Annotated in this window: 42 protein-coding genes and 1 pseudogene (2 of these 43 cut by a window edge); 25 read left to right on the forward strand and 18 right to left on the reverse strand. The window is 44.0% G+C overall.

Going from position 1 to position 57,671, the window contains the following annotated elements:
- Nucleotides 1-429, reverse strand: partial view of a hypothetical protein gene (locus B1A85_RS24880; protein ID WP_210404604.1) — the 5' portion only. The gene continues 123 nt to the left of window position 1, outside the view; the window shows 429 of its 552 coding nt (coding positions 1-429); the start codon lies at nt 427-429; its stop codon lies beyond the left edge, outside the window.
- Nucleotides 430-741: 312 nt separating this feature from the next.
- Here B1A85_RS24880 and B1A85_RS19555 point away from each other — a divergent pair, with 312 nt between their 5' ends.
- From B1A85_RS19555 to B1A85_RS19605, 9 genes are all read left to right on the forward strand, one after another.
- Entirely contained in the window at nt 742-1,335 is a 594-nt protein-coding gene (locus B1A85_RS19555) for a calcium-binding protein (RefSeq protein ID WP_104548414.1), read from the forward strand.
- Nucleotides 1,336-2,072: 737 nt separating this feature from the next.
- The gene (locus B1A85_RS25830; RefSeq protein WP_104548416.1) at nt 2,073-4,220 is read left to right on the forward strand and encodes a calcium-binding protein; all 2,148 of its coding nucleotides are present in this window, start codon (nt 2,073-2,075) and stop codon (nt 4,218-4,220) included.
- Between the two features lie 121 nt (nt 4,221-4,341).
- Nucleotides 4,342-5,076, forward strand: coding sequence for a peptidylprolyl isomerase (locus B1A85_RS19570; protein WP_104548417.1), 735 nt, complete (start codon nt 4,342-4,344; stop codon nt 5,074-5,076).
- Between the two features lie 92 nt (nt 5,077-5,168).
- Nucleotides 5,169-8,138, forward strand: coding sequence for a peptidase domain-containing ABC transporter (locus B1A85_RS19575; RefSeq protein WP_104548418.1), 2,970 nt, complete (start codon nt 5,169-5,171; stop codon nt 8,136-8,138).
- The gene (locus B1A85_RS19580; RefSeq protein WP_104548419.1) at nt 8,135-9,571 is read left to right on the forward strand and encodes an HlyD family efflux transporter periplasmic adaptor subunit; all 1,437 of its coding nucleotides are present in this window, start codon (nt 8,135-8,137) and stop codon (nt 9,569-9,571) included. The genes B1A85_RS19575 and B1A85_RS19580 overlap by 4 nt, the downstream gene beginning before the upstream one ends.
- A gap of 60 nt (nt 9,572-9,631) precedes the next feature.
- On the forward strand, nt 9,632-10,837 hold the full coding sequence (locus tag B1A85_RS19585; protein ID WP_104548420.1) for a glycosyltransferase family 4 protein: 1,206 nt from the start codon (nt 9,632-9,634) through the stop codon (nt 10,835-10,837).
- 70 nt (nt 10,838-10,907) lie between these two features.
- Nucleotides 10,908-11,099 carry a hypothetical protein gene (locus tag B1A85_RS19590; RefSeq protein ID WP_146087204.1) on the forward strand — a complete coding sequence of 64 codons (192 nt, stop codon included), beginning with the start codon at nt 10,908-10,910 and terminating at the stop codon, nt 11,097-11,099.
- 151 nt (nt 11,100-11,250) lie between these two features.
- Nucleotides 11,251-12,669 carry an NAD(P)/FAD-dependent oxidoreductase gene (locus B1A85_RS19595; RefSeq protein ID WP_104548422.1) on the forward strand — a complete coding sequence of 473 codons (1,419 nt, stop codon included), beginning with the start codon at nt 11,251-11,253 and terminating at the stop codon, nt 12,667-12,669.
- Nucleotides 12,670-13,218: 549 nt separating this feature from the next.
- Nucleotides 13,219-14,658, forward strand: a complete 1,440-nt coding sequence (locus tag B1A85_RS19605; protein WP_104548423.1) for a YdiU family protein — start codon at nt 13,219-13,221, stop codon at nt 14,656-14,658.
- Between the two features lie 82 nt (nt 14,659-14,740).
- Here the strand turns inward: B1A85_RS19605 and gyrA are convergent, their stop codons facing one another.
- Nucleotides 14,741-17,239: a DNA gyrase subunit A gene (gene gyrA, locus B1A85_RS19610; protein ID WP_104548424.1), complete on the reverse strand. Its 2,499-nt coding sequence runs from the start codon at nt 17,237-17,239 to the stop codon at nt 14,741-14,743.
- Nucleotides 17,240-17,499: 260 nt separating this feature from the next.
- On the opposite strand from gyrA, the gene B1A85_RS19615 reads away from it, so the two are divergent.
- Nucleotides 17,500-17,898: a response regulator gene (locus tag B1A85_RS19615; RefSeq protein ID WP_104548425.1), complete on the forward strand. Its 399-nt coding sequence runs from the start codon at nt 17,500-17,502 to the stop codon at nt 17,896-17,898.
- A 203-nt stretch (nt 17,899-18,101) separates the two neighbouring features.
- Here the strand turns inward: B1A85_RS19615 and B1A85_RS19620 are convergent, their stop codons facing one another.
- The 7 genes from B1A85_RS19620 to B1A85_RS19645 all read right to left on the reverse strand — a co-directional run bounded on the left by B1A85_RS19620 (nt 18,102) and on the right by B1A85_RS19645 (nt 23,965).
- On the reverse strand, nt 18,102-18,584 hold the full coding sequence (locus tag B1A85_RS19620; protein ID WP_104548426.1) for a GNAT family N-acetyltransferase: 483 nt from the start codon (nt 18,582-18,584) through the stop codon (nt 18,102-18,104).
- The gene (locus B1A85_RS24065; RefSeq protein WP_168192443.1) at nt 18,568-18,705 is read right to left on the reverse strand and encodes a hypothetical protein; all 138 of its coding nucleotides are present in this window, start codon (nt 18,703-18,705) and stop codon (nt 18,568-18,570) included. The genes B1A85_RS19620 and B1A85_RS24065 overlap by 17 nt, the downstream gene beginning before the upstream one ends.
- 112 nt (nt 18,706-18,817) lie before the next feature.
- Nucleotides 18,818-20,107 (reverse strand): histidine--tRNA ligase, encoded by a 1,290-nt coding sequence (gene hisS, locus B1A85_RS19625; RefSeq protein WP_104548427.1) that lies wholly within the window; start codon nt 20,105-20,107, stop codon nt 18,818-18,820.
- A gap of 51 nt (nt 20,108-20,158) precedes the next feature.
- On the reverse strand, nt 20,159-20,443 hold the full coding sequence (locus B1A85_RS19630; RefSeq protein ID WP_104548428.1) for an acyltransferase: 285 nt from the start codon (nt 20,441-20,443) through the stop codon (nt 20,159-20,161).
- Between the two features lie 5 nt (nt 20,444-20,448).
- Complete coding sequence (locus B1A85_RS19635) at nt 20,449-21,420, reverse strand: hypothetical protein (protein ID WP_210404605.1); 972 nt, start codon at nt 21,418-21,420, stop codon at nt 20,449-20,451.
- Between the two features lie 127 nt (nt 21,421-21,547).
- Nucleotides 21,548-22,333 (reverse strand): RNA polymerase sigma factor SigF, encoded by a 786-nt coding sequence (locus tag B1A85_RS19640; RefSeq protein WP_104548430.1) that lies wholly within the window; start codon nt 22,331-22,333, stop codon nt 21,548-21,550.
- Between the two features lie 798 nt (nt 22,334-23,131).
- Complete coding sequence (locus B1A85_RS19645) at nt 23,132-23,965, reverse strand: photosystem II manganese-stabilizing polypeptide (RefSeq protein ID WP_104548431.1); 834 nt, start codon at nt 23,963-23,965, stop codon at nt 23,132-23,134.
- Between the two features lie 696 nt (nt 23,966-24,661).
- Between B1A85_RS19645 and B1A85_RS19650 the strand changes: the two genes are divergently transcribed.
- Both B1A85_RS19650 and B1A85_RS19655 read left to right on the forward strand, forming a co-directional pair.
- Complete coding sequence (locus B1A85_RS19650; protein ID WP_210404606.1) at nt 24,662-25,027, forward strand: hypothetical protein; 366 nt, start codon at nt 24,662-24,664, stop codon at nt 25,025-25,027.
- 189 nt (nt 25,028-25,216) lie between these two features.
- Nucleotides 25,217-26,695 (forward strand): leucyl aminopeptidase, encoded by a 1,479-nt coding sequence (locus tag B1A85_RS19655; RefSeq protein WP_104548486.1) that lies wholly within the window; start codon nt 25,217-25,219, stop codon nt 26,693-26,695.
- 35 nt (nt 26,696-26,730) lie between these two features.
- On the opposite strand, the gene B1A85_RS19660 is transcribed toward B1A85_RS19655, so the two are convergent.
- Both B1A85_RS19660 and B1A85_RS19665 read right to left on the reverse strand, forming a co-directional pair.
- Entirely contained in the window at nt 26,731-26,910 is a 180-nt protein-coding gene (locus B1A85_RS19660; protein ID WP_104548433.1) for a hypothetical protein, read from the reverse strand.
- Between the two features lie 169 nt (nt 26,911-27,079).
- Nucleotides 27,080-27,388, reverse strand: coding sequence for a YkvA family protein (locus tag B1A85_RS19665; protein ID WP_104548434.1), 309 nt, complete (start codon nt 27,386-27,388; stop codon nt 27,080-27,082).
- A 549-nt stretch (nt 27,389-27,937) separates the two neighbouring features.
- On the opposite strand from B1A85_RS19665, the gene B1A85_RS19670 reads away from it, so the two are divergent.
- The 3 genes from B1A85_RS19670 (at nt 27,938) to B1A85_RS19680 (ending at nt 29,816) form a co-directional block, all read left to right on the forward strand.
- On the forward strand, nt 27,938-28,639 hold the full coding sequence (locus B1A85_RS19670) for a MotA/TolQ/ExbB proton channel family protein (RefSeq protein WP_371681694.1): 702 nt from the start codon (nt 27,938-27,940) through the stop codon (nt 28,637-28,639).
- Nucleotides 28,640-28,753: 114 nt separating this feature from the next.
- Nucleotides 28,754-29,326, forward strand: coding sequence for a biopolymer transporter ExbD (locus tag B1A85_RS19675; RefSeq protein ID WP_104548436.1), 573 nt, complete (start codon nt 28,754-28,756; stop codon nt 29,324-29,326).
- Nucleotides 29,327-29,456: 130 nt separating this feature from the next.
- Nucleotides 29,457-29,816: a phage holin family protein gene (locus tag B1A85_RS19680; protein ID WP_104548437.1), complete on the forward strand. Its 360-nt coding sequence runs from the start codon at nt 29,457-29,459 to the stop codon at nt 29,814-29,816.
- A gap of 75 nt (nt 29,817-29,891) precedes the next feature.
- Here the strand turns inward: B1A85_RS19680 and B1A85_RS19685 are convergent, their stop codons facing one another.
- Nucleotides 29,892-31,706 (reverse strand): aspartate kinase, encoded by a 1,815-nt coding sequence (locus B1A85_RS19685; RefSeq protein ID WP_104548438.1) that lies wholly within the window; start codon nt 31,704-31,706, stop codon nt 29,892-29,894.
- 584 nt (nt 31,707-32,290) lie between these two features.
- On the opposite strand from B1A85_RS19685, the gene B1A85_RS25365 reads away from it, so the two are divergent.
- From B1A85_RS25365 to B1A85_RS19710, 5 genes are all read left to right on the forward strand, one after another.
- Entirely contained in the window at nt 32,291-35,446 is a 3,156-nt protein-coding gene (locus B1A85_RS25365; protein WP_104548439.1) for an S-layer family protein, read from the forward strand.
- A 231-nt stretch (nt 35,447-35,677) separates the two neighbouring features.
- The gene (locus B1A85_RS19695) at nt 35,678-37,792 is read left to right on the forward strand and encodes a TIGR00300 family protein (RefSeq protein ID WP_104548440.1); all 2,115 of its coding nucleotides are present in this window, start codon (nt 35,678-35,680) and stop codon (nt 37,790-37,792) included.
- Between the two features lie 469 nt (nt 37,793-38,261).
- Nucleotides 38,262-39,023, forward strand: coding sequence for a MinD/ParA family protein (locus tag B1A85_RS19700; RefSeq protein ID WP_104548441.1), 762 nt, complete (start codon nt 38,262-38,264; stop codon nt 39,021-39,023).
- Nucleotides 39,023-40,054, forward strand: a complete 1,032-nt coding sequence (glsA, locus tag B1A85_RS19705) for a glutaminase A (protein WP_104548442.1) — start codon at nt 39,023-39,025, stop codon at nt 40,052-40,054. Before B1A85_RS19700 ends, glsA begins: the two co-directional genes overlap by 1 nt.
- Nucleotides 40,044-42,209, forward strand: a complete 2,166-nt coding sequence (locus tag B1A85_RS19710) for a PAS domain S-box protein (protein WP_104548443.1) — start codon at nt 40,044-40,046, stop codon at nt 42,207-42,209. Before glsA ends, B1A85_RS19710 begins: the two co-directional genes overlap by 11 nt.
- A 175-nt stretch (nt 42,210-42,384) precedes the next feature.
- On the opposite strand, the gene B1A85_RS19715 is transcribed toward B1A85_RS19710, so the two are convergent.
- The 3 genes and pseudogenes from B1A85_RS19715 to B1A85_RS19725 all read right to left on the reverse strand — a co-directional run bounded on the left by B1A85_RS19715 (nt 42,385) and on the right by B1A85_RS19725 (nt 47,081).
- Nucleotides 42,385-42,537 (reverse strand): hypothetical protein, encoded by a 153-nt coding sequence (locus B1A85_RS19715; RefSeq protein ID WP_210404607.1) that lies wholly within the window; start codon nt 42,535-42,537, stop codon nt 42,385-42,387.
- A 61-nt stretch (nt 42,538-42,598) separates the two neighbouring features.
- Nucleotides 42,599-43,025, reverse strand: a pseudogene (locus B1A85_RS19720) (Uma2 family endonuclease).
- Nucleotides 43,026-43,103: 78 nt separating this feature from the next.
- Nucleotides 43,104-47,081, reverse strand: coding sequence for a magnesium chelatase subunit H (locus tag B1A85_RS19725; protein WP_104548444.1), 3,978 nt, complete (start codon nt 47,079-47,081; stop codon nt 43,104-43,106).
- 329 nt (nt 47,082-47,410) lie between these two features.
- Between B1A85_RS19725 and B1A85_RS19730 the strand changes: the two genes are divergently transcribed.
- Nucleotides 47,411-48,652 (forward strand): lipid-A-disaccharide synthase, encoded by a 1,242-nt coding sequence (locus B1A85_RS19730; RefSeq protein WP_104548445.1) that lies wholly within the window; start codon nt 47,411-47,413, stop codon nt 48,650-48,652.
- A gap of 217 nt (nt 48,653-48,869) precedes the next feature.
- Here B1A85_RS19730 and B1A85_RS19735 read toward each other — a convergent pair whose 3' ends face one another.
- A complete protein-coding gene (locus B1A85_RS19735) occupies nt 48,870-49,262 on the reverse strand; it encodes a hypothetical protein (protein WP_104548446.1) in 393 nt (130 codons plus the stop codon).
- Between the two features lie 942 nt (nt 49,263-50,204).
- Between B1A85_RS19735 and fbp the strand changes: the two genes are divergently transcribed.
- The 4 genes from fbp to opcA all read left to right on the forward strand — a co-directional run bounded on the left by fbp (nt 50,205) and on the right by opcA (nt 55,687).
- Nucleotides 50,205-51,284, forward strand: coding sequence for a class 1 fructose-bisphosphatase (gene fbp / locus B1A85_RS19740; protein WP_104548447.1), 1,080 nt, complete (start codon nt 50,205-50,207; stop codon nt 51,282-51,284).
- Nucleotides 51,285-51,340: 56 nt separating this feature from the next.
- On the forward strand, nt 51,341-52,504 hold the full coding sequence (tal, locus tag B1A85_RS19745; RefSeq protein WP_104548448.1) for a transaldolase: 1,164 nt from the start codon (nt 51,341-51,343) through the stop codon (nt 52,502-52,504).
- 99 nt (nt 52,505-52,603) lie between these two features.
- On the forward strand, nt 52,604-54,133 hold the full coding sequence (gene zwf / locus B1A85_RS19750; RefSeq protein ID WP_104548449.1) for a glucose-6-phosphate dehydrogenase: 1,530 nt from the start codon (nt 52,604-52,606) through the stop codon (nt 54,131-54,133).
- A 189-nt stretch (nt 54,134-54,322) separates the two neighbouring features.
- Entirely contained in the window at nt 54,323-55,687 is a 1,365-nt protein-coding gene (opcA, locus tag B1A85_RS19755; protein WP_104548450.1) for a glucose-6-phosphate dehydrogenase assembly protein OpcA, read from the forward strand.
- A gap of 92 nt (nt 55,688-55,779) precedes the next feature.
- Here opcA and B1A85_RS19760 read toward each other — a convergent pair whose 3' ends face one another.
- Nucleotides 55,780-56,727 (reverse strand): AEC family transporter, encoded by a 948-nt coding sequence (locus tag B1A85_RS19760; RefSeq protein WP_104548451.1) that lies wholly within the window; start codon nt 56,725-56,727, stop codon nt 55,780-55,782.
- A gap of 207 nt (nt 56,728-56,934) precedes the next feature.
- Nucleotides 56,935-57,671, reverse strand: partial view of an IMS domain-containing protein gene (locus tag B1A85_RS19765; RefSeq protein ID WP_104548452.1) — the 3' end only. Its footprint extends 1,411 nt past the window's final position; only the last 737 of its 2,148 coding nucleotides appear in the window; the start codon falls outside the window, past its right edge; the stop codon is at nt 56,935-56,937.

The raw sequence follows: 57,671 nt of genomic DNA on the forward strand, positions 1-57,671 counted from the left end.
TGTGGGTAATACTGTCAACGAACATTCGCTACATTGTTTGATAATATCAATCGCGACTGATTGCTGATGTGATGCTAAATCATCAGTGTTGTTGTGCAATAGTTTAGAATTGCAAGCTTGTCTATCTTTTAATTTATTGTTATTTACTGCAACTGTACTGCATTGCTTTGCTAATATACGCGGAGAGTGTCTTCTAATAACTGAGCGAAAATTACTTTTTGTGACTTCTTCGGCAAAAGCTTGCGAAAGTAAACTCCACAATTTATAACCAACGTTTTTAATATAATTTGCTTCATATCCATAGCTTTCTGCGATTTCTGGATATGTTTTACCTTCCCAAGATTGTCGTAAAACTAACTCTTGTACATTACTTAAATAAATATTTTCTAAAGCTGCATCTACGACAAGTAATGCTTGTTCAATATCCATTATTCAACAAAACAGCAATATTAATAGTACTTTATTTTGCTTCTTAGCTTACCTGCAGATTTACAGTCATCAGATCAGTGAGTTCACCGATTTTTCTTCAAGTTTGCCAAAGTTTTTCATGAAGTGTGACTTTAAGTGACTTTAAGTGACAGACAAAAATCGGTAGATACACTTAAATTTGATTGAGATGCACGTGAAAACAAATCTGCATCAGCGTATCGACTAAGTTCTCTCTGAGAAAATACGTAAAACATTCACAAAATCTATAGTTGGATTTCGTATCGAAAACTAGAAAATATGAGGAAAATGAGTATGGCAACGTTCCACGGCACCGATCGAGCTGACTATCTATTAGGTTCATCATCTAATGACATTATCTATGGCTACAAAGGTGACGATACCCTAGTAGGGGATGCTGGAAACGATATTCTCTATGGTGGTAGAGGTGATGACTACCTTGATGGTGGTTCCGGTAACGATATCCTGCGGGGTGGTGCTGGTAATGACACGCTATACGGTGGTATTGGTAATGACACTTTAATCGGTGGTACTGGTGATGACTACCTCATTGGCTTTGCCGGTAATAACCATCTCAGAGGCGGTCAAGGTGACGATACCCTCGAAAGTGGTATCGGGAATGATACCCTCACTGGTGGTGCAGGTGCAGATGTCTTTATCTTAAATAACCCTTCTGCATTCGCAACGATTCAAGACTTCGATGGAACGCAAGGAGATATGATTGTTGCCAGCTTTGTGGGCTTTTATGACGGTACATTCACTTATAACAGTAGTAGTGGCGCGCTACTTTATAGCGAAGTAATCGGTCATCAGGTTGTTGAACATCAAGTTGCTCAACTCCAACCTGGAACAATGTTTGATGTTGATACTCAATTAATGTTCTGGTAAACTATCTCTCTTAATCAAGACTTCCCCATCGCAGGGTGGGGATTTTTTAACGACATTCAGCGATCGCTCTTAATTGCCATTAAAAATTATAGGTATCAATTAAAACACATAATTATTTTCTGCCTTTTGGTAGATAGTATTTTACCATTTTTTCGTGAGTAAAATTATGAAATATTACTTAAATCAGATTAAGCTCGCGTTAACTCGATCAATTTATTATAAAACTTAAAAATTAAATTGCTTTTCATGAACTTTTCACAAAGTCTTTACAGAAATTTCATATAATTAAAGAATCAAAAGTAATACTTTAATATTTAGTCATCTGATAAAACGATTTACCTATCTTGAATGTGGAATAATCCACAACTAATTTAATCACTTTTAAAGTAGTTATTTATGAAACAATAGCGATTCTGTATTCGTCATCAATTTCGATATTCAGCGTCATCTCAAGTAAGTTTAGCATTTTTTTATACCAGTATTTATTTTCCCGTAAGGTAGCAATTCCTATAAAAAAGCTGATAGCAATAGATGCATGATTTGCAAGTATTTGTTGCCGGTAACAGTAGTTGTTGAAGGTCATTTTATTCAGAGTTTTTGCAGAAAAATCTGTATTAGCCCTGAAACATTTATAGAAAAAAATAAATCAAGGTGGAAAGTGCGAGTTTGACATGATGTTACCAAATCATCAATCAAATCTGCGCCGCAAGTGTGGTTGAGGTAAAGCAGGAGAAAATATGTCAATTATTCATGGTACGCGGAAACCCGATTTCATAAAAGGCACAGCGGGTGCAGACCGCATCTTCGGCTGGGCACCAGGCGATAATGCCATGAGTCCTTCGGGAAATGACACTTTGCTAGGTAATGCAGGTAACGATACGCTTTATGGCGGTACTGGCAATGATAGCTTAGTAGGTGGTGTCGGGCTAGATGTTATTTATGGCGGTACAGGAAATGACACGCTAAAAGGAGGTGATGGTAGCGATCGCCTCTACGGAGAAGCTGACAACGACTTACTCATCGGCGGTAAAGGCAACGACACCATTTATGGTGGCTTTGGTCAAGATACTTTATATGGTGGCGATGGTCGAGACCATCTTTTGGGTGGTGCAGGTAACGATAAGCTTTACGGTAACGCGGGCGATGATACCTTAGACGGTGGATACGGCAATAATACTTTAGTAGGTGGAATCGGTAACGACGTCTATATTATTGACAATGCTGGCGATGTTATCATCGAAAACGTCAATCCACTAGAAGTTTTTGATGAAAATTGGAATATAAAAATTGTAGATGCAGATATTGATACAGTCTATGCTTCGATTAATTATACTTTAGCTAATAATGTAGAGAACTTATTTCTTGTTGGTAATCAGCCGCTAAATGGCACAGGAAATTCTTTAGACAATTTTATAGTTGGCAACAACGCTAATAATAAACTTTACGGTAAAGCTGGGAATGACACGCTTGATGGTGGTCTAGGAAACAACACCTTAGTCGGCGGCATGGGTGATGATATTTACATTATTAACAGTACAAATGACGTTATTGTCGAGTTTTCAAATCAAGGTATTGATATTGTTTATTCTTCGATCAGTTACGTTCTCGGTGAAAATGTAGAGCATTTAGTTTTGCTCGATAACGGAACAGAGCAAGGGCTAATTGGTGTTGATAATCCTTTAATCACTACCACAACTACAAATAGTAACCGTACTCCTAGCTTTGCCGTAGGTAATGCTTTAAATAACGAAATTATTGGCAACGATGCTAACAACATACTGTATGGTGGTGGCGGTGCAGACTACCTTGATGGCGGAAGTGGCAGCGATACGTTAGTTGGTGGTACGGGCAATGACTATTACATTGTTGACAGCATTGAAGATTCAATAATCGAATTTGCAAATGAAGGCGTTGATTGGGTAGAGTCAACGGTCAATTACACCCTTGGCAATCATCTCGAAAACCTCGTGCTAGGTGGTGAAGATAACATCAACGGCACTGGAAATGCTCTCAACAATATCATCTACGGTAATAGCGGCAACAACGTATTATCCGGAGGGCTAGGTAATGACACCATTGACGCGAGTTTTGGTGACGATCGCCTTTACGGTAACGGCGGTAACGACTCGCTCAACGGTAGTGGGGGCGATGATTTGATCGCAGGTGGTGATGGCAATGATTCGCTCCAAGGTGGTGATGGCAATGACACGCTCTTTGGTGGCGCAGGTAACGACAAATTAGACGGCAGTTTTGGTGACGACAGCCTCGACGGTGGAATTGGCAACGATACACTCCAAGGCGGGTATGGTAACGATACGTTGCAAGGCGGCGAAGGCGATGACGTTTTGCGAGATATGGAGTTTGGTGGTGAAGCTAACTTTTTATTCGGTGGTGCAGGTAACGACACCTTAGAAGGCGGTGGTACGCTCAACGGCGGTGATGGGCACGATTCGCTCAGAGGCGGTTCTGATAATGACACGCTCATTGGTGGTGCAGGTAACGACACGCTGTTTGGCAGCTATGGTGACGATCTTCTGACTGGTGGCGCAGGGCGCGACGTATTTGGCTTTTACGAACCGTTCCAAGGTATCGATAAAATTACCGATTTTGTTGTAGGTGAAGATCGAATTGCTGTCTATGCGATCGCGCCTAATTCCGGCGTTGGTTTTGGCGTAAATGGTCAGTTGCATCGCGGAACGCACGTTAGTGCCGCCCAATTTACAATTGGTCAAGCCGCGTCGAACACCGAACAGCGATTTATCTATAACCGCAACACTGGCGCATTGTTTTTTGACGAAGATGGTACAGGTGCAGCGCAGAAAGTACAGTTTGCACTTTTACCAAAAGGTTTAGATATGACACACGCGGATATTTTCGTTTTGTAGTCTTTCGGCAGTGTAGTCATCAGCGGGCATATATTACTATGCCCCAAACCTAGTTAATTAATGGATGCTATTTACATCAAACTTTTGGGCAAACATCGAGGATGATTGTGTGAGCAGGATTATGCAAGCAAGTAGTAAAGACCAAGTCGATGCAGTTTTAGGTTTATTGAGCCGCTATCAACTTATGCCACAGTTAGCGCGCAACTTAATAATAGACGATGCGATCGCTGACATACCTTACACCGAGGAAGAACGCCAAGCAGCAATCGAAGCTTTTGAAGCACAACACCAAATTACTCCGACAACCCGTGCAGAGTGGCTCAAGCAGCAAGGCATGACTATTACGCAAATGCACGAACTGGCGTTACGACCTGTATTACTCGAAAAACACAAAACCACGGTTTGGGGACCTAAAGTAGATAATTATTTCTTAACCCGCAAAGCACACCTCGATCAGGTAGTATATTCTCTAATCCGAACGAAAGATATGGGGTTAGCCCAAGAAATTTACTTTCGGATTTTAGAAGGCGAACAATCGTTTGCCGAACTAGCCCGCGAATACTCGCAGGGTGCAGAAGCTAAAACTAGTGGGTTATTGGGACCTGTGCCTTTAGCACAGCCGCATCCTGCTATTAGTAAACTGCTATCTGTGAGTCAACCAGGACAACTGTGGGCACCGCGTCCTTTAGCTGAATGGGTGGTGATTATTCGTCTCGAAAAGTTGATTCCAGCCCAACTCGATAAATCGATGCGTCGTCGTTTACAAGATGAATTGTTTGAAAATTGGCTTGCGCAACAAATGCAACAAATTGATATAACGCAGTTTGTATCAGCAAGTTTACGCAATCGCAAGTAAAAATTGTGAAAAGCAAAAAAAATCTTTAATTAGGAATTGTGTATACAGCAGGTGTGGATACTTAATTAAATCAGCTGATGAATTTATAGCGTATGACTCAAAGCATCCCTCTGGCTCCAATTCGAGCTTTCTTGGCACAAACTCCCCCGTTTGACCAGTTATCAACAGAGGTAATCGAAGAAATCACCGCGAATTGCCGATTAATGCGCTATCGCGTCGGGCAATCAATTCTCGTTAGAGAAAAAATGCCTGCGCAAGTTGCTATTATCTATCAAGGGCAAGCACGGTTATTAGGCTACGATCAGCGCTCGCGTACTCCAGTCAGCTTAGAGTTACTAGGGGAAGGAAAAATCTTAGGAGCAAATTCTATAGTCCGTGGCATTCCCTGCGAAACGGCGATCGCATCGACGGAAGTTATTTGTATTACGATAGCATCCCAAGACTTCTTAAATTTACTCAATTCACAACCAATCATAGAACAAGCTTTTCGCAATAGTTGTAGTTTGAGTGAAGTCTTTGAGTTACTAAGCGTCGACCTCCAACGCAGTGCTAACGAAACTCCCAATTTAAAAGAGTTAGCGATCGCCGCGTGGCAAGATGCGATTGTCCGCAACATCCCCAAGGGTAAATTCAATCTCGCGCAACTCGATGCGGATCGCGTGTGGTTGGTTAGTAGCGGAACGATTTCAGATTTTCCTGTCGGGAGTCGTCTACCTGTTGATGGTTCCTCACAAGTCATTCGCGTTGAAAATATGCGTTTGCTGGGACTGCCGATCCGCGAACGCATCAACACAAAAGATGCAATTTTACCGAGTGCTAACCATGAAGTCACATCAATTAGTATACCTTCTTTAGAAATTCCTTACGCGCCCGACTATCCACCCGAAGCCCCACCCGATCCTTATGCTGCTAAACCGAAATACCCCATCATCCGCGCTAGAGGTACAATTGAGGCTCCTCTAGCGTGTTTTCAAATGTTGAGTCAGTTTCTTGGACTTGCGTTTCGTAAAGATTTAATTCGCAAAGTTTTAGAAAATCAATACAAAAGCGCAGGCAATATTTCGCTACAAGCCTGTGGTGCGATCGCCGAAATGATGGGTTTACGCGCGCAGTTAGTCCAAGTCTCAGCAACCGCAATCAACCGCCTCAAAGCCCCCGCACTCATTCGCTACGCCGATAGTCTTGCCATTATCTACAGCATTAGTGAAAAAGAATTAGTTCTTGCCATTCCTGAAGGTGGAATTTTACGTAAAAGTCCCCAAGGCTTTGCGGAAATTTGGGGAAAAGAAGGACAAGTACTGCTACTACAACCGCCCAGCGAGCAAGTTAAAGAAAAGTTTAGCTTACGCTGGTTTTTACCATCAATTTATCGCTACCGCAAAGTCTTAATTGAAGTTTTAGTCGCCTCGCTTTTTGTGCAGCTTTTCGGTTTAGCCAATCCACTTATTACACAAGTTATTATTGATAAAGTTCTCGTACAGCGCAGTATTGATACCTTGGATGTATTGGGTATCTTTCTCCTTGGAGTGGCTGTATTTGAGGCACTATTAACGAGCGTTAGAACGTATTTATTTGTGGATACCACAAACCGCATTGACCTGAGTTTAGGCTCAGAAGTTATCGACCATTTATTACGCCTACCGCTTAAATATTTCGATCGGCGCAGAATTGGGGAACTCGCCGGACGAATCAACGAACTTGAAAATATTCGGCAATTCCTAACAGGAACAGCATTAACCGTTGTATTAGATGCTATATTTTCAGTCATTTACGTTGCAGTGATGCTATTTTATAGCTGGCTGCTTACCCTCGTTACTTTAATTACGATTCCATTATTTGCTTTACTAACAATATTTGTCTCGCCCATCGTCCGACGGCAACTACATAAAAAAGCCGAGAAATATGCAGATACACAGTCTTATTTAGTAGAAGTTTTATCAGGAATTCAAACAGTTAAAGCACAAAACATTGAACTAAAATCGCGCTGGCAGTGGCAAGAACGCTATGCAAAATATATTACTGCTGGTTTTAAGAACGTTCTTACATTTAGCACAGCAAGTTCAATTAGCGGTTTTTTAAATAAATTTACAGGCTTGCTTTTACTGTGGGTAGGCGCGCATCTTGTTTTAGCAAATCAACTGACATTAGGACAATTAATCGCTTTTCGGATCATTGCTGGCTACGTCACAAGTCCTTTATTAAGACTGATTCAGCTGTGGCAAAATTTCCAAGAAACTGCTTTATCAATTGAACGCCTTAGCGATATTTTAGATGCACCGCAAGAAGTTGATGAAAACAATCGGGATAATATCCCCATGCCAGAAATTAAAGGTGACGTGCATTATGATGCGGTGTCGTTTGGGTTTAATAGTAATGGTCCATTACAATTAATTAATATTAATTTAGAAATTCCTGCTGGTTCTTTTGTAGGAATTGTTGGACAAAGTGGTTCAGGTAAAAGTACCTTAGCTAAATTATTGCAACGATTATACGAACCAACCTCCGGAAGAATTCAGATTGACCGCTACGACATTAGTAAAGTTGAACTTTATTCGCTGCGGCGCCAAATTGGCGTCGTTTTGCAAGATACGTTGCTATTTAATGGTACTGTTCAAGAAAATATTGCCTTAACCAATCCTGAAGCGAGTTCTGAAGAAATTATTGCAGCCGCAAAGATCGCAGCGGCGCATGACTTTATTATGTCTTTGCCCCAAGGATATAATACCGTCGTTGGCGAACGAGGTGCTTCCTTATCTGGCGGACAACGCCAGCGAATTGCGATCGCGCGTACCGTTTTACAAAACCCCAAGCTCTTAATTTTAGACGAAGCAACAAGTGCTCTAGACTACAATTCTGAGCGGCAAGTATGCAACAACTTAAACGAAGCGTTTCAAGGTAGAACCGTCTTCTTTATTACGCACCGCCTTTCTACTGTCAGAAATGCCGATACGATCGTCGTCATGGATCAAGGCTCGATTGTCGAACAAGGAACGCATCAAGAACTAATGGCACTCAAAGGACGGTACTACTGTCTTTATCAACAACAGGAGTCGCAGCTATGAAGTCAGAATCGATCGAACAACCAGTCATCCTAGAACAACCCGCAGTATGGTCAAGAGTCGTCATGTGGTTACTTGTGTCGGTAACGACTTCGGCGTTTATCTGGGCTTCAGTCGCCAAAATTGAACAAGCCGTACCTGCAACCGGAAAACTCGAACCGCAAGGATCGACAAAAGAAATTAAAGCCCCAACTGGCGGTGTTGTCCGCGACATTTATGTGAAAGATGGGCAATTAGTTAAAAAAGGCGAACTCTTAGTCACCTTCGATCCTACCGCACCGCAAGCGGATGTGCGATCGCTCATTCAATTAAAAGCTTCCTTATTACGCGAAAATCAATTTTATACAACCGCTGCAGCTGGTAATAACTTAGATAATTCATCCGACTTCGCAACACTAACGCGATTGCGCGCCGCTTTAGTTGCAGAAAATGACTTTTTAAAAGCCCAAGTTAATGGATTTAATCCGAGTAAGCGGATCGAAGGCGAGTTTGATACTAACCAACAACAATTGCTAGCAAGCGCAAGAGCTGAATATCGTTCGCGCGTAGCCGATGCTTATCTCGAAATCAAAGAATTAGAAAAACAACTTAGTCAAACACAAGCACAACTAGAAACCGCTAAAAAAGTTGCTGAAATCAACCAAGGAATTCTTGACAAAATTGCACCTGTTGCCGAAGAAGGTGGATTATCGCAAGTACAATACCAACGCCAACAACAAGAAGTTTTAACGCGCCAATCGGAAGTAGATCGTTTAACCGCTGAACAACAAAAACTGACAATTCAAATTGCTCAAGCGCGAGAACAGTTACAAAATACCATCGCGCTGACGGCTAAAGATGTTTTAACTAAAATTGCAGATAATCAGAAAAAAATCGCAGAAATTGATACTCAACTTGGGCGAAACAAAATAGAAAACGAAAAACGAATTGCAGAAATTGATGCACAACTCAGCAAAGCAAATCAAAGCTTGCAATATCAAGAACTGCGATCGCCTGTAGATGGAATTGTTTTTGATTTACAAGCAAAATCGCAAGGTTTTGTCGCAAATTCTACTGAACCAATACTAAAAATCGTGCCTAATGAAAATTTAGTTGCTTCAGTATTTATAACAAACAAAGATATTGGGTTTGTGTATCCAGGGATGGAAACTGACGTCAAAATTGAATCCTTTCCAGAATCTGAATTTGGAAGTATTAAAGGTAAATTAGTTTGGGTTGGCTCAGATGCTTTACCGCCAACGCAAGAACGCCCTTATTATGCTTTCCCTGCCAAAATTCAACTCGAACGCCAAGCATTAAATATTAACGGAAAAGAAGTACCGCTACAATCAGGCATGAGTGTTAATAGTAGTATTAAAGTGCGTAAAAGAACAGTTTTAAGTATGTTTATGAATATGTTTGATAAGAAGATTAAGAGCTTGGAAACAGTTAGGTAATGGGTAATGGGAAGAACTATTACAGATTTTTAGTGACCCTTATTCATTAGTAAAAAATCAATGCGAATTTTATTTCTGCATACTAATTTTCCAGCGCAATATCGTCATATTGCACAAGCGCTGGCTAGCAATCCAAACAATCAAGTTGTTTTCGGTACTAAAAATAAAGATGTTTCGCTACCAGGCGTTTATAAAGCTATTTTTGAACCAAGTCGCACTCCACATCCATCAACGCACCATTACGTCCGACCATTAGAAAGTGCAGTGTTGCACGGACAAGCAGTATATAAAATAGCTGAACAATTAAAAGCACGAAAATTTATTCCCGATGTTATTTGCGGACATTCGGGTTGGGGTCCAACATTATTTGTTAAAGATGCATTTCCAAATACACCACTAATTTGTTATTTTGAGTGGTTTTATCACGCGCGCGGCTCGGATGCTGACTTCGATCCAAGCGATCCTTTAAGCGTCGATGATGTGGCACGGATTCGGATTAAAAATGCACCGATTTTAATTGATTTGTACAGTTGCGATCGCGGTTTATCTCCCACATATTGGCAACGCGCGCAGTTCCCGCCAGAATTCCACAGTAAGATTTCTGTATTGCATGATGGCGTTGACACTGAATACTTCAAGCCTAAACCTGGTGCTAAGTTAGTTTTACCGAATCTAGATTTATCCGGCGTTGACGAACTTGTCACGTATGTAGCGCGGGGGATGGAACCGTATCGAGGTTTTCCGCAATTTATCGAAGCGATCGCTTATATTCAAGAACGCCGCCCCCATTGTCATGTTGTCATTGTCGGTTCTGAACGCGTTTGCTACGGTAAATCTTTACCTGATGGCATGACTTACAAAGAGTTTATGCTCAAAAAGGTTCCATTAGATTTATCGCGCGTACATTTCACAGGCTCGTTACCTTACAATCAATATCTGCAAGTCATTCAAGCTTCCTCAGTTCATGTTTACCTGACGCGCCCGTTTGTTTTATCTTGGTCAATGATTGAGGCGATGTCTACAGGGTGTTTGGTACTAGGTTCTAATACTGCACCTGTTGCGGAAGTGATTCAAGATGGTGAAAATGGGTTACTCGTTGATTTCTTCGCACCGCAGCAAATTGCCGATCGCGTTGATGAAGTGCTGAATCATCCAACCCGCATGGCAGAACTTCGCGCCAAAGCTAGAGACACGGTTCTAGAACGTTATGCATTAGCGGATTTGTTGCCAAAACACTTGGAGATGATTAAGAGTGTTATTAAATAATCCTTAGAAAAATAAAAACTAAGCAACGCGAGATGCGATCGCGTTCCAAGGCTTAAGAATGGTTTTAAATATGACAATTGCAACACTAGGAGCGATCGCGATTCATAAATTACCCGAAGCTGTTGCTGTCATGCTATTTTTCAAAGTGGGAGAGTTATTTCAGGAAACCGCTCTCAAGCGATCGCGTTATTGGGTTCGAAGCATAAGGCTTGTTCAAAACATAATGAAACAACTCATTGAGCGTGACTTTTACCCTAAGTGACATGTGGTAATTCTGTAATCGACTCTACCGTCACTGTAGATATAAACACTAAGCAAATAGATGTGTTTCCAGGATAGGAGAAGGTAAGCACTCCATCAAAATCCTCAAGATGCTACTGAGAAACACACTGCAAATCTACAGGAGTTATCCCATGCATTCTAAGCTATTGTCGAATCAAGGTCGCCATGCGGTAGTGATTGGCGGTAGTATCGCTGGGCTGGTGACTGGTCGAGTTTTAACGAAGTATTTTGAGCAAGTCACGATTATCGAACGCGATCTCGTTCCTGATGAACCTGTACCGCGTAAAGGTGTTCCGCAATCGCATCACGTCCACGTGTTATTGATGCGTGGGGCGATGATTTTAGAAGAACTTTTTCCAGGCTTGCACGCAGAGTTATATGCTGCGGGCGCATCACAGCTTGACATGGCAAAAGATGCGGCTTGGCTCAATCCAGCGGGGTGGGGTATTCGCTTTACTTCTGGAGTGATGTTGTTGGCTAGCAGCCGCAGTTTATTGGAATGGGGTATACGTCAACGCTTGATGCAGTGTCCTCAAGTAGGCTTTGTTACTGAATCTGAAGTGACAGGTTTACTTGCTAATGCCGATAAAACAGCGATTGCTGGGGTTCAAGTACGGTTGCACGATCAACTGCATCGTGGAAGTGTCACTAAACAAGTCTATGCCGATCTGATCGTCGATGCCACTGGGCGAATGTCCAAAACTCCGCAGTGGTTAACAGCACTTGGTTACGAACCGCCGCCAGAAACCGTTGTGAATGCTCATGTTGGTTACGCAAGTCGCATTTATCAACCTCCTGCGAACTTTTCCAGCGATTGGCAAGCTTTGTATTTGCAAGCCGCACCACCAAATGCGCCACGCGGAGCGTTAATGTTACCTATCGAAGGCGGTCGCTGGCTAGTTTCTCTCGGTGGAGGAGATAAAGACTATCCACCCACAGACGAAGCTGGTTTCCTCGAATTTACAAGGAGTCTGCGTAGTTCGCTACTATACGATGCCATCAAAGATGCTAAACCTCTCTCGCCAATAGTTAGCTATCGCGCTACCGAAAACCGTCGCCGCCATTACGAAAAACTGCGCCGAATGCCAGAAGGTTTGGTTGTAACAGGCGATGCAGCGTGTGCGTTCAATCCGGTATACGGACAAGGAATGACAACAGCCGCGATCGCAGCAGAAACTTTAGATCGGTGTCTCAAAAAAGGTCTTTCTGGTTTAAGTAAACGTTTTCAAAAGCAATTAGCCCAAGTTAACGCGGTTCCTTGGACACTTGCAACCAGCGAAGATTACCGCTATCGCAGTACGGAAGGTAAGTCACTCGATCGAAAAACGAAGTTGATGCACTGGTATATGGATCGAATCATGCTGTTATCTACCAAGAATGTTGAGGTGCGATCGCAGTTTATCCAAGTTATGCATATGCTAAAAACACCAACGGCATTATTTCATCCTAAAATCGTTGCTTTAGTTCTCCAAGAAGCGTTGCAATCCACTCTACATCAAGCAACACTAACAACCACTAACAACCAAGGTGACGTCAAGACTTGTTCTTAGTCACTGATTTCGATCGAAATTTGCGATCAGGACACTTTTACCGATCCAATGGCGATCGAGTGCCAACGCGGGCTATACATTTCAGGAACTTCATACGCTGGCTGACACATGTATACCTAGTGCAATTCCATCCCAACCCGCTTGAGAACTTGTAAGAAGTGGCGGACGTGGGAAAATCTGTAAAACTTTATCTTCTCGATCAAGAACTAACGAGTTGTCGCTAGGCATGACTTTAAACCGAGTTTCTACTAGGTAGATAAGTAAAAATAAACGCGATCTAAAGGCTGGTAAATGGTCATTGGTAATTGGCGATCGCAAAGAATATTAAGCAATAATTACCTATTACCTGTTACCCACTGCCAGAAATACTCAAGCCTGACTTTGTGATTACGCCCACTACTTACAAGTTTACTTTGATGTCGGTGCAGGTGCAGTGTTTGATGAAGTACCTGCGTATGCGACCGCCGCAGGAAATCCTGCAAGAATTGTAGGCTGGGCATATCCTGAGTCGTGTTAGCTAAAGTTAGAGAATGTCAAACTTTAACATCAATGAACTTAGCTGACACTAACCCCTTCCTCGCACTCAACTACGAACCTGCCTTAGAATCTTTAGGTAACGATTACTTCGATCGAGTTGTCGCGGCGGAATTTCCGACACATATTCTTCGCTTTCGCAACGATGCGTTACTTTCACTACTAAAACTCGATCCACAAGCGGTTACAGACGAACACTTTATCGAAGCTTTTGGTAAATTCCAAGGACGCGAACCGTTACTAGCCTTGCGCTATCACGGCTACCAGTTTGGGCAATATAATCCGTATTTAGGAGATGGCAGAGGATTTCTCTACGGACAAGTACGCGGTACAGATGGCGAACTTTACGACTTTGGTACTAAGGGTTCAGGAACAACGCCTTACTCGCGCAGTGCTGATGGTAGATTAACACTCAAAGGTGGCGTGCGCGAAGTTCTAGCTGCTGAAGCTTTGCATCACATGGGCGTGCGTACGAGTCGCTGTCTTAGTTTGATTGAAACAGGAGAAGCATTGTGGCGCGGTGATGAACCCTCTCCAACGCGATCGTCGGTGATGGTACGTTTTAGCCGATCGCACATTCGTTTTGGCACTTTCGAGCGACTCTACTATATCGAACGTCCAGATTTAATTCAAAAGTTACTCAGTCACGTTATCGAATACTACTATCCCGCAATGTGGGGTCAAGCCGATCAATACTCGCTATTCTATGCAGAACTTGTCAAACGTGTCGCTGAACTCACCGCCCAGTGGATGGCAGCAGGTTTCTGTCACGGAGTGCTAAATACCGATAATATGTCAATCACGGGAGAAAGCTTTGATTATGGTCCTTATGCTTTCATTCCCTCCTACGATCCGCTATTTACAGCAGCATATTTTGATTACTATCGTCGCTACTGTTACGGCAGACAACCGAGTGTTTGTAAATTTAATTTAGAGCTTCTACAAGAACCCTTACAAGCTGTTATTTCTCCTGAAGATATGGAAGTAGGCTTGTCTATGTTTGACGAGCATTACCATATAGAATACAGCCGATTAATGTTAAAAAAACTAGGTTTTTCTCAGTTATCTGTTACAGAAGGAGAAGAACTTGTCCAAACAACAATTCAACTATTACAAGAAACACAAGTAGGCTATCACGACTTTTTTGAGAAACTAACACAAAACTTTTCACCAAAATGGCGAGAAGATGCTAATTCAATTTTAGACACATTAGATTTACCCTGGGATACCTCCTCTGAATTACTAAAAAAATGGCGTAACTTGTATCATAAACACTTGACAAAACTCCCTCAATCTGAAGCAGCAAACATATCAAAACAGCTTCAACAAAGTAATCCCAAAATTGCCTTACTCCGATCAGTCATCGAATCAGTTTGGGAACCAATCGCCCAAGAAGACAACTGGCAACCATTTTACGATTTATTAAGACAACTCACGAGTAGCAATATCACCTGAATCGTCAAGCATTACCAGCACGAGCTACTTTAACCCTATTACCCATTACCTATGACCAACCTCACAAAGAGCCAACTAACATTTAATCAATTGCCACTACCTCAATCACCTTCTCTCCAGGATTCAATTCTGCGATGCGATCGCCTGCGCCATCTTTACCTCGAACCGTCACTTGATTGACAGGTATCCGCACAACTCTTTGCGTACTTGTCACCAAAGCCACCTCCTCTGTCGCTAACACCATTCCTGCTAAAGCATCCGATTTAGAGGTAAACTGTATCGCCTGCGTGCCAATATCACCGCGATTTCCTTGGCGTAGCGTACTTGCTGATACTCGTTTTGCCAATCCTGATTGCGAAACCAACAAGACATTATCACCTAAGTTATTGAGCGCCACCCCACCGACTAACTTCTCTTGTTTGCGTAGCCGCAATGCTTGTAAACCCACCGCAGTACGCCCCATAATGGGCAATTGTTCGTCATTCACAGGAAAACGCAATAATCTTCCACCAACTGTAGCGAGAACCAAATTTTGCTCAGGTTGCACGACAAGGGCTGATAACAACTCATCATCGTCTTTAAATTTGACGATCGTCAAACCACGATTGGTAATACTCAAAAACTCTGTCATTGCCAATCGCTTAATTTTTCCTAATTTCGTTAACAAGACGAGTTGGGTGTTTTCTGGATCGTCGGGCAATAAGAATTGCGACACGACGGTTTCTGTAGCCGCCGAGTTAGGAAGCAAGCCAATCAATGGACTACCACGCTTTTCTCCGCGTACCGATGCAGGAATTTCGCCGACTTGTACCGGAAACACTTTACCGCTACTAGTCAATACAAGCAATGTTTGGTCGGTTTTGGCAGTTTGAGTTTGAATCACGCAATCATACTCAGAATTACCATTTTCTGCTTTCGATTTTCTACTCGCACGTTGACCATTTGCCGATCGCTTGACGTAGCCCCGCTGCGTAAACTCCAAAACCACCTCTTCCACAGGTTGTACATCAAGTGGTAAGGCTTGAGGTTTCGATTGCGATTTTTTTTCTCCCGCCTTTTTCTCGGTGATGGGTTGTACATCATGCGCTAATTTTGTCCGTCGCGCATCGCCAAACTTGCGCTTGAGCGATCGCAAATCTTTTTTGAGCGCTTTGAGCAACTCGCGGCGATCGTTGAGGAGTTTTTGTAATTCTTGAATTTGTGCGTTTAACGCTTCAAATTCTTTTTTCAGGTTCTCCTGTTCTAAACTTGTCAAGCGACGCAGAGGCATTGCTAAAATAGCGTCCGCTTGGCTGTCAGTCAAATCAAATCGACTTTGTAAAGTCATTTTGGCAGTACTACCATCACTCGCCTGACGTAAAATGGCAATGACATCATCAAGATGCGACAGCGCCCGCAGCAAACCGGAAACAATATGAATGCGACTTTCGGCTTGATGTAACTGATGCTTGTAGCGGCGATTGAGAGTTTCTTCGCGAAACTTAAGAAATTCTTGTAAAAGTTGCCGTAAACTTAACTGACGAGGTTGTCCATCGACAAGTGCTAATAAAATTGCCCCAAAGTTCACTTGTAGCGCAGTTTGATGATACAGGTGCTGCAACACCTCTTGCGGATTGTTGTCGCGCTTGAGTTCAATGACGACGCGCATTCCGGTGCGATCGCTTTCATCGCGAATATCGGCAATACCCTCCAAGCGCCCTTGGTTCACTAACTCGGCAACTTTTTCAATCCAACCCGCCTTATTCACTTGAAACGGCAACTCAGTCACGACAATTGCTGTACGTCGCTGCTTACTGCCACGTCCTCCAGCCACTTCTTCGATTTGGGCGACTCCCCGTAGCGTCATACTTCCGCGACCAGTGCTGTAGGCTTCGCGAATGCCTGCTGTACCGATAATTTCGCCTCCTGTAGGAAAGTCAGGTCCAGGAATGAGTTCAAATAATTTTTCATCGGATAATTCTGGCTGATCGATCAGCGCAATCAAGCCATCAACGAGTTCGCCCAAGTTATGCGGCGGAATATTCGTTGCCATCCCTACTGCAATTCCCGCACAACCATTTAACAGCAGCAACGGTAACTGCGCGGGTAAAACCACAGGTTCTTGCTGGGAGTTATCGAAGTTACTGATAAATTCAATCGTTTCTTCGCCAATTTCGGCTAATAATGCTTCATGGCTAATTGGAGCTAAGCGAGTTTCGGTATAACGCATCGCGGCTGGCGGATCGTTATCGACCGAACCAAAGTTACCGTGACCTGCGAGTAAAGGATAGCGACTCGAAAAGTCTTGTACTAGTCGTACTAAGGCATCGTACACTGCTTGGTCGCCGTGCGGATGATATTTACCTAGTACGTCTCCGACAACACGCGCGCATTTACGATAAGGGCGATCGGGAGTTAACCCTAGTTCGTGCATTGCATACAAAATCCGGCGGTGAACTGGCTTTAATCCATCACGTACGTCCGGTAATGCTCGCCCGACAATAACACTCATGGCGTATTCAAGGTATGACCTTTGCATTTCTGTATGCAAAGCCGTGGGAATGACCTGTCCCTGCGAGAGAAGGTTTAATTGTTTCGCCATGAATTCTGTTCCCTGATTCCTAACAACAAAAAGCGTCCTGTAATTTATAAACAATGAACAATAGCATAAAGGATAAAGTGCTTTTGCCAGTATTTCAGCGGTAGTCGTTGAGCAATTAGCAGTAGTATTATCCTTAGATTAGAGGCAACTATTTTATAACTTAAAACGCCTCTTATTGTTTTTAATTAAGATGGTAGGCTTTGCCATATTAATAATCTGTTCATTTATAAATATTCAATAAACTTAAAGCAACTACTCTCATGAAAACTGTATTGATTGTGGAAGACGATTTTACTAATGCACGGGTTTTTTCCAAAATTTTGACTAAACGCGGTGGCTTGGGTGTCAAGCATACTGAAAATGTCGAAGAAGTGATGAAAATTGCTGCAGCGGGAGAAGCCGACATCATTTTGATGGATGTTTCCCTCTCGCGGAGCATGTACCAAGGCAAGGCCGTTGATGGTATTAAGATTACCCAAATGTTGAAAGCTAATGCACAAACTGCCAAACTGCCGATTATTTTGGTGACAGCACACGCGATGGAAGGCGATCGCGAGAGTTTTCTCAAACAAAGTGGCGCTGACGGCTACATTTCTAAACCCATTGTTGACCATCAACAGTTTATTGAGCAAATTTTGGCATTGCTGCCAAAAGACTAACAATACCTGCGTTGTTTTCACTGAAGTCCTCTATCGTAAGGAGTTTGATGCTACCCTTACTACAGTTATTAACCAGAACGATTCTAGTTTAGTACAAAAATACTATTCTAGAGGGGTGAGAGGTGAGTCAGAGAGCAGCTAGGGACTAGTGGCTAGTTTTGAGTTATTCACTCCTGAAGCACCTCTGCTCTTATTCTGCATAGCTAGAGCTTTTTGTAGTACTGGGCAAGTGGCAATATCCTAAAACCTAGCTTTTCATAGGTGCGACGTGCTGGAGCATGACCAGGATCGCCACCCGTTGCTACCATCGCGACCGACATGCCTGCACCTGTCATCCAATTAAGTGCAAATTTTATTAAAGCAGAGCCAATACCGCGACCCTGAAATTCGGGATCGACAGCGAGCATGTAGATTTCACCCACGTTGGGTTCGACATCTAGTTTCACCGCAACAAAACCCAAGACTGCACCAGCAGCGATCGCAACCCATACAGGAGTGTCCTCAGCAGCACAGACACCTTCGACAGCTTGACGCTGGCTCACACGCCAATCGGGATAAAGTTCTCGATAAACGTCAAAATCCATCATTTGCTCAATTGAATCAAAGACTGGTGCCCATGCTTGTAGCGAAAGACGAATAACTGCATCAAGTTGATGCGCCTCGTAAGGTTCAATCCGTACTTCCATATGAACTCCAGGTAATGTTTAAGATTTCCAAGCAAGGAAGCCGCTGAACCTTCCCAAAGCTGACATTCAATTGTTTCGGCAGTCCTTGGAGGATGACAACTGCATCGCGAGGAATAGGCATTGACATCCTCCAGTGTAAGGAGCGGTCATACCTTATTGCCCGAAACTAACGAGTCAGTTTATTATCTGCGATCGCCCTTCAACTCAGTAGTTCTCCTAACTGTGACTAGCCACTATTCACTCTTTTGCTTACCCCTAGTCAGCTGGCTGCGTAGTTCTTCAATATTGGCAAGTAATTCAGTTTGGGGAATCGCACTTTGTTCTTTTGAAGCCATCCACTTGAGTTTAACGGTGTGGTTTGCAGCTTCTTCGTCGCCTAAGATGAGACACGCGATCGCCCCACTGCGATCTGCTCTAGCAAACTGTTTCTTAAAAGCACTCCCACTTAAGTCTAAATCAACACTAAACCCTGCTTGCCGCAACTTCTGTGCTAGAACAAGCGCCTGTGCTTCGGCTGCCTCCCCGCGCGAAACAACATAAAAATCAATGCTTGATACCGCAGGTTCCTGTAGTTGTTGAAGTAATAAAATCAAGCGCTCTAAACCAATTGCCCAACCAACAGCAGGAGTTTCAGGACCACCCAATTGCGCAACCAAACCATCATAACGCCCGCCACCACAAACCGTTGCTTGCGCGCCCAAGTCATCTGATTGAATTTCAAATGCTGTGTGCGTATAGTAGTCGAGTCCGCGTACTAATCGGGGGTTGAGTTGGTAACTAATACCCAAATCGGCGAGTAGCTGCTGTACTTTGTCAAAGTGCTGTCGCGAGTATGCACCAAGATGATCCAGAATACTCGGTGCATTTTGAGCAATTTCTTGCGTGCGTTTGTCTTTACTATCCAAAATCCGTAAGGGATTGCGACTCAAACGCTCTTGCGAATCAGGATCGAGTTCGTCTTTATACGGCGTTAAGTAGTCTACTAGCGCTTGGCGATAGGCGTTGCGATCTTCAAGATTACCCACAGAGTTGATATCGAGGTGAAGATTTTTCAATCCCAAAGTTTGAAGAATGTTGGTGGCGATCGCAATGACCTCAACATCGGCTCGCGGATCGGCACTTCCCAAAACTTCCACGCCTAATTGATGAAATTGCCGCTGTCTTCCTGCTTGCGGACGTTCGTAGCGAAACATAGGACCTGCGTACCACAACCGCTGTACGCCGCCTTGCGTATACAAACTGTGTTCGATCAGCGATCGCACGACACCTGCTGTTCCCTCAGGGCGTAACGTAATCGAGCGATCGCCGCGGTCGCGGAATGTATACATTTCTTTCCCTACTACATCAGTTGCTTCGCCGATACCCCGCTCAAACAACTCGGTTTGCTCAAAAATGGGGGTGCGAATTTCGCGATACGCTGCTTTAAAAAGAATATCCCGCGCTGTCGCTTCTACCTTTTGCCAGTACCCAACTTCCTCTGGCAATATATCTCGCGTTCCACGTAATGCCTGAATTTCGCCCATTAACTGTTTATCTAAATTGCGTTTCTCAGTTACGGCTTATGGCAGAAAATCTTACTGCTCGATGGCAGAATTGATTTTTCTAAATGCACCGTAACGATTCTGATAGTATGCCAAAATTTGCGCGACTCGTTGGCGACTTACGGAATTAGCGCGTTGGTTATATTGAATCCACAGCCCCCCGATTTGACTGTGTTTGTAGTCAAACTGCTGATAAGCTGCTGGATACAGACCTGTCTCGACTCCATCCACCTGCTGCAAATGCGCGGCAATTTCTCGATAAACGGCTAACGGCAGTCCAGGAAATTCAATTTCTTCCTTCAGTTGATTCTGACTCATGGAAATTAAAACTCTCCAGGACCGGGCGTAACAGGTGACGGTGATGGAATCGGAGTTCCGTTAGGAACTGTAGGTGGGTTGATGGGAACAGGTACAGGGGTAGGAGTACCTGCTGGTGGTGCAGGTGATGTTACTTCTGGTGGTAAATCAGGTTGGGGTTCAGCTTCTTCCGTTGGAGATGGCGTTGGTGTGGGAGTGGGTGGTGATTCCTCTGGAGTATCTGATTCGACAGCTTGCTCGCCGATCGCCTTGGCAACTTCAACGCCATATTGTTCTAAAATGACCACAGGCTCAATCCCAGGACTCATTTCAATTCGTTTGACGAGAATCTCCCCGTTGGAAAGCCGTTGTCCGACGCGGACATAACGACTTGTTCCCTCGTTGGGGACTTGCACAATCGCCTGCAGCTGATCGCCAATTTGAACGACACCAGAAACCGCAACTTTTCGAGCTAACTCAGGCTCAGGAACCGATGGTAATGCAGGTGGGAAAGCACCTTCATCTGGTGGTGGAAAGGGAATACCATTATCGTTATCTGGTGGAGTTACTGGAGGAGGATTATTCACTGTTGCACCTCCACCTGGTGGCGAACTAGGAGGACGTGTGGCGATCGCATCTGAAGAACTCGCACCACTGCTATTTGCTGTTGTTTGTGGAGGACTTGCTTGTGACGCCACTTGTGAAGCAGTTTCCCTAGGTCTTGTCTGGATAAATAGCCCAGCAAAAGGATCTTGGCGACCCGTTTGTACTTGTTTGGCGCGCTGACTGCCGTTAGTTGGTTGAATGAGACTCGGAGAAATAGCAACGGTAGGTGATTGCGCTGTCGGTTTAGGAAATGGCGCTACTGCAGCCGTATTTTGTGCTTCCTGAGATGGCGGCGTTGCACTCATATCTTCGGTATTATTGCCACAACTAGCGATTGGCAGTACCATCATTCCGAACGCGGCGATCGCGGAAAGTTGGCGCCATGCTTTCACTCCAACCCATTGATTATCAAAATTTCTTTCCAATCCGCTACCTTTCAACATCTCAAGTTTCAGAATTCTGGTACTTTTATACCTTAAGATTAAATAAGCTACAGTCCTTAAGCCGTCCGCAGATATTTTAATCTTCTGCTCCCACCATTAACTGCTTTAAAGAATCGAGTCCTTTTTTTACGCGACGCGAAACTGTGACAACACTGATGCCTAAGCGTTCTGCGACTTCTTTTTGCGTCAAATCATATAAAAACACAAATTTCAAAATTTCGTGCGTGCGTTTCTCTAACTGATACAACGATTGTTGTAAACGAAGGCGATCCTCTTGTGCAAGTTGAAAGCTACGATAGTCGCGATCGGGAACAATTTCTCCCAAGGAGGTTGTTCCTTCTTCAGATTCTTGAACAGGCATATCTAAACTTAAAGGAGCGCGATTTACCCACGCAAGTTTGACTTCTTGCCATTCCTTGAGCGAAATGTTCAATCCTTCGGCAATTTCGGCATCTGACGGTTGGCGATTATACTTCTGCCGTAAATCGCGGACAACACCTATAGCTTGCTGCTGTAGCGCTAACCAGCGGCGCGGAATACGCACCATAACACCTTTATCGCGCAAGTAATGCTGAATCTCGCCACGAATATACGGAACCGCGAAGGAACTAAATGCATGACCTTTAGACAATTCAAAGCGCTCAACTGCACGAATTAAGCCGATGCACCCCACCTGTAGTAAATCTTCGTAACTTTCTGTACATTGATTGCTCCAATAGTGTGCCTCTTTTCGCACTAACCCTAAATTGAGGGTAACAAGCTGGTTGCGGATAGTTTGAGAGCGGTCTTGCTCGTAATCTCGCAGTAGAGTTGCACTTCTTTGCTTCAATTCGTTGTGTTCTGCAGTATAACTTAGCACCATAATTACAGTAATAATTGAATAACAATAAAGGCGTTACTACTGCGTCGCGCCACTAATTGCTCTTGTATGCTGAAACAATTGATAGCATTAAAGTTAAGTAGCACGCTAGTTGGACTTAATAGCTTAAATTGATTATTCAACGCTCAAATTAGCCAATAACAGCATCTAAAGAGGGTTGATTGTCTTCAGCTGAGATTGCTCGCTGCTGACTAATTAGAGTATTAATTTTTTCTGTTTTTGTACCACCGAAATAACACTGAAGTTTCTCTCTACTGATTTAGATTCTCCTCAAAAACCCGTAAGGCAAGCATTTGGTGCTGAAGTTGGCAACTCAAAATTCGATAATGAATTTGTATCAAGATACAATAAATGAACTAACTATGACTATAAAATTATTAGCATTAAGCTACAAGCAGTTTGCCTGGAAAGGAACTGCTAACAAGGGAAATGCTTAGCATCTTTATTTATGTTTATGACTGTTAATCCTGAAATTTTACTAAAAGTTAATGACTTTTTTACAGTTTGACTTTATTAATAACCAATATTGATGGTTAGTTTTTTATTAAAAGCACTTAATATTATGAATTTTTATCGCGAGTGATTGATAATAATGGCTACTTTACGATAGCTGCAGTCAATAAAAAAAAGAGAGACTAAATGCCCTCTTGAGAAAATTTGTAATTAGGTTAACAGTGCTTTAGTTAGCAACTTGATAGCCAAGGAGATAGAAAGAAAGAGAATGTACTGAGACATCTTGTGAAGTTCTTCCGTATCTCCTCTGAAGTTAATAGCGACGTGCTAGGCTATTGGTTCAACTCGAGCATAAAACAGACCGCGAATCTTGACATCTAGAGCTTCACGCGCTCCTAAGTCGGTATCTGATGGCTGTTCGCTCTCAAATGTACCTGCGATTTCGCCAGTGCTGCTATCTACTTTAGCAACCTGCAAGGAAATCTCACCCTTTAAGTTTGGGGTTTGCTTGCGGTTGGCGCGAAGGAGTTCTTCACGATCCGCTTGCGCGGGAAGCGCAACTGCATTATCGTAACCAGCAACAACACCGCGACCTTTAGGATCGAGGAATGCACCGGAGCGATAAGAAGGTACTTTGAATTCACCTTCAAAATCGGTAGAAGTGTTAATGCTAGTCAATCCTGGTTGAGTTTGAGCAACTAGCTCTTTAATTGTGAATAGAAAAGGAACTCGTTCACCTCCAGGAAGTTGTACAGTAATTGCTTGGAAGTCAAGCCCATCTTCTTCAACAAACGTTAGGCTGCCATCGCTGTTGACGTTTAGCTTGCCTTGTACTTGGTCAATTGTTGAAGTGTAACGTGTCAGCAATTTTCCAGCTATATATTCTGGTTTTTGACGTTTATTTGTGGGTTCTTCTTTCACAAAAAAGGTAGTTGGTTCCAAGCATAGATCGACGATTCTGTATGACTTATTAGGATCAATTGCAATAGAACCACGCGTAGTTTCTGACAGTTGTGGACATTTATTAGCTAGACCTGTTCCTCTGATTTGGTCGTAGGTGAGTACATCTCTACTGCTAGCAGAGGCAGGACCCTCACTACAAGCGGTTAGTACACCCAGGCACAATGCCAGAAATGCAACAATTAGAGCGCGATACCTCATGGTCAACCTCAATCTTTCTTTTAACTTTGTATTTAACCTGCAAACATAATCTGCCAAGAGAATTGAATATCAGGCGTATATCAGCTTGTTTTACCAAGAGCTATAGCACAAAGGCATGACAGTCATTATGACAATAGACAGTCGCGCTTCAACTTTGCTCGTACTCGGTGGGAAAATATAGGGGGGTAAATGGCATTTTACTCGTACCTATAGAACTTACCTTTAGAGATTCATTGAACCGCTGGGATTTAGCTCAGGTCTGCTGGTTTGCAGAATGGATCAGCCCAGATCCCAATACAAAATTTTACACGGCGATGTCGCCAATACATTGAATATTACACAAACTAAGATAATACTGTTGTCGAATTGACGCAGTACTGTCGCTATTAAAAACAATTCAACCATACAAAGGTAGACGATTTTTTTGTAAATTATTTTGTCAATTTACTAAAACTACGGTGAGTTTAAGTTGACGAAATGCCCGAAGTGTGTAGTATATTTGCAAAAAAGAGAAGCGATCGCGTGACAAAAGTGGATATCCTCAATGTGATTGATACTTTCAGCTTGAGAAGGTGATTGTACAGAATTTAACCGTTTGCCTAACGAATTTACTCTAAATTATTCTATGTTTTGCTTGAAACCGCGGGGCAGGATTGCGTAACAAGTAGTGCAACAAATTAACGAGGAAAGCTAATTTTGAGTCAGGACAGTCTGCAAGCCCAACTGCAAGCGATCGTCAGTGCTGTGCGTACTTTGGCAGCAAGTTGTCAAGGTGATAATATAGCGATTCTAGCTGTGCTGCGGCAGTTAGAGGAACTACACCGAGAAATTCGCGATGGTATATTTCAAGCCTCGTTGCCAGATAATCGTCAAGCGCTATACGCACTGCTAAGAGATATTGAGTCTCAAGGCGGCTGGCCTTATATTGAACGCATGAGAATACAAGCTTTGCTTGCCAACTGGGAAACAGCGACACGCAACGATCGCAGCGGCAATGAGACGAGCACTGATATTACTAAACCTTCAGAAGCGCACAATGGTGAGGTCACAATCAGGGACTAGGAGCAAGTGGTTAGCGGCTAGTGAACAGCGAGCGGTTTTGCATTGAAGACGTAGGAGTTGCAAGTCAACGTTCATTTGTTATTATTTATTCTTCCCTGCTTTTTTGCTTCTTCAACTCCCTGACCTTTGACCCCCGATCCCTGGAATTTGCGCGATACTGGTACAAGAAGCTTTCATACAGTAGTAGAAATGGAAATTCGAGCAATTGATACCCCGCTTCTAGATTGGACTGGGGACTGTCTTGCTATTGGCTTGTTTGAGGAAACGGAGGAGTTACAGGGTGATGTAGCTCAACTCAACGAGAAATTTGCTGATGCGCTGAAAGAAATTATCGAGGAAACGGAATTTAAAGGTAAAGAAGGTAGTAGTGCAGTTACGCGGATTGGTGGCGGTAGCCCAGTACGCAAAGTATTCTTGATCGGGTTAGGAAATCAGGAAACGCTGAAGTTAGACAATGTGCGCCGCGCTGGTGCTACTGTGGCTCGATTAGCTAAAAAAGAGAAGTGTAAGACGGTAGGCGTGAATTTACCGACAGCAAATAACGATCCTGCAGCAACGGTACAAGCGATCGCCGAAGGCGTGCAACTTGCCTCGTATCAAGACAATCGCTTTAAGTCTGAACCTGAAGATAAAGGCTTTTGTGTCGAACGCGTCGATTTACTCGGATTTGCAGGACAAGAAGCGGCGATCGCCCGCGCCAATTCCATTTGTGCGGGAGTCAACTTGGCACGCGAATTAGTTGCAGCACCAGCAAACGAAGTAACGCCGATTACACTTGCCGAAACAGCGCAGAAAATCGCACAAGAGCACGGGTTACAAGTTGAAATTCTCGAACGCGAGGATTGTGAAAAACTAGGTATGGGAGCTTTTTTAGGCGTTGCCCAAGCTTCAGATTTACCACCTAAGTTTATTCACTTAACTTACAAACCCGAAGGTACTCCAAAGCGCAAACTCGCGATTATTGGAAAAGGGTTAACGTTTGATTCTGGCGGCTTAAACATCAAAGCAGGTCCAGGTAGCAGCATTGAGATGATGAAGATGGACATGGGTGGTGCTGGGGCGACTTTAGGTGCAGCAAAAGCGATCGCGCAACTCAAGCCCGATGTCGAAGTTCATTTCATTAGTGCGGCGACGGAGAACATGATTAGCGGTCGGGCGCTGCATCCTGGCGATATTCTCAAGGCTTCTAACGGCAAAACGATTGAAGTAAATAATACGGATGCAGAAGGTCGCTTAACTTTAGCCGATGCGCTTGTCTTTGCAGAAAAGTTAGGTGTCGATGCGATCGTGGATTTAGCAACGCTCACGGGTGCGTGTATTATTGCTTTGGGCGACGAGATTGCAGGTTTATTCTCGCCTGATGATAAACTAGCACAACAACTTGCCCAAGCGGCGGAAGCGGCTGGCGAAAAACTCTGGCGAATGCCGTTTGAAGAAAAATACTTTGAAGGGCTAAAATCTGGAATTGCCGACTTTAAGAACACAGGACCGCGTGGCGGTGGCTCGATTACAGCTGCTTTATTTTTGAAGCAGTTTGTTAAGGAAACGCCTTGGGCACACTTAGATATCGCAGGTCCTGTTTGGACTGACAAAGAAAATGGCTGCAATAACCCTGGTGCAACAGGTTATGGCGTACGCACATTAGTTCATTGGGTACTCAGCCAATAGACAGCAATAGGGCAGTAATGACGATAACTGCTGCCCTATTTTTGCTTTTGTTGTTCTTCAGTTATAGCCTGTTTAATTTCTGGCTTATCAAGAAGGTCTTTTGCCATATCCATGAATTTAAGACTATCGGGATGAATAGTTTTTCTTTGTAGTGTTGGTATCGCTTCCGAATCAAACTGGTCTTCTGGCGATGGAGATGGGCGATCTGAATACATATATTCCTTACTGAACTCGCCTTTAGAAAAAATTTTATCAACAATTCAGCTTGTCAACTTAAAAATATCAGTCTTAGGCAAAATCCCTCCTGTTATCTTGTGCGATCGCATTTATCGCGCTAGGTCGTCAAGCGCAATTGCTTGTTGATGAAGGAGGGGAGCTTAGCAGCTATTTAACTGATACCGCATCAACGTCGATAGTGCTTGCTGTTGTCTGTGTATTCGCTTCAGCAGTTTGTTGAGTGTTAGCTCTACGCGCTTTGACACCTTCCATCAATATTTGAGAAACTTCTGCAAGCAGGAGTGATAGTAAAAAGACATCGTCTATTTGTCCAACAACTGGCAGAAAATCAGGTGCGATGTCAAATGGCAGCAGGAAATAAAACGCTGTTCCTAAAATTACCCACCAGCGGTATCTAGGATTGCGTAGGAGATTGCGATACCAACTATAGACCGATTGAATACCAAAGTTCTTCATTTGATGCGATGACCTTAAAGCTACTTTTATCCTGACAGATATCACAGCAAACTTCTGGTAGAAATAACCGTCTACTTCCTGCTAGGAAAATGCTACCTGCAATTTTTCTCAAGTCCTTCCCATAGATAGGTGTGGCTGAAATTGAAGTTATTTGCTAGCTTCTACTATGAATTACTTTAAACTCCTGATGAGATGATGCTAGAGAGGTAACTGTTTATAAGATAAACAAATACAAACTATGGTGTTGAAGATGAAACAGTAATGCCCGCCTTGAGGCAACAGCGATTGTCTAATTGCATTAGATGCGATTGTAGTTTCGCTTCCTAAAAAATCGGATATGCTTTGAAGACAATCTCGATCTATTCTAAATCCGAGGTGTAAAGGCTCAATTGATATCGCCTAAGCAAGATGACAAGCAATAGTTATGCCTGACGCATAACTTTTAACGACGCGATCTTGCATAATGAGGTACTTTCCAAAAAGTCTAGTGAACGGAGGCACGCGGAAACGGTGGATGTTGTAGAAATATTTAGAAATGGTGGACCAGCAATGTTACCCTTGCTGGCGCTGTCAATTTTATCGTTGAGTGTCATTATCGAGCGCTTGTGGTTTTGGTTTAGAATTCTTAATCAGGAACGCGAAATTGTAAATCGCATTCTTTATGCAGCGCGAGACAATTGGGCAGGTGCGACACAGCTTGCCAAAAGAGCAACCGATCAACCAATTGGGCGGTTTCTTTACGCGCCATTGCGCTTATCTCGACCCGATCCAGAACTCTTTCGCCTGGCGTTAGAATCAACCGCTGAAGATGAGATAGCTGCAATGCGTCAGGGAGAAAAAATCCTAGAAGCGGTCATTGCACTCGCCCCTTTACTTGGTTTGTTGGGAACTGTACTCGGTTTAATTCGGTCTTTGCGAAATATTCGCCTAGGCGATTTAGGAACCGCTTCGGCAGCAGGAGTTACCTTGGGTATTGGGGAATCCCTAATCAGTACCGCTGCTGGTCTTTTAGTCGCAATTATTAGCCTAGCATTTTATCGGTTGTTCCAAGCTTTTGTTGTCAACCAAGTCAAAGTTTTTCGTAAAGCAGGAAGTGAGTTGGAAGTTCTGTACCGCCAAACTTGGGATGACAGCGGTGCAGACATTCAAAGCACTGTACCGCGCGCGAACATTGTCCAGCGCGACACAACTGAAGGTTATCGCATTCCCCCTCGTTCGGAAAAAAAAGGTCCTGATGCTTCACCACTGTAAGCTGATTCATGCGAGCAACTTACATTAAACAAGTTTTATCCTCACACGTCACGTACGAGTTGAACGTAAAAGTCAACTTTCTTGTGAATCTTCAAGCTTTTTCAATGTTCCAATATGAAAATCAATTTACATTCTCCGATTGAAGAAGTTCAAGTTCAAATTATTCCGCTGATTGATGTCATTTTTTGTATCTTGACGTTTTTCTTGTTGGCGGCATTACAATTTACTCGACAGCAAGCGATTAATGTAGACTTACCCAGAGCTAGTACAGGGACGCCACCAGAGATTCGCCAAACTTTAATTGTGACATTGGATGCGATTGGGCAAACGTATGTTGAGCAAGAACCAGTCTCGCGCGATCAACTCACGCAGCGATTGCAAGCTTATCGCCAGGCAAATCCAGACGGACTTATGGTATTGAATGCTTCGCGGACTGCAAGTTACAACGAAGTGATTCAAGTCCTCGATCTGCTACGCGCCGTTGGTGGCGATCGCGTTGCTTTAGCAACTTTACCAGGCGATACAAATCCTGGCATCAGCCCTACAGTTCCCGTTGTTCCTGGACTTGCACCTTCACCGGGAACAACTATTCCACAAACTAATTTCAACGCACCGATTCCAACAATTCCACCAGCGCCTACTCCGAATCAATCGCCGATTTCTCCGACAACACCTGCAGTTCCGTAAGAAATAAATTAGTTGTCATAATAGGTTCTGATTTCTGCCAATTTGTAGATGTATAGTTACTTTCGCTTGAGGTAGTTTATTGTCACCAATGAATTTTGATAAATTATCAATTTAAGCTGAGGATATACATATGTTGGTGGAGCTGTTAATTGCATGGTTAGTGAGTGCATCAAGCTTATTACTGGTAACGCAATTACCTGTAGGAATTGAAATTGATAGCACTCCTAAAGCTTTTATTTCGGCTGCGGTTTTAGGAATTGTTGCGGCTGTTGTTAATCCGATTTTAAAAGCCGTATTTTTTATTCCTAACGTCGTAACATTTGGTTTATTATCTGGCGTATTCACTTTTATTATTGGTGCTGTTAGTTTAGCTATTGCAGCTTCTTTAGTAAGTGGATTTCGTCTACGCGCAGGCATTTGGAGTGCTTTAATTGGAGCGTTAGCCCTCTCGGTTGTTAGCAATTTAATTTATGGTTTTGTCTCTCCTTAAAGAATGGATAAAAAACGAATATTGAGTAAATAAGCGGTTTCTTTTTAAGGAAGCCGCTTTATTCATCAATTATTTTTAAGCAGGAACTTGAATTTGTTGATTGCTACCTAGTCCAAAAGCTGCGTGAATCGCTTTTAAAGCCGTAATACCTTGCTCTTGAGCAACAACACAGCTAATTTTAATCTCTGAGGTAGTAATCATCTGAATGTTAATTTGATGCTGCGCGAGTGCTTCAAACATTCTGGCAGCAACGCCTGGTTGTCCTACCATTCCTGCGCCAACAACACTAACTTTGGCGATCGCGCTATCAACAACAACTTCACCCCAACCAAACTCGCTAGCCGCGGTTTCTAACACTTGGCGTGCTTCTTCAGCATCGATTTGTGCAACAGTAAAGGCAATATCGCGCTTGGGTACGCCGTCAATAACGCGGCAGCGCTGTGACTGGATAATCATATCAACACTGATATTACGCTCTGCTAAAAGTCCAAATAACTTCGCGGCGGTTCCTGGGCGGTCGGCGACTTGGCGAATAGCAAGTTGCGCTTGCTTAAGGTCTAAAGCAACACCTCTAACAGGTGGTGAAGTAGGATGGGAAGAAGTAGCAGATTGCGATTCTGACTGGTAAACGCGATCAATTTCAAAAGCTTTGCACAAAACATCAATCGCGCGATCGCATTCAGTTGCATCAATAACGCAACTCACCTTGACTTCAGAAGTTGAAATCATTTGAATATTAATTCCCGCATCAGAAAGCGTCGCAAACATTTTGGCGGCGACACCAGGACGCCCGATCATCCCTGCACCAACAATGCTGACTTTAGCAATTTGTTGCTGTACCATCACTTCTGCTTCTTCGCGAGCGGTGGCGCGCGATCGCAATACAGGGGCGATTGCTTGGGCGACGGCTTCGGCGCGTTTGAGAATTGGTGTTGTGACAGTAAAGGCAATGTCGTTCGTGTTACCTTCGTGAATCGATTGAATAATCAAATCGACGTCTAAATTTTGCCGTGCAATTTCACCAAATAATCGTGCAGCAACACCAGGGCGATCGGGAACGCGCAATAAGGCAACTTTTGCTTGATCAGTATCCGCTTCAACACCATCCACAGGACGCGTAATTTCTAACCCGACGAGCGATCGCGGTTGTGGTGTGGGAGACACCACTCGTGTTCCAGGATCGTCTGTCCAACTCGAACGCACAACTAATTCAACACCATAGTTGCGGGCAATTTCTACCGCACGCGGATGCAAGACTTTGGCGCCTAAACTTGCAAGTTCAAGCATTTCATCGCAGGTGATTTCGCTCATCAGTTGCGCTTCAGGTACGATGCGCGGATCTGTAGTAAGAATTCCTGGAACGTCGGTGTAGATTTCACAGCAACTTGCTTTAAGTGCAGCCGCTAAAGCCACCGCAGAAGTATCGGAACCACCACGCCCTAACGTTGTAATTTCCCAATCGGTAGTACTACTAATTCCTTGAAATCCGGCGACAACAACAACTTTGCCATCTTTGAGATGTCGCTCAATGCGTTGGGAACTAATATTAAGAATGCGGGCGCGGGTGTGTTCGGCTTCGGTGACAATTCCTACTTGTGCGCCTGTCAAGGAAATCGCCGGTTGTCCTAATTCTTGTAATGCCATACTTAACAGCGCAATGGATACCTGTTCTCCCGTCGAAAGCAACATATCCATCTCGCGGCGACAAGGATTAGAAGAAATTGCATTAGCTAATTTGACAAGTCCATCGGTGGTTTTACCCATTGCCGAAACAACGACAACAAGTGAGTTTCCTGCTTTTACGGTTTGCATGACGCGCTGTGCAACTGCGATGATGCGTTCTGCTGAACCAACCGAAGTACCACCGTATTTCTGGACTATTAGTGCCATAGCTTTTATTTTGTTAATCCTGCCTGCTAAAGTACGAATAACTTAAATTTACCTGTGCCAACGCGAAGCAGCACAATTATGTTAACCAGCTTAACTAACTTAGCAGACTGCGTGGAGGCGATCGCGCGCTTATATTACTTTCTGTATCTAGGCTTAAATTTCAATCTGCACAGATGAACTTAACTTTCCGCATCAAAATTTAATCATTTGCAGCCACTTCCAAAAAATTTAGAATTAAGTAGCAATATTTTACTGATTTCTTTGTTTTGTACTGAGGTGGCAATATTTTTGTATTTCAAAATCCAATAAAAATGAGTTTCAATACAAGTAAACTATCAAGCAAAATTTATACTTTTATTTTCTACAATTGCTAGTTTTCACTATTTCAGTTTTGAATACTTAATTTTACGATACAAGTGATATTTTTAACCTGCTCCATTTTAAAATCTAAAGAAGGAATTTTTTACTAATTAGGTAAAACCTTCAGTTAAATTCCCTGGCTGTAAGCGCCATGGCATTATGCTATGTGCTGCAATGCAGTCAGCACTCTCTATTGAGATTTAATATTGGAGACAACAAAAATCATGGCAGTCATTAGAGGAACTGTTGGTAACGATACTTTAACTGGAACGCAATTTGCAGACACACTCTTCGGTTTTGCAGGAAATGACTTATTGTTAGGTCGTGGTGGTAATGATGTTCTGAATGGCGGTGTAGGCAATGACACGCTTGATGGTGGTAATGGTATCGATACCCTTATCGGGGGAGCGGGCAATGATACGTATCGTATTAATAACACGAATGACATCATTAATGAAGCAGTAAATGGTGGGATAGATACTGTTTTATCTTCTAGAAGCTATACATTAGGTAACAATTTAGAGCGGCTAATACTAACAGGAATTGCGGCAATTAATGGTACAGGGAATAGCCTCAATAACATTATCATCGGCAATAACAATAACAATGTGCTGCGCGGCGGGGCAGGTAACGACAGCCTGAATGGACAAAAAGGAAGTGATACTCTTTATGGAGGCGATGGTAACGACACGCTCAGCGGTAGTTCAATATATGATGTTTTCGGTGACGACGATCCTTATGATGGTGGCGATTTCACAGCAGATTTCTTATACGGTGGTGATGGTAACGACACCTATATCATTGCTGAATCATTTGATGTAATTTATGAAACAGCTAATAGTGGTATTGATACAGTCATTAGTTATCGTGACTACACGTTAGGCAACAATTTAGAAAACTTAACCTTAGTTGATTCTCCACTCAGTAGTAATAATACTCGTCTTACAGGCAACGGTCTCAATAATGTAATCATCGGTAATTCAAAAAGAAATATTTTGCGCGGTCAAGCCGGTAATGATTTACTCAATGGTGGTGCAGGTGATGATACTTTAAGCGGTACAGACGGCACTCTTGACCGCGATACCCTCACTGGTGGTAGCGGTAGAGACACGTTTGTTCTCGGTACTGACTCTAGCGTATTTTACGACGACAATAATCGAACTACACCAGGTTTTGGCGACTATGCTTTGATTAAAGATTTTAATCCTAACGAAGACCAAATTCGACTCAACGGCAAGCGTTCTGACTATGTTCTCTTAACTTCGCCCACAGGAATGCCAGCAGGAACCGCAATTTTTCGCAACAAAAGCGGCGAACCTAATGAACTCATCGCAATTATTCAAGGCTCGACAACTTCACTCAATCTTAACGGTACCTATTTTAAGTTTACTGGTGACGAAATTAACGTTGCTACGCTTAATGGTAACAATGGCTTTACGATCAGTGGCTTTGGCAAAGGTTTCTACGGCTTCTCTGATGTGCCTATCAGCAGCGCCGGAGATATTAATGGTGACGGCTTTACTGATATCTTAATTGGTGCATCTTGGACTAATTCAAGTGGGCAATATGCTGGTGCAAGCTACGTTGTATTTGGTAAACCAGGTGGATTTGGTGCAAATGTGAACGTAGCAAATCTCAACGGTAACAATGGATTTGTTCTTGAAGGTATCAATTCAGGTGACGTTTCAGGTGCTTCTGTTAGTAATGCGGGAGATGTGAATGGTGATGGCTTTGCTGACATCTTAATTGGGGCACCTGGTGCCGATCCTAACGGTCGAGATAGTGCCGGAGAAAGTTATGTTGTGTTTGGTAAATCAGGTGGATTTGGCGCACGCGTAAACTTAGCAACGCTCAATGGTAATAATGGGTTTGTCCTCGAAGGCATCAATGCATTTGATGGTTCAGGTGTTTTGGTCAGCAATGCGGGAGATGTGAATGGCGATGGCTTTGCAGATATCTTGATTGGTGCGCCTAAAGCTGGTTCTAATCGTCAAAATAATATCGCAGAAAGTTATGTCGTATTTGGCAAAGCAGGTGGATTTGATACGCGGGTAAATTTAGCCGCCCTCAATGGTAGTAATGGTTTTGCAATCAAAGGGATTACTAGTGCCCGTTACAGTTTAGATTTTTCTATCAGTAATGCGGGAGATGTGAATGGCGATGGCTTTGCTGACATCATTATTGGGGCACCTGGTGCGGGCGAAGCAGGACAAGCATATGTTGTGTTTGGGAAATCAGGTGGATTTGGCGCAAGTGTGAACTTGGCTGCGCTGAATGGTAAGAATGGCTTTGCCATCAATGGCGTCACATCAATAAACGCCGTTAGCGATGCAGGCGATATTAATGGTGATGGCTTTGCTGACATCATTATTGGGGCACCTGGTGCGCGTGCCAATGGTCTAGCCCGTGCTGGTCAAAGTTATGTCATATTTGGGAAATCAGGCGGATTTGGCGCAAGTGTGAACTTGGCAAATCTCAACGGTAACAATGGCTTTACGATCAATGGCACTCAAACATTTGCTTACTCGGGTGCAGCAGTTAGCAGTGCAGGAGATGTGAATGGTGATGGCTTTGATGATGCGATCGTCGGAACGAGTAGTTCTTATTACGGTGGTGCTGGTTTTGAAATAGGTATTGGAGAAAGCTACGTTATCTTTGGCAAAGCGGGTGGTTTTGGTGCTAATTTCAATCTAGTTGATTTGAATGGGCTAAATGGTTTTCCTATTAAAGGAATTGAGACACGTAACACGACAAGCACATCTATCAGTGAAGCGGGAGATGTAGATGGTGATGGCTTTGATGATATCTTACTTGGTTCTTATATAGCGGCAGAAAGCTACGTTATCTTTGGCAAAGACTTTAATAATCAAGTGACACGCCAAGGCACGGCAGGAAATGACACACTGATTGGCACGAACGGTGATGATATTCTCATTGGTGGTAGGGGGAACGATCGCCTGATTGGCGGTCTTGGCGCGAATGTCCTCTATGGTGGTGCGGGAGATGATACGCTCAGCTTTGGTGCGAGCGATCGCCGGATTGATGGCGGTAGCGGTACGGATACTTTAACCGTAGATACTAGCGGCGTCACAATCGATTTAACGACTTTGCCTAACAACCGGATTCGAGGAATTGAAATCGTTGACCTTACGGGAACTGGCAATAATACCTTAAACTTAACGCGCTTGGATTTACTAGCATTGTCAGATACAACCAACCGTTTGATTGTCAATGGCAATAGGGGCGATCGCGTCACTTCAACTGGGCAAGGATGGCTGAGTGGCGGTACGACAACACTCGATGGTGTTTTGTACAATCAGTATACTTCTGGTGCTGCTACGCTTTTAGTTGATGCAGACATTACACAAACGATTAGCTAAATTTGTGGGCGGGAAATTGGTAATGGGTAACAGATAATTGGTTGCCCATTACTAGCCACTAGTCACTCATCACTACCTACTAATGTTATATCAAGTTCTACTGGGTATAAAATGGGGATCTAGCCTTATTGTTGTATGCAAGGCAGAATCGTAGCAAGTTCTACAGAATTGGGACAGCAAAAGTCTGTATCCAATAAAAGCTTGGGAATTTATTTACACTGACATTACTTTATGAATTCTTCGCTTCGCTTCCTCATGTGTCCTCCTGACCACTACGATGTGGACTATGTTATTAATCCTTGGATGGAAGGCAACATCCACAAGTCTTCACGCGATCGCGCGGTCGATCAGTGGCAAAAACTGCACCATATTATCAAAGAGCATGCGATTGTAGACCTCGTGCAACCACAACCCGGCGTACCCGATATGGTATTCACTGCTAATGCAGGACTCGTGTTGGGAGATAACGTCGTTCTCAGTCGTTTTTACCACAAAGAACGTCAGGGAGAGGAACCATACTTTAAAGCGTGGTTTGAGTCGCAAGGCTACACGGTATATGAATTGCCAAAAGACTTGCCATTTGAAGGCGCAGGAGATGCATTGCTGGATCGCGAAGGACGCTGGCTGTGGGCAGGTTATGGCTTTCGTTCGGAACTTGACTCGCATCCTTATATTGCTAAGTGGCTCGACATCGAAGTGATATCACTGCGGTTGATGGACGAGCGCTTTTATCACTTGGATACGTGTTTTTGTCCGCTTTCGGGTGGTTATTTGCTGTACTATCCGCCAGCGTTTGATTCGTATTCCAACCGCATGATTGAAATGCGCGTTGCACCAGAAAAACGCATTGCGATCGCCGAAGCCGATGCGGTGAACTTTGCGTGTAACGCCGTCAACATCGACTCGGTTGTGATTATGAATAAGGCGAGTGACAATCTCAAACAACGCCTCGCCAAAGCTGGATTTCAAGTCATTGAAACACCACTAACAGAATTTCTCAAAGCAGGTGGTGCAGCCAAGTGCTTAACGCTACGAGTCACCGAGCCAGTACGTAGTGAAGTAACGGCAAATGCTCCTGTCGAAAGCCGTACAATTCGCTTGGAAGGACACTTACTCGATACAGGTTTAATCAACCGCGCGTTAGATTTGATTGTCGAAAATAGCGGTAGCTTCCAAGTACTCAAATTTAATTTAGGAGAACAACGACAAAGTACTTCAACCGCCGAAGTAAAAGTTTCAGCGCCTTCGCATGATGTGATGGAAAGTATCATCTCACAGCTTATTGACTTGGGCGCAGTCGATTTACCACAAGATGAACGCGATGCTAAATTAGAGCCTGTCTTGCAAGCTGGGGTTGCACCAGATGACTTTTACGTCACTACGATTTATCCCACTGAAGTGCGAATTAATGGTGAATGGGTACGCGTGCAAAATCAGCGGATGGATGGCGCGATCGCAATCAAACAAACTGCTGATGGGTTATTGGCACGGTGTAAGTTATTACGCGATTTAGAAGTAGGCGAACATGTTGTTGTCGACGTTCAAGGTATCCGTACTATCCGCAAAACAGAATCGCGCGAACAACGCAATACCCAAGAATTCAGCTTCATGTCTGCGGGAGTGTCCAGCGAACGCCGTGTTGAATTAGTTGTCGAACAAGTCGCGTGGGAACTTAGAAAAATCCGCGACCAAGGCGGTAAAGTTGTCGTCACAGCAGGTCCAGTGGTAATTCATACAGGCGGTGGCGAACATCTTGCACGATTGATTCGTGAAGGGTACGTGCAAGCATTACTTGGTGGAAATGCGATCGCTGTCCACGACATGGAACAAAACATGATGGGGACTTCATTGGGTGTCGATATGCAACGTGGAGTTGCAGTACGCGGCGGACACCGCCATCATTTAAAGGTAATTAATACAATTCGCCGGTGTGGCAGTATCGCTAAAGCTGTGGAGCAGGGTATCTTAAAAAGTGGCGTGATGTACGAATGCGTGCGTGCAGGTGTACCATTTTCGCTTGCAGGTTCAATTCGCGATGATGGACCATTACCCGATACGCAGATGGATTTAATTAAAGCACAACAAGAATATGCACAGTTACTCGAAGGCGCAGACATGATTTTGATGTTGTCTTCGATGTTGCATTCAATTGGTGTTGGTAATATGACACCCGCAGGCGTAAAGATGGTGTGCGTTGATATTAATCCGGCGGTAGTGACAAAATTAAGCGATCGCGGTTCTGTAGAATCAGTTGGTGTTGTTACTGATGTCGGCTTATTCCTCAGCTTGTTAGTGCAACAACTCGATCGATTAACAAGTCCGTATCACGTAGCGCAAATGGTTTAATTGAGATTACCTAAGGTGAGCAATGCTCACCTTATTTGTTTAAATTAAAAAATTTATGGCAGTTCAGTTTCAGTAAGTTTTCAAGATTTCTTCTTAAGTTTCTAAGATTTCTTCTTAAGTTTTTAAGATATTTTTATGGATAGAGTAATATTTAGAAATTTTTATAATAGTATGATACTCAAATAGTTTTTGTATAATAACAGGTCATCTTACTGTATCAATAGGGAGGTAATTTCTAGGGGCAATAGCCTTAGTTTTTATTGAACAAAGAGCGATAGAACTAGCATTGAGTTAAGTGAAGTAACTGAAATACGGATAGGCATGACAACCTCAATGAATCCATTATAAAAAATACGTTTTTGCAATAGTTGATTATTAAAAAATTTAGCTCTTTTAGAATTGTCAAAATTTATCGAGTTGATTGTCAAGTAAGATTCACGTATCCTTACTAACAACACACTGAAAGTATATGCCGAAAGTTATTTCAGTCCATTCGTATCGAGGTGGGACGGGTAAGTCTAACTTTACTGCTAACTTATCAACCACAGTTGCTGCTTTAGGCAACCGTGTGGGCGTTGTAGATACAGATGTTCCCTCGCCAGGAATTCATAGTTTGTTTTGTCTAGAGCCAGAGCAGATGGGCAAAACCCTGAATAATTACTTGTGGGGAGAAAGTGCAATCGAGGATGCAGCTTACGATATCAGTAGCAATGTGGGGCTAAGTGGTGATGGAAAGCTATATTTGGTTCCTTCCAGTGTTAAAGCAGATGATATTGCCCGCATCTTAAAAGATGGTTACGATGTCAAGCTCATGAATGATGGCTTTCGTCGTTTAGTTAAAGCATTGCAATTAGATTATTTGTTTATTGATACCCATCCTGGTTTATCCAAGGAAACCTTTTTGTCGATCGCTATTTCCCACGTGCTAATCCTGATTCTGCGCCCCGATAAGCAAGATTACCAAGGCACAGCAGTCACAATCGATGTGGCACGGCAACTCAAAGTTCGCAAAATGTTGCTAGCAATCAATAAAGCATACAGCAAGCTGAATATAGAAGCACTGAAACAAAAAGTGGAAGAAACCTACAACGAAACGGTAGCAGGGGTGTTTCCTTTGTCGGAAGATATAGTACAGCTTGCCAGTGAAGGCGTGTTTTGCGTGAAATATCCAGAACATCCAGTAAGTCAAGAGTTCCGCAAAGTGGCGCAGCAAATTGTGGAGGGAGCGTAATGTCTAATATAGGAGATTTACAGTCGCTTGCCAGTTCGATTACAGCCGTTACGTCTCCCTTTCGCAACTATCTCAATGACTTGTATGAGAAATATCGATCGCTCAATGAGGGTGCTGTTGCCGATTACATCCCCGAATTAGCTACAGCAAAACCAGAGTGGTTTGGTATATGTATCGTTACAAAAGATGGGCAGCTGTTTGAAGTGGGGGATTGCGAGAAACTATTTACGATTCAGTCAATTTCTAAAGCCTTCGTGTTTGGCTTGGCATTAGAAGATCATGGTCGCGAGTATGTCAACAGCAAAGTGAGTGTGGAGCCGACAGGGGAAGCCTTTAACGCGATCGTGCTAGATGAACTCACTAATCGTCCGTACAATCCGATGGTCAATGCAGGAGCGATCGCCACTACCGACCTGATTAAAGGTAAAAATGGCACCGAACGCCTGAAACGATTACTGGAAATGTTTAAACGCTACACCGGACGAGAACATGACATCAACGTGCCTGTCTTTTTATCCGAAAAGGCAACGGGCTATCGCAATCGAGCGATCGCATATTTAATGCTGAACTTTGGTATGGTCAGCGACAAAATCGATGAAACATTGGATCTCTACTTTCAGCAATGTTCAATCTTGGTGAATGCTAAAGATCTCGCAATGCTGGCAGCAACTCTCGCCAATGGCGGCATCAATCCTATAACTAAAGAACGCGCGATAGATGAACGCTACGTGCAAGATGTGATTAGTGTGATGCTCAGTTGCGGTATGTATGATGCCTCAGGCGAGTGGGCGTATCGGGTAGGACTACCTGCAAAAAGTGGTGTGGGTGGTGGCATTACGGCAGTTGCTCCAGGGAAATTGGGCATTGGCACTTTCTCTCCACCGCTGGATGCAAAAGGCAACAGCACGCGCGGCATTAAGGTCTGTGAAGACCTGTCAAAAGATTTTGGTTTGCATTTGTTTAATGTAGCCGCACCAGAACGCAACTTGCAAGAATGGATTGCAGGTGGGGATGGGATCAATGACTGGTAAGACTACCAAGAACTTCCCAGGGAAATTTCGCCTGCGCACAACCTTGGTAGCGCCCTTCGTGTTGCAAATTATTGCCGCCTTCGGGTTGGTGGGATGGATTGCTTACCGCAGTGGACAACAGGCTGTCAATGACGTCGCCAGTCAACTTCGTACCGAACTCACTTATCGAATTACGGAAAGGCTAGAATCCTACGTTGCAATCCCTAAGGCGATCAATCGCTTGAATGCGATCGCGTTTGCGCAGGGAGATATTGATGTCAGCAACCCCAGGGGCGAACACCTCTTTTGGCAGCAAATGCAGATTTACCCAACCCTAAGCTTTGTGTATTGTGGAGATGAGCAGGGAGGCTTTTTTGGCGTCAGGAGGTTTGCAGAGCAAAACCGCACAGATGTTGTTCTGCAATTGAGCAATTCTGATACAAACTTTATTCGCCAAGGTTTCGGCTTCGACGCGCGAGGTAATCGCACAGTACCAATGGGCAACTTCGACAAACCCTTTGACCCGCGAGTGCGCCCCTGGTATCAAGCAGCAAAAGCAGCAGGTGGGGAAGTTTGGAGTGAAATCTACCTTGCCTTTTCCACTTTGTTTCCTACGGTGACAGCAAGTATTCCGGTTTACGATCAAAACAATTCTCTGATTGGAGCCTGTGGAACTGACTTTTTCTTGCCCCAAGAGTTGAGTCTGTTCTTGCAAAATTTAGAGATTGGTAAGACAGGTACGGCATTTATTATGGAGCGATCGGGACGATTGGTCGCTACTTCGTCTGTAGAACCGATGGTAATAGGGGAAGGAGAAGAGAGTGAACGGCTATTGGCAACGGCTAGCACTAATTCAATCATTCGAGCCACAGCCGAGGATCTCAATCGTCGTTTTAGCAATCTCAACGAAATTCAATCTGTTCAACAACTCGATTTCAGCCTGAATAGAGAACGGCAATACATCCAGGTGGTTCCCTTCCAGGATGGCAATTTGGACTGGTTGGTGGTTCTGACCATTCCTGAATCAGATTTCATGGCACAGATCAATGCCAGTCGGCGTAATGCCTTGTGGTTAAGCTTAGTAACGTTGGCTTTGGCGATCGCCATCGGTATTTTCACTTCTCGTTGGGTCACTAAACCGATTTACCGAGTCTCCCACGCTTCTGACAAGCTGGCTCAAGGCGAACTCAATCAGTATGTGAAACCCAGTTTCATTACTGAACTTGATACGCTGGCAAGTTCCTTCAACACGATGGCGAAGCAACTGAAGGAATCATTTGATGCACTGCGACAAAGTGAAGCAACAAACCGCGCCATTGTCACAGCCATCCCTGATTTAATGATCCGTGCCAAAGGAGATGGAACCTATTTGGATATTATCGGTAGCGATCGCTTACGGGGAGTGCACGGAGTCAGACAATTTAGTCCTGGTAGAACTGTGCAAGAATCACTTCCGCCCGATTTGGCTAACCAGCGAATGCATTATATCCAGCAAGCCTTAGCTACAGGTGAATTACAGATTTACGAGCAACGCATCACGATAAACGAGCAAACCCAGGATGAAGAAGTCAGAATTTTAGTATTGGGAGACGATGAAGTATTGGTTATGGTGCGCGATATTACCGATCGCAAGCAAGCCGAAGAATCGTTACGTATCGCCGAAGAAAACTATCGCAGCATCTTTGAAAATGCTCTAGAGGGCATCTTTCAATCCAGCCCTGAAGGTCGATTCATTAACGTGAATCCAGCATTAGCAAAGATTTATGGTTATGATTCTCCCAGCGAGATGCTTGAAAGCATCACCGACATTGGTAAGCAGCTTTATGTCGATCCAGAAAAACGGTTTGAATTCAAAACATTGCTAGAAAAGCAAGATGCGGCAATAGATTTTGAATACCGTTGCTATTGCAAAGATGGCAGTATCATTTGGATACAGATTGATGCCCGCGCTGTCAAAGACAACAGTGGTAAGGTTCTCTACTACGAAGGCATTGTGCAAGATATTACAGACCGCAAACGGCGCGAAGATGAACTGAGACGACAATTAGAAGAGTTGAGAATTGAAATTGACCAGAAAACTCGGGAAAAAGAAGTAGCAATGCTGACTGAAAGTAGCTACTTTCAGGAAGTGCAGCAAGAAATAGCAGAAGTAGACTTGGATGAATTTTGGAGTTAAAGGATCATCTTGCAATATTTGCAATATTGGCAAGGTTTTTTGCGCTAATCCATGAAATAGAGTGCTTGTGTATAACTAAGTCCGGAGCAGACTAACATCCCTTTTATTTTTACTTTGGTAACCCCTGCCATAAACTTCTACTCATATTTCTTCTTTAATTATCTTTATCCTATTTTTAGTGAAATGGTATTAAACCGCCTGTACTGCAACCCAAATCGAGAAGGCGATCGCCCTGTTGTAGTGCAAGTAATTCTATTAAATCTGTTGCTAATTCTGAGACGAATGCATGGTTGCGATCGTAGAGTTGAGCATCCCATTGATTCGGCATTTATTTTTATTAATTTATCTACTTTATTAACACCATTTTAGGATACTAAACTAGCTGCGTTTTACCAAAATTTTTCTATGTCGAGTATAAATCTAGGGAAGACATCTTCTTCTGACAAAGTAGCAGGAGATTGTATCACTTCGACTTCTTGATTTGAGCGATAAATTTCAACTTTTGTTCTTGAATCAAGCTATTCCAGCGTTCTAATTTTAATCACGAAGCATCTGGTCTGCACCATTAGGAAGTTTGAAACCACTAGAAGCATCGAATACTAAACCAAGTTGAGTTTGATTATTCCACAACCAAAGTTGTGCAGTTATTCCAGCATTACGTTTGCCAGTTTCTCCTCCTGTAGGTGACATAATAATTAATTCTCCAGCAGCTGTGCGTTCAAGCCGTAAGTCTCGGTTTGCTTGGCATAGCTGAAAAAATTGCTCGTCAGTAGTTAGTTCGATAGCAGGCTTGAGATTGAGTATCAAGGATGTCATTTGATGCTTTATCCCAAAAAGAAAATAGTAGGATAGGAAATGCCTACCCTACTCATTAGTCTATTTTTCAATTAAGATCTACTCGATTCCCTCAATGCGGTCTTCGACTTCTTGATACAACTCGCGGAGGAGTTCGAGATTACTTTCACTCGTTTCCCAATAGCCGCGTCCGTTGACTTCTAATAAAGTGGCGACAACTTTACGGAATGAATGCGGATTGAGATTCATTAACCGCTGACGCATCGCTTCATCTTGGATAAATGTGGCGTTGGTATCCTCATAAATCCAGTTATCCACCGCGCCAGCTGTTGCACTCCAACCCATTGTATTGACAAGGCGCTTCGAGAGTTCGCGAACACCTTCGTAGCCGTGACTCAACATTCCCTCGTACCACTTGGGATTGAGTAATTTGGTACGGGCGTCGAGACGTACGGTTTCGGATAAAGTGCGAACCTGCGCGTTTGCGGTTGTTGTATCTGCGATGTAAGCTGCTGGAGTCTTACCATCGCCGCGTAAACTTGCGACTACTTTAGTAGGATCGGAGTCAAAATAGTGCGATACGTCTGTAAGGCTAATTTCCGAAGAATCGAGGTTTTGGAAGGTGACTTCTGCAGTTTTTAAAGCACTTTCAAAAATCTTCCGCGACTCTTCCATTGTGCCAGGGTTATCGGAGGTGAAGGCGAAAGATTTACGCTTGAGATACATTTCCTGTAACTCGGCTTCGCTTTCCCACGTGCTGTTTTCGACGGCTAAGTTGATATTAGATGAATAAGAACCCGAAGCATTCGAGAAGACGCGGGTAGCAGCTTGACGCAAATTGATCCCCATTTCCTCGGCTTGTTGCATCGCGTGTTTGCGGATGAAGTTCATCGATGGTGGTTCGTCGGCTTCCGCTGCCATTTTGACAGCTTGATCGAGCAAGTTCATTTGGTTGATGAACAAGTCGCGAAACACACCAGAACAGTTAACAACCACATCGATGCGCGGACGTCCTAATTCTTCTAACGGAATGAGTTCAAGTTTATTTACTCTTCCCAAAGCATCAGGAACAGGGCGCACGCCCACCATCCATAGAATTTGTGCGAGGGATTCGCCATAGGTTTTGATGTTGTCAGTACCCCAGAGGACACACGCGATCGTCTCAGGATATTGACCGCCATTATCTGCTTTTTGTCGTGCAATTAGGCGATCGACAACAATTTTGGCAGATTGTACCGCAGCAGTTGTGGGAATCGATTGCGGATCGAGGGCGTGGATGTTTTTGCCAGTGGGAAGCACATCAGGATTGCGAATCGGATCGCCGCCAGGTCCAGGAAGGACATATTCGCCTTCGAGGGCTTTGAGTAAGGCACCCAGTTCGTTATCAGCGACAATTTGCTGTAAGCAGAATTCGAGATACTCGAACAGCGGTTTCAACGCTTGGGGGTCAACTTTGGGGTAGCCTGCTTGATGCAGTGCTTCTAACCAAGGCTCTTTTTTACCCATGTTGAAGAAATTGAGTTTAGAAACCTTGGAAACTCGTCCATCTGCGTCGGTTTGGGCTTTGACTAAAGCGCTGACAGCATCGCGCGTTGCGAGCGTGATTTCTTGCAGCAATTGCACATCTTCGAGAATACCGCGATCGCTATTACGATAAATTTCATCAATATCGCGACCAATGCTATTGGCAACAATCCGAGGTAGACTCAGAATTTCTTCTTCTGGGCGGTCGAGTCCGGCGATATTTACTAAAGTGGCGATCGCTTCTTCTGCTGTCGGTGGCTTACCAATCACGTGCAAACCACACGGTAAAAGTCGCGACTCGATTTCCATCAGCTTACGATACACCGAACCGACAATTGTATCGCGTTCCTCCGCCGACATATCTTTCGCATCGATTTCGGGTAAAGCAATATCTTTATCCAAGTTGACAATGCGACACTTATCCATAATCGTATTGACGATCGGGATACCGCGTCCGCTATCTTTGAGCGTTTGATACGAAGCGATCAGTTCGCTCAGTTCTTTTAATCCTTTATATAACCCAGCGTTTTCCGCAGGAGGAGTTAGGTAAGAGATCGTTTCCGCGTAGCTGCGGCGTTTGGCAATTGTGGCTTCGCTGGGGTTATTTGCTGCGTAGTAGTAGATGTTAGGAATCGTACCAATTAAGTTATCGGGATAGCACTCGCCAGACATCCCAATCTGTTTTCCTGGCATGAATTCTAACGAACCATGCGTGCCAAAGTGCAACACCGCGTCAGCTTGCCAAACACGCTCTAAGTACGTGTAGTATGCTGCAAAACCGTGATGGGGACTTGCGGAGCGCGAGAACAACAACCGCATCGGATCGCCTTCGTAACCGAATGTTGGCTGTACGCCGATAAAGACATTCCCAAAGTGTTTGCCGTAAATCAGCAGATTTTGCCCGTCGCTATTAAGATGTCCTGGCGGTGGTCCCCAGTTTTCCTCTAATCTTTCTGAATAAGGTGTTAGCTCCTCGTACTGAGGAACGGACATCCGATAGGCAATATTTAATTCAGGACTGCTGTACTGCGCTTGCGCGTCGTGAATCACTTCTTGCATCAACTTTTCAGCGGACTCTGGCAAGTTCTGCACGTCGTAGCCATTGCGCTGCAATGCCTGCATGACTTCGTAAATTGAGCCGAAGACATCAAGATACGCCGCTGTTCCTACATTACCTTTATCCGGTGGGAAACTAAAGACAGTAATTGCCACGCGCTTTTGTAGTTTCGGTTTGCGGCGCAAGTTTGCCCATTTTAATGCTCGTTGCGCGACAGCTTCGATGCGATCTTGTAAGGCGATCGCTTTTCCGGTTGTGCCGTCTCTGCCTGATAAAATAATTGGTTCAATCGCACCATCGAGTTCAGGAATCGCAATCTGTAATGCCACTTGAATCGGGTGCAATCCTAAATCGCTATCTTGCCACTCTTCGGTCGTTTGAAACACTAATGGCAATGCCACCATATACGGACGATTCAAACGCTTGAGCGATTCAATTGCTTTGGGATGATCTTGTCTAGCTGGACCTCCCACTAACGCAAAACCTGTCAGCGATACTACTGTATCCACCAGTGGCACAGGTGTTTTTGCGGTTGGTTCGTAGAAGTAAGCATCCACAGGTTTAGAAAAATCTAAACCGCCAGCAAATACGGCAATGACTCGCGCGCCCATTGCTTCGATTTCTTGCACCATAGCGACATAGTGCGCGTCATCACCTGTGACAAGGTGCGTGCGCTGCAACACTAAGCCAACGCACGGGGCTAGAGGATCTTTGAGGTCCGCGGGGATATCCTTGCGGCTGTTGTACCAGTTGAGGTATTCTTTAACATCCTCAAACATGTGTGGTGCTAAAGGATGCCAAATCCCCATTTCCGGATACGTTACGGGATCTTGGAAGTTCACCTTTTGCTGTAATGAAGGTACATATTTATCTGCCAGCATCAGCAAAAAGTTTTCCAAGTTTTCTGGCGAGCCACCTAACCAATACTGAAAGCTCAACATAAAGTTACGCGCATCTTGTGCTTTGTCAATCGGCAGATACTTCAGCACTTTTGGTAGCGTTTGCAACAGCTTGAGCATTCCATCTTGGAACGATGAGCCAGATTTTTCTTTACGCTTGCGCATAAATTGAGCGATCGCACTTTTCGATTGTCCTAACTGTGCCATCGAGAAGCTACCCATTTTATTGAGACGCATCACTTGCGGCATCGAAGGAAAGACAACCGCTGCATCTAAGCGATCGCGGTGCGGTTCAACTGCGGCAACAACTTTTTCTGCTAAATCTTCGATAAAAATTAATGAAGCGATAAATATATTTGCCTCGGCAACGTCACGTTTGAAGTCCTCGTAGTTTCCTGCATCTCGGAGTTCTTCAACCAAGTAGCCGCTAATTTCAATAGCCACAGATGTGTTCTTTGCATTAATCGCGCGCACTGCTTGCGATAACGCACTTTGGTACTGTGACTCAAGCACGACATAGACCACCTTGATTAAAGAACGTCCCTGGAGATTTTCAGGAGCGATGTGACGAATGGTGGACTTGACGTGTGTAAACATTCAGGTAAGGCTCCTTATTAACAATGCGTGTTCTGTGTTCTCTTTTTTTAGGCTATGAAGTGTTTTTTACCAGAAAATGCTTACCTGTCGAGAATTTACGCGCTTAACTGACACAATTTGATAAATAAGTTGCAATAATTCTTCTTATTTGTTGACAACTAATCAAGCATTAACTTCAGTCTAATTAATAAAAATTATCAGATATATAAGTAAAGTTATTTCATTTTTGTCAAAGTTGGTAACTGGTAATTGGTCAAAGGTAATTGTCTGTATTCATTCCAATTCCCCATTACCCATTACCCATTACCCATTACCCTCGAAAGTAAGCTATGCCAGAAATTGATATTTTAATTCTCTCAAACGGTCCAGGAGAAATTACAACGTGGGTACGTCCGGTTGTTAAAGCATTGCGTCAACAATTGGGAAATTCGACTCAAGTCCGCATTTCTGTCGTTTTGTCGCCATGTCCAAATGCAAGTGGTAAAGAAGCAGCGATCGCGCAAAGTTACCCAGAAGTCGATCGCGTCCAAGCTGCATCACATTTTTGGCGATTTCTTTTAACAGGTAAAACCGCAGAAAATTGGGATTGGCGAACGCATGGTGTCGTTCTTTTCTTGGGCGGGGATCAATTTTTTCCAGTTGCGATCGGTCAGCGTCTCGGCTACCGCACTGTCATTTATGCTGAATGGGATGCGCGGTGGTATCGCTGGATCGATCGCTTTGGCGTAATGAAAGCTGAACTACTTTCCCGTATTCCGGCGCAGTACTTGCATAAGTTTACGGTTGTTGGTGACTTGATGGCAGAAGTATCGCGAGGGGTAAAAGATGCAGGGTGCAAAGCGAGACAAAAACAGTTAATTGGGTTGTTACCAGGGTCAAAACCTGCAAAATTGAGTCAAGGTGTACCGTTATCATTGGCGATCGCGCAGCAGATTCACGCGCAAAAACCAGAAACAGAATTTGTCATTCCTGTTGCGCCTACACTCGATTTAGAAACTCTAGCCAAGTTTGCCGATCCACAATTTAATTCGATGACCGAGCATTTTGGTGGTGTCAGTGCTGAATTAATCACAACTGCGGCGCGTCCATTTTTTAAAACAAACACCGGATTGCGTATCGAGTTAGAAACGCGATCGCCTGCGTATGACTTACTCGCCGAGTGTAGTCTGTGCTTGACAACTGTCGGCGCAAATACAGCAGAGTTAGGCGCTTTAGCTGTGCCAATGATTGTATTACTACCTACGCAACAACTCGATGCCATGCGGGCTTGGGATGGACTTCCAGGACTATTTGCAAATTTACCTGTTGTTGGCTCTAGCATGGCAAAAATTATTAATTGGCTCGCATTACGACGCTTAGGTTTACTCGCATGGCCTAATATTTGGGCAAAGTCTGAAATTGTCCCCGAACTTGTCGGAAACCTGCAACCGCACGCTGTTGCGGAATTTGCCTTAGATTACTTGAACCATCCTGAAAAACTCGCAGCCATGCGCGAACAACTCCGTCGTATTCGCGGCGAATCTGGCGCAGCCCAAAAACTTGCAAGCATCGTCAAAGAAGTTATTGATTAAGAAAGAGGTCAGAAGTCAGAGGTCAGAGCTCAGAGTTTTTAACAACAGAATTATCATGCGTTAGTGGTTTTGATTTAACAAGCGTGAATTTCTTGATAGAAAACAAGTTAGGAGTCAGGATTTTATGAATGGATAGATTAAAGATGCGTATTGAAATAAGTTGTGATGCAACACTTAAGGTATCAATGAAGATTCTCTCACCCCTCACCCTTCACCCCTAATCGCCGCGCGAAGACTGTCCGTCGCGTCGCCCTAACTCATAAACGCCGCAAGCCATGCATGCGAGAATTCCCATGCTGATCGCCCAGCTTTTGCCAAGACTAATTTCAACACCATAGTTGCATAAGCTACCAACAATTAAAAACGGCACAATACTAAAAAGTGACGCGTAAAAGGCATTTTGTGACTCTCTGGCAATGCGGGTTTTTTCAAATTCTGTTTCACTACTGTACAGCGATCGCTCGGCAAAATTAAACCAGCGATTGAGTTGCTCGATTACCCACTCACTGACAGGCGAAAACCCCAAATACAATGCCAAAGACCACAAACTTGCGCCGGCGATCGTTGTGGCGTTGATATCGAATTGAAATGGAAAAATATCACTTAGCATGGTTCGCAGCGGTGCGCAGAGTCACCGAAGATCAACTTATGGCGTTTTCAGAATTTTAACGATAAACTGGAGCTTTCACAAAATCGAACTGCCAATCTGTCAGCCTGCAATAAAAAATCAGTACATTTTTGTGTAAAATGTTATTAATAATACAGATTTTTTTTTGAAGATTATGCATACTCGCTCAGAGTTAAATAGTATTCTTTATTATTTACTGAGTTGAGGCAAGATGAATCCTCAGAAAAAATGCGGGGAACTAGCCAAGCGATCGCATTTGCAGCCATAATTTTACGCTCAAAATCGCCAATTATAAAGTAGCTAGTGGGCACATAGCTTAAGAAGTTGCATCAATATGCAGCGTAATGGCAATGGTTGAGGTATTCAAGCTCGTCCTTTCTAGTAGTCAGCCTTAGAGATCATTTGCTACACAGCCAAAGAAACTATTGAAGAAAGCTTGAGTAAAGCGATCGCAGAACTACAAAGTAGAACAACCTCAACTAGAATATGCGATTTAACTTCTTTAGAAAGTATTACTTGACTTTTAATGAAAATTAGCGAGCGCTGTCAAATCCGAGCAAAGACTATATGAAACTTCCCTAATTTTAGAAGAACTAGCCGCAAGCTGAATTTAAGCTTAAGTGTAACGCGCCTGCGTGCTGACAAAGAGTAAAATGCAGCGTAAGCGCTGTAGTCATGTCGCAGTGCCATCAATTGGATTTGGATAAGGTAAATTCACGTTGTTAGCAATAAAGCTTGAAGTAGGGCGAGTTAACCCAAAGTGAGATTTCACAATTGAGATCCCTTTTTAATATAGGAATCGAGGGCGATTGCACAACATAACCATAGCTCGATCGCTCATGAGTAAGACGCGTTTATACTTGGCGCAAACTTGGCGATCGCGAAGTTTTTTACACGCGAGCCACATACGTAGGGAGAAGAAACATGGCTGAAGCGCAACAACCACTAGACTACGAGTACGCGCTAGACCGCGATTGTACAACGTTATCACGGCACGTATTACAGCAACTACAAAGCTTCGCGCCGGATGCACAAGACCTCAGCGCTTTAATGAATCGCATCGCCTTGGCTGGTAAGCTCATAGCCCGACGTCTCAGTCGTGCAGGGTTAATGGAGGGTGTCTTGGGCTTTACGGGAGACGTTAATATTCAAGGCGAATCCGTTAAAAAGATGGATGTTTATGCGAACGATGTTTTCATCTCGGTATTCAAGCAAAGTGGTTTAGTTTGTCGTTTAGCTTCCGAGGAGATGGAAAGACCTTACTACATTCCAGAAAACTGTCCCATCGGTCGCTATACACTGCTTTACGACCCGATCGACGGCTCCTCGAATACAGATATTAACTTAAGCTTAGGTTCCATTTTTGCCATTCGGCAGCAAGAAGGAGAAGACCGCGATGGCACGGCAAGTGACTTGTTACAAAGTGGTCGCAAACAAATTGCCGCAGGCTACATCCTTTACGGTCCTAGTACAATGTTAGTGTACTCGATTGGCAAAGGCGTTCACTCATTCTCGCTTGACCCTAGTTTAGGCGAATTTATTTTAACTGAAGAAAATATTCAGATTCCCACAAAAGGACCTGTATATAGCGTTAATGAAGGTAACTTCTGGCAGTGGGAAGAGTCAATTCGCGAGTATATCCGCTACGTGCATCGTACAGAAGGCTATACAGCGCGCTACAGCGGAGCAATGGTCAGTGACATCCACCGCGTTTTAGTACAAGGTGGCGTGTTTCTCTATCCAGGAACAACAAAAAAACCAGAAGGGAAAATTCGTTTGTTATACGAGTCTGCTCCTCTAGCCTTTCTGATTGAACAAGCAGGCGGAAGAGCGAGTACGGGAACTCAGGAAATTTTAGACGTAGTACCCGAACAACTTCATCAACGCACGCCTTTGATCATTGGAAGTAGGGAAAACGTTGAGTTAGTAGAGTCATTTATTCAGCAACAAGCAAAAGCACACAGCGAAAAAACAATGATGGCTCGTTCGCGCGTACCACAATAAAAGCGAGTCAGAAAATTGGGTTTTGTAGTTAAAAATTACATCGGGAGAAAATAGCAATGACAGATCAAGCAACAAAACCAGCTAATCACTTGATCGAAATCAAACAATACGGTCAAAGTATCTGGATGGATAACTTGACCCGCGACATGATTCAATCAGGCGAACTCAAACAGCTCATCGAAAACGGTGGAATTTGTGGGATTACCTCTAACCCAGCAATTTTTGAAAAAGCAATTAAGGGTAATGCCATTTACGATGCAGATATTGAAGCAGGAATTAAAGCTGGGTTACCGACATACAAAATTTACGAATCGCTGATTTTTGAAGATATTCGTAACGCCTGCGATATTTTACGCCCTGTGTATGAATCCTCGAATGGTCTAGACGGCTATGTAAGCATCGAAGTCCCGCCCACGATCGCGCACGATACCGAAGCAACCATCAAAGAAGCCAAGCGTTACTACCAAGAAATTGGTCGGGAAAACGTGATGATCAAAATTCCTGGTACCAAAGCAGGCTTACCCGCTGTTGAGCAAGTTATTGCAGAAGGAATTAATGTTAACGTTACTTTGCTCTTTTCAGTAGCAAGCTACGTTGAGACAGCTTGGGCATACATTCGCGGGTTAGAAAAGCGCGTAGCTGAAGGTAAAGATATCAGCAATATTGCCTCCGTCGCAAGTTTCTTCCTCAGCCGCATTGATAGCAACATCGACAAGCGCATTGACGAAAAACTCGCGCAAGGAATTGACGATTTGAGTCGTCAAGCAAAACTTGAAGCCATCAAAGGTAAAGTCGCGATCGCCAACGCTAAAATTGCGTATCAAAAATACAAAGAAATTTTTAGTAGCGATCGCTGGAAAGCACTTCAAGAAAAAGGCGGTAAAATTCAACGCTTATTATGGGCAAGCACCAGCACGAAAGACCCCAAATACAGCGATGTAATGTACGTTGATGAATTGATTGGTCCAGATACCGTCAATACTTTACCGCCAAGCACGATCGAAGCTTGTGCTGACCACTGTAATGTCGATAACCGCATTGAAACTGGAGTCAAAGAAGCTTATGAATTGATCGAGAGCCTCAAAGATCCAGAAATCAATATCAACCTCGATGAAGTCATGGACGAATTACTTGTCGAAGGTATTGAAAAGTTTGTGACACCTTTCCAGTCATTGATGGACTCTCTAGAAGAGAAGGTCAAGCAACTATCTCCTGTGTAAGCCGTTAGCTGCGAGCAATTAGTGATTAGCAAGCAAGGTAAACTGCTAATTGCTAATTGCTAAGAAGTTGAATCAAGTCACAAAACCTCGAAACACACTATGGTCACGCTGCTAGAAAATCCGCTGCGCGTTGGGTTGCAACAGGAAAGAATACCAGAACCTCAAATTCTGGTCATTTTCGGAGCATCAGGGGATCTCACTCAGCGCAAGTTGGTTCCAGCACTTTACAAACTACGCCGCGAACGACGTATTCCCCCAGAAACAACAATTGTAGGTGTTGCCCGTCGAGATTGGAGTCACGACTACTTCCGCGAACAAATGCGCGAGGGAATCGAACAATTTTCTGACGGTCTTGGTCGCGAAGAACTGTGGCAAGAATTTTCTCAGGGATTATTTTACTGCCCAGGTGATATCGATAAACCCGAAAGCTATCAAAAACTCAAAGAATTTTTGAGCGAACTCGATGGCAAGCGCGGTACGCAAGGCAACCGTGTATTTTATCTTTCAGTCGCACCAAAATTCTTCCCAGAAGCAATTCAGCAACTCGGACAAGCAGGAATGCTTAGCGATCCTGTGAAGCATCGGTTGGTGATTGAAAAACCTTTTGGTCGGGATTTAGCTTCGGCGCGATCGCTCAACCGCATCGTGCAAAAAGTCTGTCGCGAAGAACAGGTTTACCGCATCGACCATTACTTAGGTAAAGAAACGGTGCAAAATCTGTTAGTATTTCGCTTTGCCAATGCTATTTTTGAGCCGCTGTGGAATCGCCAGTTCGTCGATCACGTGCAAATCACGGTTGCTGAAACCGTAGGCGTGGAAGATCGTGCAGGGTACTATGAAACGGCAGGGGCTTTGCGCGATATGTTGCAGAATCACTTGATGCAACTGTTCTGCTTTACTGCGATGGAACCTCCAAATTCGCTCGATGCTGAGAGTTTTCGCACAGAGAAAGTGAAAGTTCTACAAGCAACACGTCTAGCGGATTTGCAAAACTTAGATTTGTGTGCAGTGCGAGGACAGTACAGCGCAGGGTGGATGAAAGGTAAGAAAGTCCCAGGCTACCGCGAAGAACCAGGCGTCGATCCTAACTCAACGACTAACACCTTTGTGGCAATGAAGTTTGCGATCGATAACTGGCGCTGGAACGGCGTACCCTTTTATCTACGTACCGGCAAGCGCTTGCCGAAAAAAGTGTCGGAAATTTCAATTCATTTTCGCGAAGTCCCAAATTTGATTTTTCAGTCTGCTTCGCAGCAAATGAACAACAACATTCTGGCGATGCGAATTCAGCCAAATGAGGGAATTTCACTGCGTTTTGAAGTGAAAATGCCAGGACCCGATTTGCGGACTCGTTCAGTGGATATGGATTTCAGCTACGGTTCGACCTTCGGATTTGCCGCTTCAGATGCGTACGATCGCCTACTTTTAGACTGCATGATGGGCGACCAAACTTTATTTACACGCGCTGATGAAGTAGAAGTGGCTTGGCAAGTCGTAACTCCTGCACTCGCCGCTTGGGATGCACCCACCGATCCCGCCAGTATTCCGCAATATGAAGCAGGAACCTGGGGATCCGCTGAAGCTGAAACTCTCATTAATCGCGATGGACGCCGCTGGCGCAGACTCTAGCAGGATATAGGGGTGAGGGGTTAGTGAGTAGTGATTCGTTTTGAGATATAAATTAACTCTATTCAAAATTCACCCCTAACCTCAGACCTTTGCTAGACCTTAGTATACAAAAACCCAAAAAGAATTGAACTACCTTAAAGCTAACGACTAACAGCTCATCACATTAAAACTAAAACTGCAAAGTAAATTATGGCAATTCAATCTCCTCCAATTTTTTCACTTCAGGAGCCAAAGGATGTTTCCCTCGGTGAAATTGAGGCAGAACTCAATAAAATTTGGCAAAGTTACGGAACGACTGGAAATGGTGAGGGAAGCCCCGCAGCTACTCGTGCCGCGACATTTAGTTTAATTGTTTACGAACCCGAAGAAACACAACTCCTGTTAGCTAAGTTAAACATTTATCACGGTCCAATTGATGGTATTCCAGGACCGCAAACTGAAGCCGCACTCCGCGAATTTCAGAAAAAATACGACTTACCCGTCAGTGGTATTGCAACACCGGAAACGCGGGCAAAATTACGCGAAGCTGTTGCACAGCAACATGGACCAGCTAATGGTGATAGCGATACGCCCTATAGTTGGGATAGTAGCAGAAATCCCAAAATTGCTGACGCGATCGCGCTACGCAACCCGTGTCGCATTATCACGCTGTGTCCTGTTGTCGGTGATGATGACGGCGTAACAGCACAAGTTTCAGCGTACTGTCCGATCCAAAAGCAATCTGCAACAACGCTGATTTGTTGCGAATACATCACATTTACAGGAACCGCCGCCGGCTTGGAGCGGGTGGCAGGAATGATTGCGGCGCTTTTGATTGGTGACTTACCCAAGTTTTTGTGGTGGAAAACAACGCCGGATCCTCACAATCCACTTTTCAAACGTCTCGCATCTGTCTGCAATTCCGTAATTGTAGACTCTAGTGGATTCAATGCCCCTGAATTTGGGCTGTTGCGCGTCCAAGAACTCGTCGAAGCAGGTATTCCAATCGCCGATCTCAACTGGCGACGCATATCAGCTTGGCAAGAATTAACAGCAGAAGCGTTCGACCCACCACAACGACGTGCGGCATTAAGCGAGGTAGACCGCGTTACAATCGATTACGAAAAAGGTAACCCTGCACAAGCACTGCTATTTTTAGGTTGGTTGGCAAGTCGCCTGCACTGGCATCCGTGCGAATTTGAACAGGAACCAGGCGACTACGAAATTAAGCGTATCCGGTTTACCGCTCAAGATCAACGCCAAGTTGAAGCTGAGTTAGCTGCTATCCCGACTGACGCCGGTGAGATTCCCGGCGATCTCATCGCGCTGCGCTTGAACTCGACGAACCCTGAAGCTGATTGCTGTACGGTCGTTTGTTCGGAAACGGGTGGCTGTATGCGTATGGAAGTCGGTGGTGGTGCTCAAGCGTGTCGTTTTCAACAAGTATCATCGCTTGCCGATCAAAAAGCAGAAATTTTGCTGAGCCAGCAACTACAACGTGTCGGACATGAGGCACTTTATGAAGAAAGCCTTGCCGTAACTGCGCAAATACTCCGACTCGCGCCGCAAAATTGAAGAAAAGGTCAGGGGTCAGGAATCGAAAAGTGGGGCTATTAGTGATATGTATTCCCTATTCTCGTCCAGCCTCTGATCCCAGCTTTTCTGACTTATTGAAATAGAAACAACCATAAAGGTAAGACCAGCAGTAATAAAATCGTAGACACAACAATACAGCTAGCGACTAATTCGCGTTCTAAATTGTATTCCTCTGCGAAAATTAATCCAGCAAACGCCGAAGGCATTCCCGACATCAAGACCATAGCTAAACGGCGATCGCCGGACAATCCCAAACACAGTGTCGTCAAAATACCGACTAACGCAGGAATAACAACGACTTTGAGCAGCGCAGGCAGAAATGCCAGCTTTAAACTTTTCCACCCGCGTAGTTGGGCAAGTCGCATTCCTGTGAGCAAAAACGCTGCAGGAATTACAATTCCAATCGATGCTTGCAGTCCTGATTCGACTAAAGCAGGTAGTTCAATATCGCGCGTTAGGTAGCCCAGCAAGAAAGTCCACAGCGTTGGTACGGTTAACACATCTCGTAATTGCACCCACCAACGATTGGGATGTGTCTCGCGTGCAAAATAACTGGCAATAAAAACTCCAAAGCCATAAGTACCTATAAGATTGTGCGTCAAGCTATAGAAGACGATCCAGTTTAGATAGGTACGATCGATAAATGCTGGCGCGATCGCGAGTCCGACAAATCCTGTATTACCCAGCACCGCAGCTAAAATAAAACTGCCTTGAATCGCTGGAGAATTGAAAGCCGCAGCTATTGGTAGAAAAGTCAGTCTTTTGACTATTTGTAGACAAAAAACAGCAACACCCAACCCCAAAAGCAGTGCAGCAAAAGTAATGAGTGGTGGAAGCGCGATCGACTGTGAAAAATCAGTCTGTCGTGCAAGTGCCAAAATTTCTATGGGAATGCCTACCCAATACAGGCTACGCCCTAGCAGGCGCGGTAAAGTTTGCGGCAGAAAGCGAAAGCATAATAATCCTAGACTTGTCCACAAAATTAGTGGGAAGTAGGCATCAAATAGCGTTTGTGTCATTCTTGAGGGGCGAGGAGCGAGGAGGTATGGGAAGATAATTAGCAGAAGTCAGAGGTCAGAAAAGCTAGTTGAATTAGCACAAAACCCCGTGTGGAGGTGTTCTCCATTGACCATTGCTATACAACAGTTCCGCGGTCAAAGCTAACTAGGTTTGTGACTTACCATCATGATTGTAAAAGCTAATGACTAATCGCTCATCGGTAAAAACTAATTCAAAACCCGCATTTGTCGAATTCGCCACGCATTATTTCTACGGACTAAATCGTATCTAACGCGCAAGTTTTCATCAGCGTAAGAAGCGCGCTGGTTTAGCTGTCCTCGATCGTAAATTCGGGCAACTTCACTGACGGTTGCTTGTACCGTTGCCAAATCTGGATTCGTCGCATTGACTTGTACAGCGTCGATTTTGAGACTGTGCTGAAATTGCCGATGGCGATTATTTGCGCGATCGCTCCTGACAAGTTGTTGCCATTGCGCGAGCGCCGGATCGACTAAAATATTTTGCAAGCTTTCAATCGCGTAATCAGTGCTAAAAGCTGCTGCTTTTGCCGATAGCCAACTGTGGATAACTTGCTCGGCTGTTGCTGCATCCAGTGGTTCGACAACAGGCAAAAATTGCGAACCGGGGCTGGGAATAGCAAGTGGTGGTTGGTTTAACTGTACTGCTAGTTGTTCGCCTGGTAGCGGTGGCGGCGCTGGGTATAATGTTTGGCGTAACCAGCCAAAGGCTTGACCAAGCAGGGCAAGGATAAATACACTGCCAATAAGTCCAGCCAGCGCTAGTAGAGCGATCGCTGTTTTGTCTTTAACCGCAAAAGCTTTTCTTTTGCGTCTTTTTCTTTGAGGAACGCGCACGCGTTGTATAGCAGATGTTTGTGAAACTGTCAAGTACCCGTTTGGCGGCGATGATGAAGTAGGACGCGCTGTTGTCGGTTCTAGGGTCG

Origin of the sequence: Chroococcidiopsis sp. TS-821 (assembly GCF_002939305.1) — a bacterium.
GTDB lineage: Bacteria > Cyanobacteriota > Cyanobacteriia > Cyanobacteriales > Chroococcidiopsidaceae > Chroogloeocystis.

What these genes read in the sequence shown, in the direction of transcription:
- B1A85_RS19555 (WP_104548414.1), top strand. Translation starts at nt 742, where the DNA reads ATGGCAACGTTCCACGGCACCGATCGAGCTGACTATCTATTAGGTTCA.
- B1A85_RS25830 (WP_104548416.1), top strand. Translation starts at nt 2,073, where the DNA reads ATGTCAATTATTCATGGTACGCGGAAACCCGATTTCATAAAAGGCACA.
- B1A85_RS19570 (WP_104548417.1), top strand. Translation starts at nt 4,342, where the DNA reads ATGCAAGCAAGTAGTAAAGACCAAGTCGATGCAGTTTTAGGTTTATTG.
- B1A85_RS19575 (WP_104548418.1), top strand. Translation starts at nt 5,169, where the DNA reads ATGACTCAAAGCATCCCTCTGGCTCCAATTCGAGCTTTCTTGGCACAA.
- B1A85_RS19580 (WP_104548419.1), top strand. Translation starts at nt 8,135, where the DNA reads ATGAAGTCAGAATCGATCGAACAACCAGTCATCCTAGAACAACCCGCA.
- B1A85_RS19585 (WP_104548420.1), top strand. Translation starts at nt 9,632, where the DNA reads ATGCGAATTTTATTTCTGCATACTAATTTTCCAGCGCAATATCGTCAT.
- B1A85_RS19590 (WP_146087204.1), top strand. Translation starts at nt 10,908, where the DNA reads ATGACAATTGCAACACTAGGAGCGATCGCGATTCATAAATTACCCGAA.
- B1A85_RS19595 (WP_104548422.1), top strand. Translation starts at nt 11,251, where the DNA reads ATGCATTCTAAGCTATTGTCGAATCAAGGTCGCCATGCGGTAGTGATT.
- B1A85_RS19605 (WP_104548423.1), top strand. Translation starts at nt 13,219, where the DNA reads ATGAACTTAGCTGACACTAACCCCTTCCTCGCACTCAACTACGAACCT.
- gyrA (WP_104548424.1), bottom strand. Translation starts at nt 17,239, where the DNA reads ATGGCGAAACAATTAAACCTTCTCTCGCAGGGACAGGTCATTCCCACG.
- B1A85_RS19615 (WP_104548425.1), top strand. Translation starts at nt 17,500, where the DNA reads ATGAAAACTGTATTGATTGTGGAAGACGATTTTACTAATGCACGGGTT.
- B1A85_RS19620 (WP_104548426.1), bottom strand. Translation starts at nt 18,584, where the DNA reads ATGGAAGTACGGATTGAACCTTACGAGGCGCATCAACTTGATGCAGTT.
- B1A85_RS24065 (WP_168192443.1), bottom strand. Translation starts at nt 18,705, where the DNA reads ATGCCTATTCCTCGCGATGCAGTTGTCATCCTCCAAGGACTGCCGAAA.
- hisS (WP_104548427.1), bottom strand. Translation starts at nt 20,107, where the DNA reads ATGGGCGAAATTCAGGCATTACGTGGAACGCGAGATATATTGCCAGAG.
- B1A85_RS19630 (WP_104548428.1), bottom strand. Translation starts at nt 20,443, where the DNA reads ATGAGTCAGAATCAACTGAAGGAAGAAATTGAATTTCCTGGACTGCCG.
- B1A85_RS19640 (WP_104548430.1), bottom strand. Translation starts at nt 22,333, where the DNA reads ATGGTGCTAAGTTATACTGCAGAACACAACGAATTGAAGCAAAGAAGT.
- B1A85_RS19645 (WP_104548431.1), bottom strand. Translation starts at nt 23,965, where the DNA reads ATGAGGTATCGCGCTCTAATTGTTGCATTTCTGGCATTGTGCCTGGGT.
- B1A85_RS19655 (WP_104548486.1), top strand. Translation starts at nt 25,217, where the DNA reads ATGGAAATTCGAGCAATTGATACCCCGCTTCTAGATTGGACTGGGGAC.
- B1A85_RS19660 (WP_104548433.1), bottom strand. Translation starts at nt 26,910, where the DNA reads ATGTATTCAGATCGCCCATCTCCATCGCCAGAAGACCAGTTTGATTCG.
- B1A85_RS19665 (WP_104548434.1), bottom strand. Translation starts at nt 27,388, where the DNA reads ATGAAGAACTTTGGTATTCAATCGGTCTATAGTTGGTATCGCAATCTC.
- B1A85_RS19670 (WP_371681694.1), top strand. Translation starts at nt 27,938, where the DNA reads ATGTTACCCTTGCTGGCGCTGTCAATTTTATCGTTGAGTGTCATTATC.
- B1A85_RS19675 (WP_104548436.1), top strand. Translation starts at nt 28,754, where the DNA reads ATGAAAATCAATTTACATTCTCCGATTGAAGAAGTTCAAGTTCAAATT.
- B1A85_RS19680 (WP_104548437.1), top strand. Translation starts at nt 29,457, where the DNA reads ATGTTGGTGGAGCTGTTAATTGCATGGTTAGTGAGTGCATCAAGCTTA.
- B1A85_RS19685 (WP_104548438.1), bottom strand. Translation starts at nt 31,706, where the DNA reads ATGGCACTAATAGTCCAGAAATACGGTGGTACTTCGGTTGGTTCAGCA.
- B1A85_RS25365 (WP_104548439.1), top strand. Translation starts at nt 32,291, where the DNA reads ATGGCAGTCATTAGAGGAACTGTTGGTAACGATACTTTAACTGGAACG.
- B1A85_RS19695 (WP_104548440.1), top strand. Translation starts at nt 35,678, where the DNA reads ATGAATTCTTCGCTTCGCTTCCTCATGTGTCCTCCTGACCACTACGAT.
- B1A85_RS19700 (WP_104548441.1), top strand. Translation starts at nt 38,262, where the DNA reads ATGCCGAAAGTTATTTCAGTCCATTCGTATCGAGGTGGGACGGGTAAG.
- glsA (WP_104548442.1), top strand. Translation starts at nt 39,023, where the DNA reads ATGTCTAATATAGGAGATTTACAGTCGCTTGCCAGTTCGATTACAGCC.
- B1A85_RS19710 (WP_104548443.1), top strand. Translation starts at nt 40,044, where the DNA reads ATGACTGGTAAGACTACCAAGAACTTCCCAGGGAAATTTCGCCTGCGC.
- B1A85_RS19715 (WP_210404607.1), bottom strand. Translation starts at nt 42,537, where the DNA reads ATGCCGAATCAATGGGATGCTCAACTCTACGATCGCAACCATGCATTC.
- B1A85_RS19725 (WP_104548444.1), bottom strand. Translation starts at nt 47,081, where the DNA reads ATGTTTACACACGTCAAGTCCACCATTCGTCACATCGCTCCTGAAAAT.
- B1A85_RS19730 (WP_104548445.1), top strand. Translation starts at nt 47,411, where the DNA reads ATGCCAGAAATTGATATTTTAATTCTCTCAAACGGTCCAGGAGAAATT.
- B1A85_RS19735 (WP_104548446.1), bottom strand. Translation starts at nt 49,262, where the DNA reads ATGCTAAGTGATATTTTTCCATTTCAATTCGATATCAACGCCACAACG.
- fbp (WP_104548447.1), top strand. Translation starts at nt 50,205, where the DNA reads ATGGCTGAAGCGCAACAACCACTAGACTACGAGTACGCGCTAGACCGC.
- tal (WP_104548448.1), top strand. Translation starts at nt 51,341, where the DNA reads ATGACAGATCAAGCAACAAAACCAGCTAATCACTTGATCGAAATCAAA.
- zwf (WP_104548449.1), top strand. Translation starts at nt 52,604, where the DNA reads ATGGTCACGCTGCTAGAAAATCCGCTGCGCGTTGGGTTGCAACAGGAA.
- opcA (WP_104548450.1), top strand. Translation starts at nt 54,323, where the DNA reads ATGGCAATTCAATCTCCTCCAATTTTTTCACTTCAGGAGCCAAAGGAT.
- B1A85_RS19760 (WP_104548451.1), bottom strand. Translation starts at nt 56,727, where the DNA reads ATGACACAAACGCTATTTGATGCCTACTTCCCACTAATTTTGTGGACA.